General features: G+C 52.6%; 57 protein-coding genes and 3 pseudogenes (1 of these 60 cut by a window edge). 20 read left to right on the top strand and 40 right to left on the bottom strand.

The window, feature by feature from the left end; all coding sequences use genetic code 11:
* Nucleotides 1-91 precede the first annotated feature (91 nt).
* Nucleotides 92-856 (top strand): substrate-binding periplasmic protein, encoded by a 765-nt coding sequence (locus DB847_RS18360; RefSeq protein WP_108652002.1) that lies wholly within the window; start codon nt 92-94, stop codon nt 854-856.
* 6 nt (nt 857-862) lie between these two features.
* Here DB847_RS18360 and DB847_RS18365 read toward each other — a convergent pair whose 3' ends face one another.
* The 3 genes from DB847_RS18365 to DB847_RS24525 are packed head-to-tail and all read right to left on the bottom strand — an operon-like array spanning nt 863 to nt 3,575.
* Nucleotides 863-2,821: a DNA topoisomerase III gene (locus DB847_RS18365; protein WP_108652003.1), complete on the bottom strand. Its 1,959-nt coding sequence runs from the start codon at nt 2,819-2,821 to the stop codon at nt 863-865.
* Nucleotides 2,818-3,342, bottom strand: coding sequence for a hypothetical protein (locus DB847_RS18370; protein WP_108652004.1), 525 nt, complete (start codon nt 3,340-3,342; stop codon nt 2,818-2,820). The genes DB847_RS18365 and DB847_RS18370 overlap by 4 nt, the downstream gene beginning before the upstream one ends.
* Nucleotides 3,343-3,368: 26 nt before the next feature.
* Nucleotides 3,369-3,575: a hypothetical protein gene (locus DB847_RS24525; RefSeq protein ID WP_159084738.1), complete on the bottom strand. Its 207-nt coding sequence runs from the start codon at nt 3,573-3,575 to the stop codon at nt 3,369-3,371.
* A gap of 183 nt (nt 3,576-3,758) precedes the next feature.
* Between DB847_RS24525 and DB847_RS18380 the strand changes: the two genes are divergently transcribed.
* Entirely contained in the window at nt 3,759-4,538 is a 780-nt protein-coding gene (locus tag DB847_RS18380) for a substrate-binding periplasmic protein (protein WP_108652006.1), read from the top strand.
* Nucleotides 4,539-4,621: 83 nt separating this feature from the next.
* Nucleotides 4,622-5,488, top strand: a complete 867-nt coding sequence (locus tag DB847_RS18385; protein ID WP_108652007.1) for a hypothetical protein — start codon at nt 4,622-4,624, stop codon at nt 5,486-5,488.
* Between the two features lie 63 nt (nt 5,489-5,551).
* On the opposite strand, the gene DB847_RS18390 is transcribed toward DB847_RS18385, so the two are convergent.
* A complete protein-coding gene (locus DB847_RS18390; protein ID WP_108652008.1) occupies nt 5,552-6,391 on the bottom strand; it encodes a putative RNA methyltransferase in 840 nt (279 codons plus the stop codon).
* Between the two features lie 111 nt (nt 6,392-6,502).
* The gene (locus DB847_RS18395; RefSeq protein ID WP_108652009.1) at nt 6,503-7,222 is read right to left on the bottom strand and encodes a substrate-binding periplasmic protein; all 720 of its coding nucleotides are present in this window, start codon (nt 7,220-7,222) and stop codon (nt 6,503-6,505) included.
* A 1,090-nt stretch (nt 7,223-8,312) separates the two neighbouring features.
* Between DB847_RS18395 and DB847_RS18400 the strand changes: the two genes are divergently transcribed.
* A protein-coding gene (locus tag DB847_RS18400; RefSeq protein ID WP_108650678.1) for an IS5 family transposase occupies nt 8,313-9,079 on the top strand; the annotation gives its coding sequence in 2 pieces (ribosomal slippage) (nt 8,313-8,688 and nt 8,688-9,079; 768 coding nt in all).
* Nucleotides 9,080-9,241: 162 nt separating this feature from the next.
* Here DB847_RS18400 and DB847_RS18405 read toward each other — a convergent pair.
* Complete coding sequence (locus DB847_RS18405) at nt 9,242-9,796, bottom strand: GNAT family N-acetyltransferase (protein WP_108652010.1); 555 nt, start codon at nt 9,794-9,796, stop codon at nt 9,242-9,244.
* A gap of 167 nt (nt 9,797-9,963) precedes the next feature.
* Between DB847_RS18405 and DB847_RS18410 the strand changes: the two genes are divergently transcribed.
* Nucleotides 9,964-10,251 carry a helix-turn-helix domain-containing protein gene (locus DB847_RS18410; protein WP_108652011.1) on the top strand — a complete coding sequence of 96 codons (288 nt, stop codon included), beginning with the start codon at nt 9,964-9,966 and terminating at the stop codon, nt 10,249-10,251.
* Between the two features lie 9 nt (nt 10,252-10,260).
* On the opposite strand, the gene DB847_RS18415 is transcribed toward DB847_RS18410, so the two are convergent.
* The 4 genes from DB847_RS18415 to DB847_RS18430 form a co-directional block, all read right to left on the bottom strand.
* The gene (locus DB847_RS18415) at nt 10,261-10,524 is read right to left on the bottom strand and encodes a hypothetical protein (protein ID WP_108652012.1); all 264 of its coding nucleotides are present in this window, start codon (nt 10,522-10,524) and stop codon (nt 10,261-10,263) included.
* Nucleotides 10,525-11,053: 529 nt separating this feature from the next.
* The gene (locus DB847_RS18420) at nt 11,054-11,695 is read right to left on the bottom strand and encodes a helix-turn-helix transcriptional regulator (RefSeq protein WP_108652013.1); all 642 of its coding nucleotides are present in this window, start codon (nt 11,693-11,695) and stop codon (nt 11,054-11,056) included.
* A gap of 14 nt (nt 11,696-11,709) precedes the next feature.
* Entirely contained in the window at nt 11,710-11,949 is a 240-nt protein-coding gene (locus DB847_RS18425; RefSeq protein ID WP_108652014.1) for a hypothetical protein, read from the bottom strand.
* Nucleotides 11,946-12,191: a hypothetical protein gene (locus DB847_RS18430; protein ID WP_108652015.1), complete on the bottom strand. Its 246-nt coding sequence runs from the start codon at nt 12,189-12,191 to the stop codon at nt 11,946-11,948. The genes DB847_RS18425 and DB847_RS18430 overlap by 4 nt, the downstream gene beginning before the upstream one ends.
* A 206-nt stretch (nt 12,192-12,397) precedes the next feature.
* Here DB847_RS18430 and gntR point away from each other — a divergent pair, with 206 nt between their 5' ends.
* On the top strand, nt 12,398-13,396 hold the full coding sequence (gene gntR / locus DB847_RS18435) for a gluconate operon transcriptional repressor GntR (RefSeq protein WP_108652016.1): 999 nt from the start codon (nt 12,398-12,400) through the stop codon (nt 13,394-13,396).
* A gap of 422 nt (nt 13,397-13,818) precedes the next feature.
* On the opposite strand, the pseudogene DB847_RS18440 reads toward gntR, so the two are convergent.
* From DB847_RS18440 to DB847_RS18450, 3 genes and pseudogenes are all read right to left on the bottom strand, one after another.
* Nucleotides 13,819-14,453, bottom strand: a pseudogene (locus DB847_RS18440) (bifunctional 4-hydroxy-2-oxoglutarate aldolase/2-dehydro-3-deoxy-phosphogluconate aldolase).
* A 3-nt stretch (nt 14,454-14,456) separates the two neighbouring features.
* The gene (gene edd, locus DB847_RS18445) at nt 14,457-16,262 is read right to left on the bottom strand and encodes a phosphogluconate dehydratase (RefSeq protein WP_108652017.1); all 1,806 of its coding nucleotides are present in this window, start codon (nt 16,260-16,262) and stop codon (nt 14,457-14,459) included.
* Nucleotides 16,259-16,780 carry a gluconokinase gene (locus DB847_RS18450; protein WP_108653019.1) on the bottom strand — a complete coding sequence of 174 codons (522 nt, stop codon included), beginning with the start codon at nt 16,778-16,780 and terminating at the stop codon, nt 16,259-16,261. Before DB847_RS18450 ends, edd begins: the two co-directional genes overlap by 4 nt.
* A gap of 163 nt (nt 16,781-16,943) precedes the next feature.
* Here DB847_RS18450 and gntU point away from each other — a divergent pair, with 163 nt between their 5' ends.
* Nucleotides 16,944-18,287 carry a gluconate transporter gene (gntU, locus tag DB847_RS18455; RefSeq protein WP_108652018.1) on the top strand — a complete coding sequence of 448 codons (1,344 nt, stop codon included), beginning with the start codon at nt 16,944-16,946 and terminating at the stop codon, nt 18,285-18,287.
* A gap of 275 nt (nt 18,288-18,562) precedes the next feature.
* Here the strand turns inward: gntU and DB847_RS18460 are convergent, their stop codons facing one another.
* The 3 genes and pseudogenes from DB847_RS18460 to DB847_RS26440 all read right to left on the bottom strand — a co-directional run bounded on the left by DB847_RS18460 (nt 18,563) and on the right by DB847_RS26440 (nt 20,689).
* Nucleotides 18,563-19,411: a DHHA1 domain-containing protein gene (locus DB847_RS18460; RefSeq protein ID WP_199911623.1), complete on the bottom strand. Its 849-nt coding sequence runs from the start codon at nt 19,409-19,411 to the stop codon at nt 18,563-18,565.
* A gap of 12 nt (nt 19,412-19,423) precedes the next feature.
* Nucleotides 19,424-19,561, bottom strand: a complete 138-nt coding sequence (locus tag DB847_RS24530; protein ID WP_159084739.1) for a hypothetical protein — start codon at nt 19,559-19,561, stop codon at nt 19,424-19,426.
* Between the two features lie 109 nt (nt 19,562-19,670).
* Nucleotides 19,671-20,689: pseudogene (locus tag DB847_RS26440) on the bottom strand (LysR substrate-binding domain-containing protein).
* Between the two features lie 224 nt (nt 20,690-20,913).
* Here DB847_RS26440 and DB847_RS18470 point away from each other — a divergent pair.
* Nucleotides 20,914-22,809 carry a monovalent cation:proton antiporter-2 (CPA2) family protein gene (locus tag DB847_RS18470; RefSeq protein WP_108652019.1) on the top strand — a complete coding sequence of 632 codons (1,896 nt, stop codon included), beginning with the start codon at nt 20,914-20,916 and terminating at the stop codon, nt 22,807-22,809.
* 118 nt (nt 22,810-22,927) lie between these two features.
* On the opposite strand, the gene DB847_RS18475 is transcribed toward DB847_RS18470, so the two are convergent.
* The 4 genes from DB847_RS18475 to prmA form a co-directional block, all read right to left on the bottom strand.
* A complete protein-coding gene (locus tag DB847_RS18475) occupies nt 22,928-23,749 on the bottom strand; it encodes a hypothetical protein (protein ID WP_108652020.1) in 822 nt (273 codons plus the stop codon).
* A 151-nt stretch (nt 23,750-23,900) separates the two neighbouring features.
* Nucleotides 23,901-24,200 carry a DNA-binding transcriptional regulator Fis gene (fis, locus tag DB847_RS18480; RefSeq protein ID WP_108652021.1) on the bottom strand — a complete coding sequence of 100 codons (300 nt, stop codon included), beginning with the start codon at nt 24,198-24,200 and terminating at the stop codon, nt 23,901-23,903.
* Nucleotides 24,201-24,225: 25 nt separating this feature from the next.
* On the bottom strand, nt 24,226-25,197 hold the full coding sequence (gene dusB / locus DB847_RS18485; RefSeq protein WP_108652022.1) for a tRNA dihydrouridine synthase DusB: 972 nt from the start codon (nt 25,195-25,197) through the stop codon (nt 24,226-24,228).
* Between the two features lie 259 nt (nt 25,198-25,456).
* A complete protein-coding gene (gene prmA, locus DB847_RS18490) occupies nt 25,457-26,335 on the bottom strand; it encodes a 50S ribosomal protein L11 methyltransferase (protein WP_108653021.1) in 879 nt (292 codons plus the stop codon).
* 429 nt (nt 26,336-26,764) lie between these two features.
* Here prmA and DB847_RS18495 point away from each other — a divergent pair, with 429 nt between their 5' ends.
* The 9 genes from DB847_RS18495 to DB847_RS18540 all read left to right on the top strand — a co-directional run bounded on the left by DB847_RS18495 (nt 26,765) and on the right by DB847_RS18540 (nt 34,056).
* Nucleotides 26,765-26,986, top strand: a complete 222-nt coding sequence (locus DB847_RS18495; protein ID WP_108652023.1) for a hypothetical protein — start codon at nt 26,765-26,767, stop codon at nt 26,984-26,986.
* A gap of 403 nt (nt 26,987-27,389) precedes the next feature.
* Nucleotides 27,390-27,932, top strand: coding sequence for a non-canonical purine NTP pyrophosphatase (locus DB847_RS18505; RefSeq protein ID WP_108652025.1), 543 nt, complete (start codon nt 27,390-27,392; stop codon nt 27,930-27,932).
* Nucleotides 27,933-27,935: 3 nt separating this feature from the next.
* Complete coding sequence (locus DB847_RS18510; protein WP_108652026.1) at nt 27,936-28,730, top strand: SIR2 family protein; 795 nt, start codon at nt 27,936-27,938, stop codon at nt 28,728-28,730.
* Nucleotides 28,731-28,850: 120 nt separating this feature from the next.
* Entirely contained in the window at nt 28,851-29,633 is a 783-nt protein-coding gene (locus DB847_RS18515; protein WP_108652027.1) for a ribonuclease T2 family protein, read from the top strand.
* Nucleotides 29,634-29,840: 207 nt separating this feature from the next.
* Nucleotides 29,841-30,626: an amino acid ABC transporter substrate-binding protein gene (locus DB847_RS18520; protein ID WP_407644465.1), complete on the top strand. Its 786-nt coding sequence runs from the start codon at nt 29,841-29,843 to the stop codon at nt 30,624-30,626.
* Nucleotides 30,623-31,300, top strand: a complete 678-nt coding sequence (locus DB847_RS18525) for an amino acid ABC transporter permease (protein ID WP_108652029.1) — start codon at nt 30,623-30,625, stop codon at nt 31,298-31,300. The genes DB847_RS18520 and DB847_RS18525 overlap by 4 nt, the downstream gene beginning before the upstream one ends.
* Before the next feature lie 20 nt (nt 31,301-31,320).
* Nucleotides 31,321-32,052 carry an amino acid ABC transporter ATP-binding protein gene (locus DB847_RS18530; RefSeq protein WP_108652030.1) on the top strand — a complete coding sequence of 244 codons (732 nt, stop codon included), beginning with the start codon at nt 31,321-31,323 and terminating at the stop codon, nt 32,050-32,052.
* Between the two features lie 352 nt (nt 32,053-32,404).
* Nucleotides 32,405-33,682: a thiamine pyrophosphate-binding protein gene (locus DB847_RS18535; RefSeq protein WP_108652031.1), complete on the top strand. Its 1,278-nt coding sequence runs from the start codon at nt 32,405-32,407 to the stop codon at nt 33,680-33,682.
* Nucleotides 33,667-34,056 (top strand): thiamine pyrophosphate-dependent enzyme, encoded by a 390-nt coding sequence (locus DB847_RS18540; protein ID WP_234418637.1) that lies wholly within the window; start codon nt 33,667-33,669, stop codon nt 34,054-34,056. Before DB847_RS18535 ends, DB847_RS18540 begins: the two co-directional genes overlap by 16 nt.
* Nucleotides 34,057-34,240: 184 nt before the next feature.
* On the opposite strand, the gene DB847_RS24535 is transcribed toward DB847_RS18540, so the two are convergent.
* Genes DB847_RS24535 through DB847_RS18550 form a run of 3 tightly spaced genes read right to left on the bottom strand, consistent with a single transcriptional unit; the run spans nt 34,241 to nt 35,150 of the window.
* Nucleotides 34,241-34,384 carry a hypothetical protein gene (locus tag DB847_RS24535; RefSeq protein ID WP_159084740.1) on the bottom strand — a complete coding sequence of 48 codons (144 nt, stop codon included), beginning with the start codon at nt 34,382-34,384 and terminating at the stop codon, nt 34,241-34,243.
* Between the two features lie 11 nt (nt 34,385-34,395).
* The gene (locus DB847_RS18545; RefSeq protein WP_159084741.1) at nt 34,396-34,821 is read right to left on the bottom strand and encodes a LysR substrate-binding domain-containing protein; all 426 of its coding nucleotides are present in this window, start codon (nt 34,819-34,821) and stop codon (nt 34,396-34,398) included.
* Nucleotides 34,815-35,150 carry a LysR family transcriptional regulator gene (locus DB847_RS18550; RefSeq protein WP_108652034.1) on the bottom strand — a complete coding sequence of 112 codons (336 nt, stop codon included), beginning with the start codon at nt 35,148-35,150 and terminating at the stop codon, nt 34,815-34,817. Before DB847_RS18550 ends, DB847_RS18545 begins: the two co-directional genes overlap by 7 nt.
* 171 nt (nt 35,151-35,321) lie before the next feature.
* On the opposite strand from DB847_RS18550, the gene DB847_RS18555 reads away from it, so the two are divergent.
* Nucleotides 35,322-36,650, top strand: a complete 1,329-nt coding sequence (locus DB847_RS18555) for an acyclic terpene utilization AtuA family protein (RefSeq protein WP_159084742.1) — start codon at nt 35,322-35,324, stop codon at nt 36,648-36,650.
* Nucleotides 36,647-37,108 (top strand): AtuA-related protein, encoded by a 462-nt coding sequence (locus DB847_RS18560; protein ID WP_108652036.1) that lies wholly within the window; start codon nt 36,647-36,649, stop codon nt 37,106-37,108. The genes DB847_RS18555 and DB847_RS18560 overlap by 4 nt, the downstream gene beginning before the upstream one ends.
* Nucleotides 37,109-37,207: 99 nt before the next feature.
* Here the strand turns inward: DB847_RS18560 and DB847_RS18565 are convergent, their stop codons facing one another.
* The 4 genes and pseudogenes from DB847_RS18565 to aroQ form a co-directional block, all read right to left on the bottom strand.
* On the bottom strand, nt 37,208-37,999 hold the full coding sequence (locus tag DB847_RS18565) for a helix-turn-helix transcriptional regulator (protein WP_159084743.1): 792 nt from the start codon (nt 37,997-37,999) through the stop codon (nt 37,208-37,210).
* Nucleotides 38,000-38,112: 113 nt separating this feature from the next.
* Nucleotides 38,113-39,453 (bottom strand): acetyl-CoA carboxylase biotin carboxylase subunit, encoded by a 1,341-nt coding sequence (accC, locus tag DB847_RS18570; RefSeq protein ID WP_108652038.1) that lies wholly within the window; start codon nt 39,451-39,453, stop codon nt 38,113-38,115.
* Nucleotides 39,454-39,464: 11 nt separating this feature from the next.
* Nucleotides 39,465-39,911, bottom strand: a complete 447-nt coding sequence (accB, locus tag DB847_RS18575; protein ID WP_108652039.1) for an acetyl-CoA carboxylase biotin carboxyl carrier protein — start codon at nt 39,909-39,911, stop codon at nt 39,465-39,467.
* 32 nt (nt 39,912-39,943) lie between these two features.
* Nucleotides 39,944-40,395 (bottom strand): annotated as a pseudogene (gene aroQ, locus DB847_RS18580) (type II 3-dehydroquinate dehydratase).
* A 630-nt stretch (nt 40,396-41,025) separates the two neighbouring features.
* Between aroQ and DB847_RS18590 the strand changes: the two are divergent.
* The gene (locus DB847_RS18590) at nt 41,026-41,889 is read left to right on the top strand and encodes a diguanylate cyclase domain-containing protein (RefSeq protein WP_108652041.1); all 864 of its coding nucleotides are present in this window, start codon (nt 41,026-41,028) and stop codon (nt 41,887-41,889) included.
* A gap of 57 nt (nt 41,890-41,946) precedes the next feature.
* On the opposite strand, the gene DB847_RS18595 is transcribed toward DB847_RS18590, so the two are convergent.
* The 13 genes from DB847_RS18595 to ispC form a co-directional block, all read right to left on the bottom strand.
* Nucleotides 41,947-42,705, bottom strand: coding sequence for a substrate-binding periplasmic protein (locus tag DB847_RS18595; RefSeq protein WP_108652042.1), 759 nt, complete (start codon nt 42,703-42,705; stop codon nt 41,947-41,949).
* An 88-nt stretch (nt 42,706-42,793) separates the two neighbouring features.
* Nucleotides 42,794-43,549 carry a substrate-binding periplasmic protein gene (locus DB847_RS18600; RefSeq protein WP_108652043.1) on the bottom strand — a complete coding sequence of 252 codons (756 nt, stop codon included), beginning with the start codon at nt 43,547-43,549 and terminating at the stop codon, nt 42,794-42,796.
* 598 nt (nt 43,550-44,147) lie between these two features.
* Nucleotides 44,148-45,104 carry an acetyl-CoA carboxylase carboxyl transferase subunit alpha gene (gene accA, locus DB847_RS18605; protein ID WP_108652044.1) on the bottom strand — a complete coding sequence of 319 codons (957 nt, stop codon included), beginning with the start codon at nt 45,102-45,104 and terminating at the stop codon, nt 44,148-44,150.
* 18 nt (nt 45,105-45,122) lie between these two features.
* Nucleotides 45,123-48,605 (bottom strand): DNA polymerase III subunit alpha, encoded by a 3,483-nt coding sequence (dnaE, locus tag DB847_RS18610; protein ID WP_108652045.1) that lies wholly within the window; start codon nt 48,603-48,605, stop codon nt 45,123-45,125.
* Nucleotides 48,606-48,610: 5 nt separating this feature from the next.
* Nucleotides 48,611-49,189 carry a ribonuclease HII gene (gene rnhB, locus DB847_RS18615; RefSeq protein ID WP_108652046.1) on the bottom strand — a complete coding sequence of 193 codons (579 nt, stop codon included), beginning with the start codon at nt 49,187-49,189 and terminating at the stop codon, nt 48,611-48,613.
* 3 nt (nt 49,190-49,192) lie between these two features.
* Entirely contained in the window at nt 49,193-50,371 is a 1,179-nt protein-coding gene (lpxB, locus tag DB847_RS18620; RefSeq protein ID WP_108652047.1) for a lipid-A-disaccharide synthase, read from the bottom strand.
* Nucleotides 50,364-51,155, bottom strand: coding sequence for an acyl-ACP--UDP-N-acetylglucosamine O-acyltransferase (gene lpxA, locus DB847_RS18625; protein ID WP_108652048.1), 792 nt, complete (start codon nt 51,153-51,155; stop codon nt 50,364-50,366). Before lpxA ends, lpxB begins: the two co-directional genes overlap by 8 nt.
* A 2-nt stretch (nt 51,156-51,157) precedes the next feature.
* On the bottom strand, nt 51,158-51,619 hold the full coding sequence (gene fabZ, locus DB847_RS18630) for a 3-hydroxyacyl-ACP dehydratase FabZ (protein WP_108652049.1): 462 nt from the start codon (nt 51,617-51,619) through the stop codon (nt 51,158-51,160).
* A 27-nt stretch (nt 51,620-51,646) separates the two neighbouring features.
* Nucleotides 51,647-52,666 carry a UDP-3-O-(3-hydroxymyristoyl)glucosamine N-acyltransferase gene (gene lpxD / locus DB847_RS18635; RefSeq protein WP_108652050.1) on the bottom strand — a complete coding sequence of 340 codons (1,020 nt, stop codon included), beginning with the start codon at nt 52,664-52,666 and terminating at the stop codon, nt 51,647-51,649.
* Between the two features lie 4 nt (nt 52,667-52,670).
* Nucleotides 52,671-53,189, bottom strand: coding sequence for an OmpH family outer membrane protein (locus DB847_RS18640; RefSeq protein ID WP_108652051.1), 519 nt, complete (start codon nt 53,187-53,189; stop codon nt 52,671-52,673).
* A gap of 23 nt (nt 53,190-53,212) precedes the next feature.
* Nucleotides 53,213-55,639 carry an outer membrane protein assembly factor BamA gene (gene bamA / locus DB847_RS18645; RefSeq protein WP_108652052.1) on the bottom strand — a complete coding sequence of 809 codons (2,427 nt, stop codon included), beginning with the start codon at nt 55,637-55,639 and terminating at the stop codon, nt 53,213-53,215.
* Nucleotides 55,640-55,668: 29 nt separating this feature from the next.
* Entirely contained in the window at nt 55,669-57,021 is a 1,353-nt protein-coding gene (gene rseP, locus DB847_RS18650) for a sigma E protease regulator RseP (RefSeq protein ID WP_108652053.1), read from the bottom strand.
* Nucleotides 57,021-57,147: the 3' end of a 1-deoxy-D-xylulose-5-phosphate reductoisomerase gene (gene ispC / locus DB847_RS18655; protein ID WP_108652054.1), read on the bottom strand. The gene runs 1,070 nt beyond the window's last position; the window shows 127 of its 1,197 coding nt (coding positions 1,071-1,197); its start codon lies beyond the right edge, outside the window — the gene reads right to left on this strand; its stop codon occupies nt 57,021-57,023. Before ispC ends, rseP begins: the two co-directional genes overlap by 1 nt.

Genomic DNA, 57,147 nt, shown 5'->3' on the forward strand with positions numbered 1-57,147 from the left:
TCCATTTGCTAAATCCCGCCACGGGCTCAGCCGCCTATACTCAAACACAGGAGTCGCTCCTGAATGATTGAGAACTTAGATAGGATCGCGAATGAATCTGGCTAAGCTTGTTCCCCTGCTGATGACTCTATGGGCCTTTCCCATGTGTTGCACAGCCGCAACCATCACAGTGGTGGCCGACCGCTGGGAGCCCTATAACGGCGAGCCTAAATCATCCAGACCCGGCTATGCTATCGAGATAGTCGAGAAGATCTTTCAGTCCGCAGGACACGAGATAAGCTATAGCCTGCTGCCATGGAAACGTGCCATCCAGTTAACCCGCCAAGGCAGGTACAACGCCATCATAGGCTCCTATAAAGAGGATGCCCCCGACTTTATATTTCCCGAAGAGGAGATAGGAATTTCAGATAACGCATTTTTCGTGAGAAAAGGGGAGCCCTGGCGCTACCAGGGTCTTGAGTCGCTCAAGGGCAAAACCATAGGCCTTATCATGGGTTATAACTATGGCCAGGAGCTCGACCCTTTCTTGCAGCGCCACACCCAGTATATTCAGTATGCCTACGGCGCCGATCCTCTGGAGATCAATATTAATAAGCTGCTGTATAAACGCTTCGACCTGCTCTTGGAAAACAGCATAGTTCTGACCCATAAGGCCTCGCGAATGGGAGTCAGCAACGACATCGAATATGCCGGCCGTACCGAGCATATCCACAAGATTTACCTGGCGTTTTCTCCCAGGGATAATCAATCGACCAACTATGCAGCCCTTGTCACCCGGGGGATCCGCGAGCTTCGCCAATCCGGGGTACTCCAGCAGATCCTTGACAGATATGGCTTAAAAGACTGGAAAGAGTAGCCGGGGTCAGCTCTGGTTTTTTATTGCTCTTGCTCCCTTCTTGCTACCGCTGCTACTGGCGCGGCGGCGTTTTTTGTAGGCGGGCTTTTTCATCCCCATCCCGGCAAGTCCCTGCATCCGGGTATTGGCCACCTGACCAATCAAAGGGGTCAGGGTGCCTTGCAAACCATCCATAAAGTCCTGATAGCGTCCCTGCCGTTGGCTGATCGCCTCGAGGCTGGCCTCCCATTGGGCCGTCATATCGGGAACCGTCACGCTCTCCGGCAGGCTCTCGATGAGGGCCCGGCCAGCATCTGTGGCCTGGATCTGCTTGCCTTGGCGGGTCAAAAATCCGCGTTTGAAAAGAAGCTCGATGATCCCGGCACGGGTCGCCTCGGTCCCTAGCCCATCGGTCTCTTTTAAGATCTTACGAATCGCTGGATCTTTGACGAAACGGGCAATCCCCGTCATTGCTGCCAGCAGGGTCGCATCTGAAAAACGCTTGGGGGGTTGGGTCAGTTTATCCAGTAACTCTCCTCCCTCACAGTCCAGCTCCTCCCCTTTTTTAAGATCAGGCAGCTGCTGTGCTAACTCAGGCTCATCCCCCTCCCGGGAGCTCTCCTTACGCTTAAACAGTGCCTTCCAACCCTCAAGGGCCGTTTGCCTGGACTTAGCCACAAACAAACCACCGGCGATCTCAAGCTCAATCTTACGATCATCATACTGCCAGGGTGGGTAAAACTGGGCCAGGTATTGGCGGGCCACCAGCTCATAGACCCGAAGCTCCGATTGGGTGAGCCGCTCCGGGGAGACCACCTTCTGGGTTGGGATAATCGCGTGGTGAGCCTCAACCTTTTTATCATTCCAGGCCTTGGATTTAAGCTTAAAATCAGCGTCTTTAACCGCCTCTTGCAATGGCTCTGCGACCCGTGCGATGGCTGAACTCACCCCCTTGCCCTCAGTGAAGTGCTCCGAGGGCAGGTAGCGACAATCGGAGCGAGGATAGGTGATGAGTTTATGTTTTTCATAGAGGCCCTGGCAGGTATCCAGCACCTGTTTTGCCGACAGGCCATAGCGCTTGGCCGCATCAATTTGTAATGCCGACAGGTTATAGGGAAGCGGCGCCGCCTGTTTTTTGCGCTTATTCTCGACCGCCTTCACCAGCGCCGGTTGGTCGGTGATCCGGCGGATCACATTCTCGGCAAGAGGACGGGACAGTACCCGCCCCTCGGCATCCTGGTAGGGACGACAGGCTTCACTGGGCTGCCATTTCGCCTTAAAGCGCTCTCCTGCCGCCGTCCTGACCAATGCCAGAACCTCATAAAAGGGTTTAGGCTCAAAAGATTCAATCTCCCGGTCGCGACGCACCACTAGCCCCAGCAGGGGAGTTTGTACCCGACCGACCGACAATACCCCCTGATAGCCGGCCCGCCCCCCCTGGATGGTACAGGCCCGGGTCATATTGATCCCATACAGCCAGTCGGCTCTGGCCCGGGCCAGGGCCGAGGTCGAAAGCGGCACAAAATCATGGTTACTCTTAAGCTTTTTGAGAGCCTTTTGGACCGCCTGGGCATTGAGGTCACTGATAAGACAACGCTGGGTCTGCCTGAGCTTGGTTTGGTTCACTTTTAAAAAACCAAGCACCTCATCGACCAGCAGCTGCCCCTCCCGGTCGGGATCGCCGCAGTGAACCAGCTGATTTGCCTCTTTCACCAGCTTGCGCAGGACACCAAGCTGTTTCTTGGTTTTTGGTTTAGGCTGCAACTGCCAGCTCTCGGGGACAATCGGCAGATGTTCCATTCGCCACTGCTTATAAGCGGGATCGTAGGCATCCGGCTCAGCCTGCTCCAGCAGATGACCGATACACCAGCTGACGCAATCACCATTACCGACCAGGATATAGCCATCCTCTTTTTTGTGAGGCTTGGGGAGCACGTCGGCAATCGCCCGTCCCAGGCTGGGCTTTTCTGCAATATAGAGAATCATGGATTCAACATCTCAAATACCTGGGTTTCGCCATCGACCACAGAAAACAGATATGAATAAGCAACCCGCCAGCGCCCTTGATCTGTCTTGAGGGTGACGGTTTTGTGATTGAGGCGCTCAATCACTCCATAGTGAGGCTGGCCCTTTTTATCATGAAAGCCGACCCGCTCTCCGACACTGAGCTGATGGCGCCCCAACGGCTGCTTAACCACAAAGCTGGGCTCAACACTCTGGCCATCCAGGTTCAGCATATAGCCTGGAATCGTCACCTCGCGCCCTGCCCCGGCAAGCTCTTTGACTCTCAGGTACTTGTTGCGGATCTCTATGAGCTCGCAAGGGATCTGCAGCCGTTGCTGGCTATCGTAGTAGTGAAGTCGCTGACCAACTTGCAACACCCGGTGGAGCGCCTCGATGCGTACCGGGTCTGCAAGCTCAGCATCGATCAGCGCCTTGAGCCGATACAGTTCAAAACTAGTGGCATCGCTCAGCTTATGTAGTAGAGATTCAAGTTCCTGTGACATCCTATCCCTCGGTCGATGACTGGCCGTTATCTATCCATCTGCTTGTCTATGGCAAGAGCCAGCTTATCTTTGACCAGCACCATCTTATCTTTAACCAGCTGCAGCTGGTCCTGAGCCTGAGTGCTGCTGGAGAGCATCTTCATATCCAGGTGAGAAGGGGCTTTGATTTCACCACCAGTGATGGAAACACCGATGATAAATCCTATCACGACCCCGATTAAAACTCTGATCATCTTATTCTCCTGTGAAGGGGCGCCGATCATGGCCCATCCACCGCGGCTGAGCAAGACAAAAAGCTTAACCCGGGCACCACAACTTGCTACCATCCGCCCTGTCGGCTGCTTTTTAAGCATTCTACTGCCCCCGGGTTGCGGCAGCCGCCTGAAAAAGCCCTCATTTAAGCAGGAGAGGACAGGATGTCTCATATCATCAGGATCACAGGATTGATGTTACTGGCCTATGCCGGTGTGCTATATGCCAATCCACAAAACCAGCCCACAATTAAGCTCGCCGTGGGGGATCACTATCCGCCCTATGTCAGCAAGAGTTCACCCCACTATGGGTGTGTCAGCGAGCTGGTTCAGCAAGCCTTCAAGGCTCAGAAGCTCGACAGCCAACTCTATTGGCTACGCTGGCAGGATGCCTATATACAAACGGTCAACACTCAATATACGGCGACCTTTCCCTGGGCATACTCCAAGGTACGTGAAAAACAGATGCATTTTAGCGCTCCCCTGTACAGCGTCCCCACCTATGCCTGGGTCAAAGAGACTCCGGGCACAAGCTATCAGAGTTTGCAAGATCTCAGAGGAAGCAGGATCTGCTTGCCTGCAGGCTATGGTGCCTTGGGGGAGCTCGGAGAGATGATCCGCGACAAAACACTAAAACGCGTTAGCCCCGATTCGATGCAGCAGTGTTTTAACTGGCTGGCCGAGGGTAAGGTCACCGCGGTCAGTGCCGTTGAGCTCGAGGCCAGGCAAGCGCTGCAAAATCTCCCCAAGGCGGAGCAACAAAGGATTCAACGCAGTTTTGTGATCCGCTATGACGAATATCACCTGCTGATCAGCAGAAAACATCCGGATGGAAAAGCGTTAATTGAACGCTTTAATCAGGGCCTGCGCAAGGTCCAAAGCGACGAGCGCAAGCCAGTCTATTATGGCTGTGGATTGTTTGCCCATATCGACCAGCTTTTTTAAATAAGCTATCGGCAAACATCACGACGAAACCGTTGCGGTGAGCTACTTTTTACAGTGAAGTCATATTATTAAGGAGCGATCATATGACCACTCTCATCCGCAGCGCATTCCTGTCCATCTGTATGCTGATGATGATCCCATCAAGCTATGCGCTGGATATCACCCACCCCGTATTGCGAGAAGGCTCAGATCTGGATAAGTATGCGGCCAGCCTGCTGGTTTTTCTGGTTGAAAAATCCGGTGAAACGGCCAATCTCAAGGCCTACCGCAAGCCTATCGATTCCCAGTCACGCAAGATCAACCTGTTAGCCAAGGGGGAGATTAGTGTGGATTGGCTCGGCGCCGACAAGCAGATCGAGTCAAAGCTGGTCCCTATCCGTTACCCGGTATTTCGAGGCCTGCTGGGACACAGGATCTTTATCACCAACAAAACCGTGGAACCCAAACTTGCGAGTGTGAAGAGCCTTGAGGAGCTCAGAGCCTTTAAGATGATTCAGGGCGAAGGCTGGGCCGATGTGGATGTGCTCAAATCCGGAGGCTTTAAGGTTCGCGAAGTTCCGGGTTTTGAGAAGATCTTTAAGATCGTCGACAACGGCCGCTCGGATCTCTTTCCTCGTGCGGTGATAGAGCCCTATAGTGAGGTCGCCAGCCGTCCCCAGTATAAAAACCTGCTGGTCGATGATAAGCTGATGCTGGTCTACAAGTTTCCCATGTTCTTCTTTGTCTCGCCCTCGGCTTCCAATAAGCCTTTAGTGGATGCACTGAACAAGGGATTCAAGCTCGCCTATGAGGATGGGTCATTTATCGAGTTCTTTGATAATGCGCCCTTAGTGAAAAAGACCTTTGCCGAAGCCAAGCTCAAGCAACGCCGGGTGTTCCACATTGATAATCCTAACCTGAGTGAACAAACCCGGGCGATTGATGCCAAATACTGGCTGAAACTCGACTAATTCTGTGCATAGCAATCGCCAGTCTCCATGGAGGCTGGCGATCATTTCATGACCCATAGGCCGCTACATACAACGGAACAACCGATACTCCACATCCAGGGTCAGAGTCAGCTCTTCAAGCTCGGCTAACTGTTGCTTTGCCTCAGCCTTCGCCCGGAAAAAGTGCGGTGTCATCAGCATCAGTTGCTGAAGCTGAGCCTGATTGAGAGTGACCTGCTGTCGCAGGCTGTGGGTTGAGATCAGCTCAAAACCGGCCTGCTCAGCCTGGGCCGTATCAAAGTTACGGTGTGGCTTGATCTCCTGATAGATGTTGCGGCGAAGCTCAAGCAGGTGATCTGGCCCCGCATCCACCAACAGCAGATGGCCCCCCTGAGTTAATTTACTGGCAAATTGAGGATACTGAGTATAGCCAAACATACAGAGGATCAGATCCAGTGATCGATCCGCTAGCGGTGGCTGCTTACTACTCGCCACCAGCCAGCTCACCGACCGACTGCGTTTACAAGCCCGGGCAACCGCCCACTTGGAGATATCAAAACCTATCATCCGCGCCGCAAGGTCTGCCTGCTGCAGATGGCTCTCAAGGGCCTTAAGATAATAGCCTTCCCCACAACCTGCATCTGCAATGGCCAGGCTTTTGCCTGTCCCGAGTTCAGCCACCAGCTCACAAAGCTTGTCGGCAATACCCTGGTATACCCCGCTATCCAGTAGCTCGCTACGGGCTGCGATCATCGCTTTGCTATCTCCCGGATCCCGGGAACGCTTGGCCTGAACCGGCAGTAGATTACAGTATCCCTGCTTCGCCAGGTCAAAACTATGGCCATTTTCACAACGAAGCTGCCCCTCAATATTTTTCAGGGGAAGTGCGTCATGGGGGCAGGTGATGCCGGTGCAATCAAACATGGGAGGCCTTAATACTGGATAAAGGCGCTAGTGTAGCGAGCAGGTTCGGTCCGGGCAAGAGAGAGCCCCGCGAACCATGGAGCTCCCCGTATCAGATATCCAGTCGCCGGTTTATTGATAACGACTCAGGATTTTATCCAGCTCACCGCTCTCCCTCACTTTGCCAACCGCCTGGCTGAAACTCTCCAGAAGCTTGGGATCGGTATTCAGATTCAGGGCATAGTAGAGTTGATCGGCGCTGAGCTCATAGACAGGGACCAGCTCTCCGGCAGGTAATCCCTGCTGTTTGTAGATATGTTTTGCACTGTAAAGTTCATAGGCCCAAAAATCGATCTTCTGGTTTCTCAGCTGTCTTATCAGCAATTTATGATTATGGGTGATGCTCATCTTCTCTTTCGGAAAGCCCAGGTTCAGCAGATCCTGCTCTCCGATATCAGCCCGAACCACCCCAATCCGGTAGTTTTTGAGATCATCTATATTCTTGATGCTCAGGTTGCGCTTCCTGAGAGCCAACAGCTCGGTGGCGGATTTAACGATTGGCCCGACCCAATGAAACAGCTTTTCCCTGGGCTTGGAGCGCGCGGTGGAAAATAGCACCACATTGGGAATATTCAATGTCATTTTGTAGGCCCGGGCCCAGCTGTAGACCTTGATATCCTCCCGGGCCAGCGGCTGCCCCGCTTCCCGGGCGGCTACTAAAAGCAGATCCACCGCCATCCCCTTGAGCTTACTATTGTGGATGTAGTTGTAGGGGGGATACTCCTCGGTCACAAATGTTAGCTTGGACCAGTCAGGTTTCTCTACCTGTGCCGCATAGGCCGTGCAAACCATCCCTAATGCGCAAAAGCAACTTGATATAAAACGGATCACCACGGCTACAACCCTCAATCTCGACTCATCCCTCCCCTGAGTCTAGGGCAATGCGACTGCAGATGCCTAAGGTTTGAGGTTGAGTCTTGTGGCTTCGCCACAGACGTGTCGGGGGTGCCCGACAGCGAGCGAGGAAACCCGATACTTTTGCAATTAGCCCTGCAGGCAGCAAGTTCATGCCTTCGGCATAATTGCCGGTGCTGACCGGCGGCAGGTCAGGGGACTGCGCACCCAGTCCCCTAACAACCCCCAGGGTGCCCCCCGATTCGCTTATTCCTCAAAATCACTTGCTCCTTGAAGCTCAGCATAGACACGCCGCATATCATCCATGATATGCCTCCCCAGTTCGATATCCCTATCTCTCGCTCTGTCTCTCCGGGAGAGACTCCACCCCTAGCGTGGCTATGCACTCATCGCGTCCTGCCATTCGGCTTCAATCGCGGCATGATTTTTCGGCGCGAATCAAAGGGGAGTTTCAAACCCCGTTAGCGAGCGCTGAGGCGAACCTTAGAAGATTAAGGTTGAGCGATAGGGATATCGCGAGAGCTTAGCCATCACACGGACGTGATGTCTAAGCAGAGCCTTAATCCTTAGGTGAGGCGAAGATTTAGCGAGATCCGGGGCACCAGGGGATTGCAAAGGGGAAAGGCGTTTGCCCCTTTGTTCGCCGTCGGGCGACACCGACACCCATGCAGCTGCGCTGCATGGGTGTCGGCAGCACATTACTTTTGTACCGCCAAAAGTAATCAAAAACTCGCTCCGCGCTGCGAGTCCCTCCCCAGAGCTCCGCACATCGGCATCCTGCCTCGAACAACAATATATTTTTACGGGTTTCCTCCGCGCTCCCTCACGGGAATGAAACTACCTCTCTTCGATTCATATAAGAGATAGTAAAGCTTTATGTTTCTGAGCCAGGGATGGCGAACTGCGAAGCTCGATGTAGGGAACATCGCGCGTAGCGACTTTCTGGTTACTCTTTCTAGGGGCTGTCGTCATGAGCGGACTAGTTTGAGTACAATATATTCTTTCATCATTAATCTGGAACTACACAATGAAGAGCCCAGCCCACCGACGCCATGACATATCAGACCGAGTATGGAGCCTAATCGAACCCCATATATTGGGAAGAAAAGGTGATTGGGGAAAGGCGGGTCGAGATAACCGACTCTTTATCAATGCTGTTTTTTGGATTTTAAGGACAGGCTCACCTTGGAGAGACCTTCCTCCCGATTATGGCGACTGGAAAAATACCCATCGACGCTTCAGTCGCTGGCGTGATAAGGGAGTTTGGGCTCGCCTCCAGGAACGTTTAATCCATGAGCCTGATTTTGAGTGGCTGATGATCGACGCCAGCCATATCAAAGTCCACCCAGATGCCAGCGGTGCTCAGGGAGGTAATCAGGATATGGGGATAACAAAAGGGGGCTAAACAGTAAAATCCACTTGGCTGTAGACTCTCATGGCATGCCTGTTAAGTGCTTTGTTACCTCAGGTACAACGGCAGACTGTTCTCAGGCCTTGGCTCTGATTGATAGTGTCGATGCTGAGTATTTACTGGCTGACAGAGGCTACGATACCAATGCCTTGGTCTCCCAAGCCGAGTTTCTGGGAATGAAAGTGGTTATTCCATCGAGGAGAAACCGGAAGGTGCTACGGGAGCATGATAAAGGTCTCTATAGAGTTAGGCATTTGGTAGAAAATGCTTTTCTTCATCTGAAGAGGTGGCGAGGAATCGCGACACGATATGCAAAAAATACCGCTTCATTTGAAGCGGCGGTTCAAATACGTTGTGTAGCACTATGGGCTGCCATCTTATGACGACAGCCCCTAGAAAGAGTAACGAAGGAGGAATCCCCGCCGCAGCTGTCCGCGGCCGGACACTTGCGCCGAAGGCACAAATTAGCCGACCGCAGGTCAAACAATAACTGTTTACTGTAGATAGAAGATTGTCACTGCGCTGTGATTCTGCCCTGGGTGACTTTAGGCCCCGCGAGAGAACTTGTACTCATAAAATCGAGTCTTAAGTTCTGGCTCCTGATGAGCCAGTTTAAAGTCAAGCCGCTGCAGGAGCTTGATAGAGGGCTGGTTATCCTGCTCTACGCCTGCGGTGAGCTTGCTAACTCCTGCTGTTGTCCGGCACCAGTGAAGCAAGCCCTGTAAAAACTCTTTTCCATAGCCCCTCCCCCAATACGCCTTGCCCAGCAGGTAACCAAGATGAAGATTAAGGCCCGCTGGCCCGGCTTCATCCGGGTAGAGAAAGATAAAGCCCAAGATTTCACGGCTTTCTCTGGCCTGGATCAGTAAGAGCTGACACTGACGCTGCATCGTTTCAAGCCAAGCGGATGCGGCGGCCAGGGTTGAAATGCCCTGAAACTCTCCAGGAAGGGCTTTGACCACTTCAGGTGATAGCAAATCCAAGGCTGTGCCAGCGACCTCTGACTCCTCCCCTGCCTCGCTGGCTGCAGCAAGGCTCCATACCCTGAGTCTTGATGTTTGAAAATCGCAATTTTTTAGTAGATTATCCAAGTGTGCCATCGACTCTCCCGGCGGCCCTTAGAGGACCATAGTTCAACTTAAGCTAACTCAAAATCATAAGCCTCTGATGCCGGCTTGCAAAGCCGCTCCCCGATTGGTGGAGTAAGCTGCAAATACGGGGCATAATCCGTGTTATAGTCCGCAGAGTTTTCGGAGAAGGAGTCTCCATGAGCCAAATCAGTAAAACAAAAACCAGTTTTTATCGGCGCCTGCTGGTCGCTTATCTGATTGAATCAGGGATCAACAGTGTCCCAGCCCTGATGGCTGAAACCGGGATGCCAAGGCGCACCGCTCAGGATACGATTAAGGCCCTTGAGGAGCTGGATATTCGGGTAGAGTATATAGGTGCCACCAAGTCAGGGCAGTATCAGCTACTGAGCTGGGGCGCGATCAACAGGGAGTGGATCGTTAAGAACCTCCCACAGATACGCAGCACCCTGGGTTACTCCGGGTGAACCCTGCTTTCAGGGATTGGTTTCAAAGTGCTCCATGATCAAGGAGCCTATTTCCCGGGCTGAGCCCTGAGGCGCCACCGCGCAATCACTCTCAACATCGACCATCAGAATAAAAGAGCCCTCAGCCTCATATGATACGGGCTTTGCTCCGCTGATGATTTGTTCTGTGGACTTCCCGTACTGCTCCTTAAAACGGCGGCTCGCCTCGGCAGTGAGCGAGCAGCAGTTTGCATTCGCCGAGCGAATCAGTCTCAGGTAGGCACTCTGAGGCAACCTTGCTTTCCTTAGCATAGCGTTCCCGCCTATCCATTCGCGGTTGTGCTCTGTCGTTCATACCCAGGCTACACCAGAGTCTCCCGGCGTGTACGGCTCAACAGCTCCTGTCATTGGCCGAGGCGATAAATGGCATGCCGATCAGAACAAAATATACAGTGGTAGAGATGGTGTTTTTCATCATTCCCCCCAAACTTCAATTCAGGATCTTCCTGATCAAAATGGCGGGGTTACTTGTCCCTGTACACCCTTATCGTCACATTTGCGGCCCTCACTGGCTATCACACTTGGGATAGCTTCAGATTTCCAAAGCTCCATCACAGACTCTGGAAAAACGGGGTTTCTCCATTGAAGCAAAAATATCCACCACTTGAACCTATGAAATTCATAGGTTCAAAAAAATAAATATATTTTTGCAAGCGGGATCACACAAAGTTGTGCTAAAAGCGATCTTGAATCCCAGTGAACAAGATGAGGAATATGGCTAAGCCCGTGGGAATAAAACTTTCACTGAATCGAATTGGGTCACTCAGCAACGAACACTCATCTGAAAAGGGAAGATATCTTCAAATTTGTTCTGATAAGCCAGGTACCTGAGATCCTGGTTACTGTCGACCTGAAATTTATGCTTAATATTGCGGATATGAAAATCGAAGGAGGAGGTCGAGATCCCTAGCAGCTCTGCGACCCGGGCACGCTTGCGTCCCTTGATGAAGTGATAAAATACCTTGGACTCCATCGGAGTCAGATTGTATTGTGCGCCATAGCCACACACTTTGAAGTTACTGGAGTGGCCCCCCAGGTGGGCAAACTCAATATCTGAATTCAGTTCCATGGCATTGAGGGCTGTTCCGGCCGGTTTACCATGCTGATCATAGAGAAGCACTTTGCGGGTCAGCAGGTTGGTAGATTTAAGGCCCTGCAGCGGTTCAATCACCTGATACTGCTTTCCTGCCAGAATATCTTTCTCATGATCCGTATAGATTTGTGCCATATCCTGCCAGGGCATATCCAGATCTCTTAAGCCCACCAGCTGCTCGGGATGTAACCCCGAGTAGTCCGTGAGCTTATGGTTGGAAGCGATGAAGCGGTGCTCAAGATCTTTGACAACCAGGATCCCCACATCGAAATCAATGATGGGGTTATCAAGATAAAATTCAAGATCTTTCACACCCTGAGCTCCTGCTAAGCCTTATCTGCCCCGGAGGATTTACGGATCGTCGCCAGCCAGGCATCACACTTGTTAAGAAGCTGAATAGACTCGGTGGAGAAGCCATCACTGCTGTGACGTGGCAGGCTCAGCAGCACATCCAAAACCCGGATACATTCCAGCGCCCTGTCCGAATCACCCTTGGTAAAATAGTCACCGATCTGCCCCATCACGGAGACAACTTCTTTTTGCCAGTTTTTTTCAATCTGGTTCATTTTTTCCCCTTGATGCTGTTCATCTTACCGACAAAGGTTTGGACAAACTGGCGTAACTCTTTGGCCCAGGCGATCGCCTCTGAGGAGAAGCCGGAGTCCGGTACCAGGGCCAGTTGCACCAACACGCTCAGGTGATTAATGTTTTCAACCAGCAATGCCTGGTCTTTTTTAACTTCGTGAGACTCAATCACCTCACAACGCAGCTCTACCAGCTCGCGCCAGGTTTGCTCAATAGGATTCATTTACAGGGCACACCTTATTCTCATAGCGGGATCATCATGGCTCCAACCCCGATGGGATACCATCGAAACCATAACCATGACAAGGATCACCAATTATACTGACCCCGGGCCGCTCAATAAAGAGGGCTTCCCATTGAGAGCCAGCCGATGTTCTACCCTAAAAGAATCTGTTATGTTACGTGTAACATCATCTCTGAACACGGCTCATGAGCAAGAAACGAAGACCCACACTACAAGATGTCGCCAGTCTGGTCGGCGTCACCAAGATGACTGTCAGCCGATATCTGAAAAATCCATCCCAGGTCTCCCCTGCCACTCGGGATAGACTTGCAGCAGCGGTCGAGCAACTTGGCTATATTCCCAACCGGGCGCCGGATATCCTCTCCAATGCCAAAAGCAGGGCGATCGGGGTGCTGGTTCCCTCTTTGACCAACCAGGTATTCGCCGAAGTGATCCGTGGCATCGAGTCGGTAACCGAGCCCGCCGGTTACCAGCTGATGTTTGCTCACTATGGCTATAGTGCCCACAGTGAAGAGCAACACATCGCCTCCCTGCTCTCCTACAATGTCGATGGCCTGCTACTGTCTGAAACCCTCCACAGTGAACGAACCCTGAGGATGATCGAGACCGCAGGGATCTCTGTGGTCGAAATGATGGATTGCTCCTCGGAGTGCATTCGCCAGGCGGTAGGTTTGGATAACGCCCGGGCCGCCTACAGTATGGTCGAAACAATGATCCAGCGCGGCTACCGGCAAATCGCCTACCTGGGAGCGCGGATGGATCAGCGCACCCAACTTAGAATGCAAGGCTATACCCGGGCACTGGAGGCTCATGGGTTAAAACCTGTCACCCTGCTAACCGAGCAAGCCTCCTCCTTCAGCCTCGGTGCCTCGCTGCTTAAACAGGTGCTGAGCGAACACCCACAAACAGACGGACTATTTTGTACCAATGACGATCTGGCGATCGGCGCCCTGTTTGAATGCCAGCGCCAGGGAATCCAGATCCCGGGAGAGCTGGCTATAGCCGGCTTCCATGGCCACGATATAGGTCAATCCATGGTGCCAAGGCTCGCCAGTGTAATCACCCCCAGGGAGCAGATCGGCCAGGTAGCGGCTCGGGAGTTATTGGCAAGGCTCAACGACGAGCCTCTGGCCCAAACCCGCTTTGATCTCGGCTATCAGATCAGCACCGGGGAGAGTATTTAGAACACCATTTTGAGCGTTTTTGCCTATCAGAGTCCTGATCGCAATATCGAAGGGAGAGTTTGTCACCCCGTGAACGAGCGCCGAGGAGAACCGTAGAGGATTAAGGTTGAGCGATAAGGGTGACGTTTCTCCCAGAGAAACAGAACGAGAGGCAGGATGCCGAACTGGGAGGGCTTATCATGGATGATAAGCAGCGCGAGAGCTTAGCCATCACATGGACGTGATGTCTAAGCTGCGGCTTAATCCTTAGGAGAGACAAGGGTACAGCGAGGTTCGGGGCGCCCCGGGAGATGCAAGAGGGTGCGGGCGAGCGCACCTTTTTGCCTGCTGCCGGTCAGTACCGGCTCATGCAACTCAGCTGCAAATCATAATACTCAGATCGTGTATAGATAATAGCGCTTAGCTGCACAGCCGATTTGGCATCAACTCACCGCCGCGATCGCCTGGCGGGTCAGCTCGGTCACCTGTTGCCAGTCACCCGCTTCAATCGCAGCGGCAGGAATCATCCAGGTGCCCCGACCGTTGCTACGCAATCCAGTGACAGATAGCTACCGGCATTGTCCGGGTTCACCCCACCGGTCGGGCAGAACTGGACCTGAGGCAGCGGTGCCGCAATCGCCTTGAGCGCCTTAGCTCCACCGTTGATCTCCGCCGGGAAGAACTTCAGGTGATCATAACCAAGCTCAAGGGCCGTGATGATCTCAGAGGGGGTTGCGACTCCCGGAATCAGGGGCGCTTCACCGGATAAGGCATGCCTGAGCAAATTAGGGCTGTAGCCCGGAGAGATCACGAATTTGGCCCCGGCCGCAACCGCCTGATCATACTGCTCAGTATTGATCACTGTTCCGGCTCCAACCAGAGCCTCTGGCATCGCTTCACTGATCTGGCGGATCGCTTCCAGGGCTACCGGGGTGCGCAGGGTGATCTCAAACACCCGGATCCCACCTGCGGCGAGGGCCCTGGCCATCGGCAGGGCATCTTCTAAGTGCTTGATAACCATCACAGGAACTATGGGTGATTCTGCAAAAACCTCTGAGGGCTGAATATTCCATGACATTGACTAACTCTCCTCTTGATACAAAATAGTGGCACCGCTCTCAGCGCTGCTGATGTTATGGCGATAGACAGAGAAAAGCTCCCGCCCGCCGCCGACGTGCTGATAGCTAAGCTCCACCAGGGTATCCTCCCTTGAGGAGATATCGGTCAGCACCTCAAGGCTGCCCTCTCCCGCATCCAACCGAATCCGATCACCGTTTTCAAGACGGGCCAGTGGTCCACCTCGGCTGGCTTCAGGTGTCATATGAATAACAGCCGGAACCTTACCGGAAGCTCCCGACAAACGGCCATCGGTGACCAGTGCGACTTTGAAACCCTGCTGCATCAGGTTTCCCAGAATTGGCATCAGTTTGTGCAATTCGGGCATCCCATTGGCTGCCGGCCCGTTGTGCCGCACCACAATCACCGCATCCTGGTTGATCTCACCAGCCTGATAGGCTCTCTCGACCTCATGCTGAGACTCAAAGACCAGGGCCGGCGCTTCAAGCTGTTGATGCTGTTTGGCAATGGCACTAACCTTGATCACCCCACGCCCCAGGTTGCCCTGCACCAGCTTCAGCCCACCCTGCTCACTAAAGATCTCACCCGCTGCGGCGATCACTTTCGGATTGGCCGAGCTTACTGCCGGGCGATACACCAGCTCTCCTGCATCGATTTCCGGGGATTGAAGGTAGTCCTCCATAGTGCCATAAACAGGGGTGGCATCCATATGCAGCAGACCACGGCGGGCTAATTCCAGCATCAGGGTAGGCACCCCTCCGGCCGCTTCAAAGGCGTTAATATCTTCAGGTCCATTTGGATAGAGGCGGGTCAGCAGCGGCACCACTTGGGACAGGGCATCCAGATCATCCCAGGTCACAATCAATCCGGCGGCTCTGGCGATCGCCAGCATATGGATGCTGTGGTTGGTGCTGCCCCCTGAGGCCAGCAAGGCTACCAGCCCATTGACCAGACAGCGAGCATCCACCACCTCAGCCAGGGGGCGATAATCACCACTGCCTCTGGCGATCCTGACCATGTGGCTGGCTATTTTTGCGGTCAGGGCCTCACGTAGCTCAGTATCGGGGGGCACAAAGGCAGAGCCCGGAAGCATCAGCCCCATCACCTCAAATACCAGCTGGTTGGTGTTTGCCGTACCGTAAAAGGTACAGGTCCCGGGAGAGTGATAGGCCCGGCATTCCATCTCGAGCAGCGCCTGTTTATTCACCTCGCCAGCAGCATACTGCTGGCGGATGCTGACCTTCTCACTGTTAGAGATCCCGCTGCCCATGGGACCTGCCGGTACAAAGGCTGCCGGCAGATGGCCAAAGGCCAGGGCTCCCATCAGCTGGCCCGGTGCGATCTTATCGCAGATCCCAAGCAGCAGGGTGGCATCAAAGGTGTTATGGCTCAGACCGATGGCTGTGGCCTGGGCAATCAGATCCCGGGAGAAGAGTGACAGATCCATCCCGGGCTGGCCCTGGGTCACGCCATCACACATGGCCGGAACCCCGGCGGCAACCTGGGCGCTATGACCCAACCGGCTCAGGATCTGCTTGATCTGCCTTGGATAATCGGCATAGGGCTGATGGGCGCTGAGCATATCGTTATAGGCGGAGATGATCCCCACATTGACCCGAGTCATATCCAGCAGACTCGACTTTTGAGCCGATGAGCAGGCGGCAGCTGTGTGAGCCAGGTTGCCACAGGAGAGGGTTGCGCGCGGTACCCCTTGATTAGCCTGCTCACGGATCACCTCAAGATAGTGACTGCGAGTCCTGGTGCTACGCTCTGTGATCCTATCGGTCACTTGACAAATAATTGGATTCATCCCTTAGCTAGCTCCCCATTTTCTGTTTGTTTAAACTGCTCGGCTGCCTGCAGGCAGCGCTCAACCACCCGTTCAATCGGGCCATCAATATCCACCTCCAGCACATCATGAGTCTCATCAGTCGGTGGCTCCAGGGCCTCAAACTGACTCTTGAGTAACTCTGGTGGCATGAAGTGATCGCTGCGGGCCAGCATTCTCTCGAGGATCAGCTCAAAGTCACCCCGCAATAAAATGAATCGAACCTGCTGGTTTCCCTCACGGATCTGATCCCGGTAGGCTCTCTTGAGGGCGGAGCAGACAATCACCCCCTGCTCACTTTTCTTTTCAAGGCTAAAGGCTGCATCGCGGATCCGCTCCAGCCAGGGTGCCCTGTCCGCATCATTCAGGGGGGAGCCGGAGGCCATCTTGAGGATATTTGCCTTGGGGTGCAGATCATCACCATCAATGAACTTAGCCCCCAGGCGCCGAGCCATCTTCTCACCAATCGTCGATTTACCGCTGCTGGAGACCCCCATCATGATGTAGCAGCCCCCTGATTGTTTTTTCTTCACTTTTTGACCTCCCTCTCAATTCTCAACATCACTCAGGTGTAATGCTTTTTATGGTAACACGTTACCGGTAACATGTTACCGGTAACTTTCGGGAGTGTGACAAATTACACAAGAATAACAAGGATAAACCATGTCTGAACTATCTCTGATAATGACTGCGGCTGGATCCATTCTGTTGCTGCTGTTTCTGGTGATGAAAGTAAGGTTACATGCCGTCGCCTCCCTGATCCTGGTTTCGATGATCGCTGGGATCCTCTCGGGAATGAGCCCGGCCGATATCGCCGGGACCATCCAAAAAGGGATGGGCGGCACCCTGGGATTTGTTGCCGTGGTCGTCGCGCTGGGCGCCATGTTTGGCAAAGTGATGGAGGTCACCGGAGCCCTGGACCAGATAGCCGATACCCTGCTCAGGCGCTGTGGCTCAAAGAGAGCCAACTGGGCCCTAACCCTGACCGGCTTTATCTGCGCCCTGCCACTCTTCTTTGATGTGGCCGTGGTGCTGCTGATCGGCATCGCCTTTGCGGTGGCCCGGGAAAACCATGGTAGCTTCATCAAGATGTGTATCGCCCTGCTGGCTGGGATCGCCACCTGCCAGGCTTTTCTGATCCCGGCGCCAGGGCCTATCCTGGTGGCATCACAACTGGGTGCTAACTTTGGAGATATGCTGCTGTTTGGGCTGCTGGCCTCGATTCCGGCGATGATCCTGGGGGGCCCCATCTTCGGCAGCATCATCTCCAAAATTGTTAAGATTGAGACCCCGGAACATGCCAGGGTGAATGAGCATGCCCGGGAGGGCCAGGGGGCTCCGACCTTCCGTCTGGCTCTTGGGCTGGTGGTACTGCCGCTTTTGATGATCGGAATGAAGACCATAGTGGCACGCTTTATCGATCCGGCCTCTGCACTCTATGACTGGCTAAGTTTTATCGGTCACCCCTTTACCGCCATCATGGTCTCCTGCCTGGCAGCCTTCTATCTGCTGGGGATCCGCCGGGGGATCAGTAATGACAGGATCATGGAGATCTGTAGCAGCGCTCTCCAACCCGCCGGAGTGATCATCCTGGTCACTGGTGCCGGCGGGGTATTTAAACAGGTCTTGGTGGACTCGGGTGTTGGCGCCGCACTGGGCCACATCCTGGCGGGCTCCGGGCTGCCGGTAGTGATCCTCGCCTTTGTGCTGGCCGCAGCGGTGCGGGTGATCCAGGGCTCGGCCACCGTTGCCATGCTGACCACCTGTGGCCTCATCATTCCGATGCTCGAGCCTCTGGGGCTTGGAGGCGCCCAGCTTGCTGCGATTACCATCGCCATTGGCGGAGGCGCCATTGTACTCTCCCATGTCAATGACTCGGGATTCTGGCTGGCCAATCGTTACCTTGGGATGACCGAGAAACAGACCCTGCAGACCTGGACCGTGATGGAAACCATCATAGGTGTCACAGGTGGGGTGGTCGCTCTTATCATCTCCTGGTTTTTATAAAGGATGATCCCGATCTCAGGTTGGCCGACCAAAGATGAACATGACATAGATCAACTTTACTTCACCTGAGCTGTGGTATAGGCTGCTCACTCCACAACCACTGGAGCAATCCATGATCTGTCACGACGATTACGAGCAGCAAGTTCTGGCCACTTTTGCTGATAAAGAGAGTGAAGAGTTGGCAACTGAAGCCCAGGACGAGGCGCCAGAGCAGGAATAATTCCGCTTTGAATTCAGGCGGGGTATCGGATCACCCCGCCTTTTTATTTCAGTGCTTAACCCTTAGCTAAACGCCCCAGCTCCTCAAAGGCCAAAGCGAAGCCAGCCGCATGCTTGTGGCCTCCCCCGCCAAACCGAACTGCGACTTTTGATACATCCACGCCCGTGGCCTTAGAGCGAAGGCTAAATTTCCGCCCCGACGGGGTATCCTGATAGATGACAGCGAATGCCTCCCCCTCGGCCAGCAGGTTCCCCGCCTCCGAGGCATAGAACCCGGGCGCATTGAGAACCGGAACCTCATAGCCTGCGATCACCTGGCGCAGGGTCGCTGTTTTAATCAGCTCCGCAATTTGCTTCATTTGAGCTCGGTAAATCGCCTTACCCTCGGCATAAAGCTCCCCCAGATCTGAGCTCATAAATTGATTCCACAGCTCCATCTCAAAGGGATAGGAAGAGAGCGCCGCCAGCACCTCACGGGTCCCTTCCATCTCAAAACGCCACAGATCCATATCCTGGATATGCCGAATTAATCGGGGAGGCTCAACTCCGGGGTGGAACCACTGCCAACAAAGCATGGATCCGCTCTTATCGAGATCGATCACTCCCTTAATCTCTCCGCTTTCCATGAGATCTTCCAGCTCGGCTTGGGCGGTTTTATGATGATCGATAAGCAGAACACTGTTCGCCTGGCGTACGATCTCCAGCATCCTTTCCCTCTTATAGGAAAAATCAACAATGATGAGATCCCGGCCAGTAAAATCAGGGATCTCCTCCTGATGAACCGCGGGGATAAGCTCTACCTTTCCCGCGAAGTGACTCCAGACAGCCCAGGCCGCTCCAAAGCCATCTGAGCAGTCGGCATGGTAGATACACAGCGGCTTTTTTAAGGGGCTTTTACTATTCAAGTTAACTGTCCTTTAGTCCTGTTGATGAGGCTGAGAGTGGTTGAGTTGAGAAGCGGGTGCAGGCTGGCTCATCTTGTAGGCCATAAACACAGAACCTATTGCAACCCCAATCGCCAGCACAGCCGCGATGGGGATGATGATCTTTTTCACACTGATATCCGTTACGTATTTGTTACATGCAAGCCAGCTTACTTTGGAACCCTAAGAGGTTGCAAGCCACAAACCAGCTCCGCCACCCGGATCTCTATCCTTCAGCGCTTTATATATCGTAATTGTAATAGAAGGGAGCTCTCTCTTTACTGGCAGTGACATAGGATGGCAGGGTGACTCCATCAAATAACTGGTCTACCTCGGCCTGAGATTGAGCCAGCAACGCTTTTTCAATCAGAGCCTTAGATAGATGGGGAGCAAAATTCTCAATAAAGTAAAAAATATGCTCAGAGTAGAGGTGCTCTTTTCTGAGAAGAATATAGCTGATGCTGGGCTTAAACAGACCAGTCACATCCAGCACCCGTAAGCTATTATCGGCTCCATCCATCGCCATGGAGGCCAGCACCCCAACCCCCATCCCAAGGCGAACATAGTTCTTGATGACATCAGAGTCTGCTGCGGTCAGTGCCAGATTGGGGGTTAATCCCTGGGCACGGAACGCCTCATCAAGTTTTGACTCTCCTCCTCCCCTCTGGGGATAGGTGATCAGAGGGTAAGCTGCAAGCTCGGTAAGAGTCGGTTTTTCAAGCTTGGTCAGGGGATGATCATGGGGAACAACCACCGAGCGCTGCCAGGAATAGCAGGGCAGCATCAGCAGATCATCATAGGGAGAACTCACCTCGTCGGCGATCCCAAAGTCACAATCACCACTGAGCACCGCCTCATGGATCTGGCTCTCCGCCCCTGGGTCATATGCAAAGAGATGTTGGGGTAACGAGTGGCAAATAGCTTAATCACATTGGGCAACAGGTAGTGGGTTTGAGTCGGGGTGGTGGCAATGCTCAGCTCACCCTGCTCCGGGTTTCGGTACTGATTTGCCAGGGTCTTGATCGCCTCGGCTTTTCTGAGCATATCTGCCGCATAGGTAATGATCTGCTGGCCGATGGGGGTCACCCCCAGCAGCTTCTTACCACTGCGCTCAAAGATGGTGATCCCAAGCTCATCCTCAAACAGGCGGATCTGCTTACTGATCCCGGGTTGGGAGGTAAAGAGCCGCTGGGCCGTTTGCGACAGGTTCATATTATTTTTTGAGACTTCGACGATATAGCGCAGCTGCTGTAGCTTCATGGATAACCCCTGCCTGACTGAGGCTTCATAGTAGACTGAGTCAGATCGCGATTGCAATCCGTTCTGCCGGGTCAAACCCTGTCAGGGTTTTGCGCCAGGATGAAATCTAAACCCTTTATCTTCATAATAACCAGCTTAATTTATCGGATTTATGCAAAGGGCAGGATCAGCCCATAAGAAATTACCTTCACGAATAGGCTCAAAACTCGATAGGATCATTGATAATGGATGGCTTTTTATATCAGGCTTTTATCTATTTAACTGCCGCTGTCATTGCAGTCCCCCTTGCCAAAAAACTGGGACTGGGCTCGGTATTAGGGTACCTGATCGCAGGAATATTCATTGGTCCCATCATAGGGCTGGTCGGCGCTGAAACCCAGAATTTAAAACACTTTGCTGAATTTGGCGTCGTCATGATGCTGTTTTTAGTCGGCCTGGAGCTTGAGCCCCAAAAATTATGGGCGATGCGTGGCAAACTACTTGGGCTGGGAGGATTACAGGTGGGCCTGACGACAGGCGCAATCACCCTCATCGGTATCTTGCTGGGCCTTTACTGGAGCATAGCGCTCACGCTAGGGCTCATCTTCTGTTTGTCCTCCACCGCCATCGTGCTGCAGACCCTGAACGAAAAGGGCCTGATGAAGACACAAGGCGGCGAGTCCACTTTTTCTGTGCTGCTGTTTCAGGATATCGCCGTCATCCCCATGCTCGCCCTGCTGCCGCTGTTGGCGATGCCCGCCCTGACGCACAGCAAAGCCCCGGAGCTATTACACCAGGTCCAATCAGGTGCTACGCATTTTTCTCTGACCCAGGGGCTACCTGGCTGGGCAGTGGCGCTGGTGATCATCGCGTCGGTCTCTTTGATTCTTTTTGCAAGCCAGTTTTTGATGCGCCCCCTGCTTCGTTATACGGCCCTGGCTAAATCGCGGGAGATATTCACCGCAACCGCCCTGCTTTTGGTGATCGGTATAGCACTATTAATGACCCTCATCGGACTGTCGCCGGCACTCGGGACTTTCCTGGCCGGCGTCGCCCTTGCAGGAAGTGAGTTCAAACATGAGCTTGAGTCTGATATCGAGCCCTTTAAAGGATTACTGCTTGGGCTCTTCTTTATTACGGTTGGTGCGGGGATCAATTTCCAACTGCTGTTTAATGATTTCACCAACATTATCCTGATCACTCTGGGAATCATGCTCCTCAAGGGTGTCGTTCTCTATTGTTTAACGCTTTTCTTTAAAATCCGTTATGGCGATCGCTGGCTCTTTAGCCTGGGACTGGCTCAGGCCGGTGAGTTTGGCTTTGTCTTGCTTAGTTTCTCCTTACAAAACTCGATTATTCCGGAAAAGATCTATAGCACCATGTCTCTTGTGGTGGCCCTTTCGATGATGCTCACCCCGGGCTTGTTCATCTTCTATGAGAAAGTCATTGCAACCCGGATTATCCAAGATGAGACAAAAGAAGCAGACGCGATTGACGAGCAGGGCTCAGTGATTATTGCTGGCCATGGCCGCTTTGGGCAGATCATCAACCGCATGCTCGTCGCCAACGGCATCAAGACTGTGGTGCTGGATCATAAGCCTTCACTGGTTGAAAACATGCGCCGCTTTGGTATTCGCTCTTTCTTTGGTGATGTTAGCCGCCCCGATCTGTTGCATGCCGCGGGTTTGCATAGTGCTAAGATTCTGATTATAGCCATCGACAATAAGGATAAGATCACCGAAATTGTGCGTTATGCGCGCAAAGAGGCCCCCCACCTGCATATTATCGCCAGAGCCGTCGACAGGCATCATGTTTACTCAAACTATTATGCCGGGGCCAATGATATCGTTCGGGAAACCTTCGACTCATCCGTAAGAGCCGGCCGCTATGCCCTTGAAGCACTCGGTTTCGATCAGTGCCAGGCCCAGAAGATGGCCGATACCTATGTTCAATATGACAGGGAAACCCTGGTCAAACTTGCCAAGGTCTACGATCCAGAGATCCATATTGCGGACAACCCGGACTATGTATCTATTGCCCAGGAGAGTCTGCGCCTATTGGCTGAAGCCATGACCGATCTTCGCAGTAAGCTTGAGAGCAATCCCCATGAATGCCAGGGGACAAAGCCCAACGAGGAATAATCCTGCGAATTGAGGCTTACTTAAGTTGTACCGGGTATGGGCCTACTCCAAGAGGAGAAAGCCCATACCCATGACAGTTTGCAATATTGAGTGAACGCCTGCATTGCTCACCCGCTGGTTACCACTTTTCAGGGGTGTTCCCGGGATGCTGAATCGAGCGATAGGCATCCAGCTCGTCTGCCCACACCAGATCAAATTCATCGTCCTCAAAGCCCACTATCTTGGTTTTTTGATCTGCGCCATTGTTACGCACTACATGGACATAGGCATGCTGAAACCACTTGCTGGTTTTCTCCTGGCACACCCGCGCCATACTGCTCGACAGCTGAGAGCTTCCATGGGCTGGGACCGTCAGGGTTGAAGTTTGGATGTGGGAGGTTGGATTATGGTAAACACTGTGCTTTTCGCAGGTGTTTTTCACATAGAGCTGGCTGATCCCCTGAGAGTTGCCTGTATTACAGCTGCGTGGAAAAAAATTATGCTGCTGACGATACATGCAATGGATCTGAATCGGGTAGCGACTGGCCTGCTCTGTGTTCATCCTGTGCAGGGTGTAACCCCCGTTGCTGTAATCGATCATGATGGATGTTTTCTGCCTTCCATGGGTGGGGAGATCAAAGTGGTGACCATCAGCAAAAATGAGTGATACCCGGTTATAGCTAAAAGAGCCCTCCTCGCCACGGATCGACTCCGGACATGGTGGAGCACTGAACCATAGCCCAGTGCTTCCCGGAGCAACATTTGTGGTGATCTGTCCTGAATTAGTACCTGTATCGCAAATCTGGGTCACGGTGATCGACTGCACATCGGTCGGGAGCTCCTGCCCTGTGTTGGGAATATGCCCTTCAAAAGAGATAAGCACATCGTGCCTGGGATGACTGGTCGCAAAAGCATGACAACTAAAAAGAGTAAAGAGCAGAGCGGTGATAAAAGGTCTCATAAGTCCCTGAATAATTCGCGTTTAAAAACGCGGATTGTAAGGAGGGATTGTGACAATAAGATGACTTATGAGTAAACTCTAATTTTTCTACAAAAAAGGGCTAACCCTTGCGAGCTAACCCTTTGTTGAACTTAAAGTTTCTAGGAAACCCTTAGTTCATGCCGTATTTTTTCAGCTTCTTGCGAAGTGTACCACGGTTGATTCCCATCATGGTCGCAGCGCGAGTCTGGTTTCCACGAGTGTACTGCATGATCACATCCAGCATTGGAGCTTCAACCTCAGAAAGAACCATCTCGTACAGCTCAACCACTTCTTCCCCATTCAGTTGAGCCAGGTAGTTTCTGAGCGCCTGCTGAACAGATTCACGGAGTGGACGCTGGGTTTGCTCATTTGACTGAAGGTTTGTTGTTGTAGTTACCAATGCTTCAGTAGTCAGGTTTTGTTCGAACATATGCGCTTTGCTCTTATTGATTCATTCAACTAGTTACACTTAGAAAGTCGTTCAATGCCGAACGCTGCGAAGCGGCGCTCTCCAACTGATTGAACTGCCTTCTAAAATCTGATCCGGCTTTCTTCTTCTGCAGGTACCAGCCGATATGCTTACGGGCTATACGAACACCCTTGTACTCGCCATAAAAAGAGTGCAGAGCTTCAAGATGCTCTTCCATCACAGAGGCGATCTCTGCCTCGTGAGGGGGAGCACACTCCACACCATGCTCAAGATAATGGCAAATTTCACGGAATAGCCAGGGATCCCCCTGGGCTGCCCGCCCAACCATAACGGCATCGGCACCTGTCACATCAAGGACTTTCCGAGCCTTTTCCGGGCTATCGATATCACCGTTAGCTATCACGGGAATCGATACAGCCTGCTTGATGGCTCGAATCGTCTGATACTCGGCGTTGCCCCGGAACATACAGCTTCGGGTCCTGCCATGTACAGCCAAGGCCTGAATACCACAGCCCTCAGCCAGCCGAGCAATCTCAACACCATTGCGATGCTCCTGATCCCATCCGGTTCGGATCTTAAGGGTCACAGGAACATCCGATGCAGCCACCGCGGCTCGCAGAATCTCTTCTACCAGTGCGGGAAACTGCAACAGTGCTGAGCCTGCCAGCTTCTTATTTACTTTCTTAACCGGGCACCCCATGTTGATATCAATCAACTGGGCTCCCTCGGTCTGTGCATACTCCACAGCTTGAGCGACCAATTGCGGGTCCGATCCTACGATCTGAACTCCGCGGATGGTCCCATCCTGTTCACCATCATCCTGCAGTCGCTTACGCGACTTCTCCGTTTTCCAGACATCCGGGTTAGCCAGCAACATCTCAGACACTGCCAGGCCAGCCCCCATCCGCAAACAGAGCCGGCGAAAAGGCTGATCAGTGATCCCCGCCATGGGAGCCACCACAACGGGGGACTCAATTGTCAAGGAACCGATTTGCATGGGACTCACAACATGAACGCTTCGAAGGAGGCGTATATTACGAGTTTTTTGTGCTCATGAAAAGGTCATAATTTAAGCGAAGCCCCAATTTTCGCAAAAAAAACACAAAGAAAAAGGTTGCTTTTTTTGCAGCTAATAAAAATGTAACGCTTCGCTACAAACAAGTAACACCTGCAGGCCCCGAAGCGCTTAACCGGCGAACAGCTACCGCTTAAAGCCCCTTCATTCTAAGCCGATAATCACAGGCCTCAGATCGGGATCAGGAGCGCTTTTTTCCGCTCAGACGGGCCCACTCCTCGCGATATTCGGGCGCATCCATCTCAAACCAACCCTGGTAATGCTCACACAACTCAGGGGCCTGATTCTCAAGGATCCCTGACAGGGCTAACTTGCCCTCAGGTAATACATGACCGGCAATGACCGGAGCCAATTCACGCAGAGGACCGGCAAGAATATTTGCAACCAAAAGCTCGGCTCTGGTGTTCTGAGGCACATCTTCGGGCAGATAGAGCTCAAGGTTCTCGGAAACACCATTGCGCTCGGCATTGTCGCGGCTGGCAGCCAGGGCCTGAGGATCGATATCGATACCAATCACCCGTTTGGCACCGAGTTTGAGGGCCGCGATCGCCAGGATCCCGGAGCCACAACCAAAATCGATCACCTCTTTGCCCTCAAGATCCTGCTGATCCAGCCACTTCAGGCACAGGGCTGTGGTGGGGTGGGTGCCGGTACCAAAGGCAACGCCGGGATCCAACATCACATTCACCGCATCGGGATCGGGCACATCGCGCCAGCTCGGACAGATCCACAGCCGCTCGCCAAACTGCATCGGATGAAAATGCTCCATCCACTCGCGCACCCAATCCTTGTCTTCAAGTTGCTCGACCTTATAGCGCATCTCGTTGCCGAAATGCTTTTTCAAAAAGGTAACTATGGGAGCCGGGTCAATCTCGGCATCAAACAGGCCAACCACATCGGTCTCTCCCCATAACAGGGTCTGACCCGGCAGGGGTTCAAAAACCGGGGTATCTTTCGCATCCACAAAGGTAACGGCCAGGGCGCCAGCCCCCTCAAGCATGGTTCCGAGCTTCTCGGCCTTCTCTTCGGTGGCATTGACTTTGATCTGTATCCAGGGCATGGGTTTAAAACTCTGAAAAAATTTTGGGCGCATTCTACCATTGCAGCTGCAACATGGGCAGTGGTTAAAATTAAATCAACAAGATTTCAAAAGCGAGATGTAGATCACACATGTATACCCTGATTCATTCGGGCTATTGGGTTTTCTTTTAAAAGAGTTAACATTCCAAACGATAGAGAGCCGGTCATCAACTGTCGCAGGAAAGCAGCAGAGGTTCTCTACACAGACGCTTCCAGGTTACCTCTGGAGTGTGGTACCCAGGATTAAGGATAATCAAGGTCGCCTATATGCCAACAACATCACCACCTCCCCCGGCAATTACAGTAGAGCCCGATCTTTTCTGTTTATCCCCTACCCTTCCTGCAGATACCGTAATTTACGCTCGACATCACAGGGCATCCCCCCAATCTCAACAAAGGAATGATCAAGATGATTAAAGGACTTTTCATCAGCGCCTTATTGTTAGCAACCAGTCTGCTGGGCACAGGCATCGCCAGTGCTGCGGTCCTGACACCGGCACATAGCAACTGTCAGAATCCCGCACCTTTCCCACCTTACAACATCTGTTTAGACAAGGATAAAAGTAGTAGCAGTGATTACCTGCAGCAGATCCTGGCAACCCTTAAGTTCAGCGATCAGGAAAATAGCTGATCTATCCCGTTGCGGAGGCGTACCCTCCGCTCTCATGTCTCAGAACGGCTGACCTTACTAAAGATGTGCGGCTTTCAACGTCACCGGCCTTCTGCCGAAAGGAAGCGGCAGCGGAAGATACCTGTGCAGCAGAGGCTCCAGGGGGAAGTTACAGTCTGGGTAACGCACGCGAAGCAGGGAGTTGAGCTGGAAATAAATCTCATGGAAGAGATTCGGATTTACTGTGTATCTGTAATCTTTGGAAGCAGACATCAACAACAGCTCCCCCTCCGCAACCTGAGGTCTGTTTTTGCGCAGATAATCAATGTTTCACAAGGCTAAATCCCTTACTCTAGCTATGGCAAGCTAGGTACTTTGTTAGCGATACTGTTCCGTATGGAAAACACATCAGCAAGGAGCACGGATGACGCCGATCCGATTTGTGACAGGAAACAAACACAAGAGTGGCCATGTGAGCCATTACCTCGCTCAGGCGGGAATAGAGATGATCCCCTGTCACCACCAGAGCCAAGAGCTGCAAACAGAACATCTGGATCAACTGATCCACGATAAGGTACTTCAGGCGTTTGAGCTCCTCGGACGACCGGTTTTTGTGGAGTATACGGCCCTTTATATGAATGCTATCGATAATTTTCCGGCAGGACTGACCCATATCCTGTGGGAAAAACTTCAGCTGGATAATTTTGCCCGGGTACTGGGAAACCTCGGGGATAGCGGTGTTCGGGCTCGATCCATGATAGGTTACTGTGATTCACGCAACATCTTTACCTTCGAGGGCTCGCTTCAGGGGAACATCCTCAGCGAGCCCCAGGGAGAGAGAACCAACAGCTGGGACTGTATTTTTATTCCCGAGGGCCAAAACCAGCCCCTGTCGCAGCTCGTCGACTTTCAGGGGGCACGCCAGCAAGCTCTGAAAAAGCTCTGTAATTTTTTACACGGAAGGTGATGGATGGAACAGCTGCTCGAAGCCTACAAACAAAATAACCTGATTCTCTTTGTCGGAGCCGGAGTTTCACAGAACCTGGGGCTCCCCTCCTGGGATCAGCTGATGATCGAGGTTGCAAGACAGCTCGATTACAACCCGGATGTCTTCAGTACCTATGGTGAGTTCCTGTCACTGGCGGAGTTTTACAGGATACGCAAGGGAAACATCGGGCCGCTGCGCAGCTGGATGGACAGGGCCTGGCACACCACAGATATCCCGGTAGAGAGCTCGCCGATCCATGGCCTGATCGCCCAGGGAAACTTTCCCCTCATCTATACCACCAACTATGACCGCTGGATCGAAAAGGCCTTTCAACACTACCTGCGCCCCTATACCAAGGTGTCTAAGGTCAGCGATCTGGTTGATGCCAACAGCCAGGCTACCCAGATCGTTAAGTTCCACGGTGACTTTGATGATGACACCTCGATCGTGCTCAGCGAATCCAGTTACTTTGAACGGCTGGAGTTTGAGACGCCACTGGACATCAAGCTCAGGGCCGATGCCCTTGGGAAGTCGGTGCTGTTTATCGGCTACAGTTTGTCGGATATAAATATCCGGCTGCTATTCTATAAATTGGCCAAGATCTGGCAGTCTCACGGAGATGCCAGCGTGCGCCCCAAGTCTTATATTTTCTTTCATCGCCCCAACCCGGTTCAGGAGGAGATCCTGGCCCAATGGGGGATCAAGATGATCTCATCGGATCGCGATGAGCCCGGAATTGCCCTGCAGGAGTTTATGGAAAAACTTGTTCAGGAATAATATCTGTTTACCCACCCTCCCGGTGCACAGTCCTGGCTCTAAACAGGACTCCACTGATTTATAACAACGAATCGCTTCATAAAAGCGATCAGCCACCGGGATCAATACAAAAGGAAAATCATGAAAAAAACTCTACTTGCCTGCGCCCTTACGCTACCTCTGCTCGGACTATCGGGCGCCTCGATGGCGGCCAGCGACACACCTGTTGCGGGCCGATTTGACTACTATGTGCTGGCCCTGAGTGTGCAGCCGGTATTTTGTGCCACCCACCAAAGCAAAGCCGAGTGTAAAACATCCAGCAGCGCGATAAAAAATTACCGCTCCTATCATCTCTCCCTGCATGGTTTCTGGCCAAATAAACTTGGGGATGCAAGCCATAGCTATGGATACTGTGGTGTCAATCAAGAGAATATCGAAAAAGATAAACTACACCAATGGGAGAAACTACCCAAGCTTGAGCTAAGCCCATCGGTTCGCAGCGAGCTGGATCTGGTCATGCCAGGCACCCAGTCTAACCTACAGCGCCATGAGTGGTATAAGCACGGTACCTGCTCAAAAATGAGCTCAGATAGTTACTTCCAAAAGAGTGTTCAACTAGTGAACTACTTTAATGACAGTCCCTTTAGCCAATACCTGGATGACAATATCGGCAAATCTGTTAAGCGTAATGCCATCTTGAATAAATTTAACGAGGTCTATGGCCCAAATGCCAGTGAGCACCTGCTTTTGAGCTGTAAGAAGCTCGATGGAGTTGAATACCTCAGCGGCCTGAGTATCTATTTGCGTAAGGATGTCGATGTGCATAAGGAGGGGCAGCAACAGCTGTTCCCGGATCTTCAGGATCCTATCTATGGTCGCTGTGACAGCACCATCACCATCTATGATCCAGACAACCCGGCGTAGATAATCAAAGGGGGGCCTATTAGCGGCTCCCCAAACCGCACTATCCGGGCCACCGGACTGCTCAAGCCACTTTGCTATCACCGCCCCTCAGATATCTGGCCACAAGTCCCCAACAAAGATAGATCCATATCTTCTTAGCTATAACCCTTCGTTATTTCTAGATAAGTGAATATTCCCCTATGATTTGACGTTCTATTTATGGCGATCATGGAGTCTATGATGCGAACCCTGCTCAAAACTGCTTTTCTGTCACTGGCCCTGCTCGGCAGCTCACAGGTACTGGCACAGCAAGCCACCAGCCCCACTACAGATACCATCAAGGTCGGGATGTCCGGGCGCTACTTTCCCTTCACCTTTGTCAAAGGGGATAAGCTCCAGGGGTTTGAGGTCGACGTGTGGAACGCCATCGGTAAGCGGCTGCACACTAAGGTCCAGTTTGTCACCGCCAACTTCTCAGGGCTTTTTGGCATGCTTGAGGCCGGACACATAGACACGATCGCCAACCAGATCACCATTACCCCGGCTCGCCAGGCAAAATATAACTTCTCAACTCCCTATGTGGAGGATGGGGCTCAGGTGGTGGTTCGTAAGGGCAATACCAGTATCCACGGAATTGATGATCTGGCGGGCAAGAATGTTGCGGTCAATCTTGGCTCTAACTTTGCTCAGCTCCTCAGAGCCCACGACAAGGATGGCAAAATCAAGATCCACACCTATGACTCAGGATTTGAACAGGATGTGGCCCTGGGACGGATGGATGCCTTTGTGATGGATAGAGTGTCATCGGCCCAAGTGATCAAACAATCAGGCCTGCCGCTACAGCTTGCCGGAAAACCCTTTACCCCGATCCATAACGCCCTGCCCTTTGCAAAAAATGCCCGGGGAGAGAAACTGCTCAAAGAGGTGGATCTGGCCCTTGCCGGCATGAGAAAAGATGGCACCTTGAGCAAGATTTCCGAGAAATGGTTTGATGCGGATATCACTCAATCATGAGCGGCTTTGATTTTCACTACAGCCTGGAGCTGGTGCCTATCCTCCTGAAATACCTCGGGGTCACCATGGAGATGGCGCTGATGGGATTCGTGCTGGCCCTGCTGCTATCCATCCTGATGGCGGTGATCCGGGTGTTCCAGATCCCAGTGCTCAACCAGCTGGTGATCCTGTTCATCTCATTTTTCCGGGGAACTCCGCTACTGGTACAGCTGTTTCTATTCTATTACGGCTTACCTCAAGTGTTCCCGATATTTGTCGGGATGGATGCCTTTAGCGCCGCAATCTTAGGCCTGTCACTACACTTTGCAGCCTACATGGCCGAGAGCATCCGCGCCGCGATCCTGGGGATCGACAGGAGCCAGAGCGAGGCTGCCCTGAGTATCGGGATGACCCGTCTGCAAAGTATGCAGAGGATCATCCTGCCCCAGGCTGCCCGGGTCGCGACTCCCTCTTTGATGAATTATTTTATCGATATGATCAAGAGTACCTCGCTGGCTTTTACCCTGGGAGTGGCCGAGATGATGTCCAAGGCTCAGATGGAAGCCTCCTCCAGCTTCAAGTTTTTTGAAAGCTTTGTCGTGGTGGCACTCATTTACTGGTTGGTGGTGATGTTCTTTACCCAGCTGCAACACTTGCTGGAGCGCTATCTTAACCGCGCCTACCAGGCTCACTAATATCAAGGGGGTAAATCACTATGATCCAGGTAAGCAATTTAACCAAGAGCTTCGGCGACAACCGGGTGCTCGATGAAATCAGCTTTGAGGTGCAGCAGGGGGAGATAGTGGTGATTATCGGCCCCTCGGGGACCGGAAAATCCACCCTGCTACGCTGCCTGAATTTCCTGGAGACTCCTGACCAGGGGAAGATCAGCATAGATGATCTCAGCATCGATGCGGCCAAACACAGTAACAAAGAGGTGGTCGCCCTAAGGCGCAAGAGTAGCTTTGTGTTCCAAAATTATGCACTGTTTGCCAACAAAACGGCGCTGCAGAATATCACCGAGGGGCTCATCACGGTTTGGAAGCAATCTAAGACTCAGGCCAAGCAACAGGCGCTGGCGATCTTAAAGGAGATCGGTCTTGAGGATAAAAAAGATCAGTACCCAAGTGCCCTATCGGGAGGTCAGCAGCAGCGGATCGGCATTGGCCGGGCGATGGCGGCACACAGCTCGGTGATCCTGTTTGATGAGCCGACCTCGGCCCTGGATCCCGAGTGGGTCGATGAGGTGCTGGAGCTGATGAAAAAACTGGCCGAACAAAAGCAAACCATGATAGTGGTCACCCACGAGATGCAATTTGCCAGGGAGGTGGCAGACAAGGTGATCTTCATGGAGGGCGGGAAAATTGTCGAGCAGGGCCCACCGGCTGAGCTGTTTAACAAACCTCAGCACCAGCGCACCAAAGCGTTTCTTAGTAAGTTCCTTTAATCGCTCTCAGGTCGAAGGAGAAGATTGTCTCCTTCACCATCCCCTGCCTCATGCCTGTATTGTGAATCTCATATTTCTTCAGGATAGAGTGATCACCCTTGCTCCCGCTCTACTGATTCAGCAGACAAGCCCAAAGACTCCGGCCTGAAACTGAGCATAATCAAAGACCTCTTCATCTATGACTCCAAATAGGAGTATCTTTATTTTCCCATAAATCGGGAAAGTGTTTTCTTGCTTTGCTAGTTAATCAATAAACAGCCCCTGCCTATAATTCACCCATCAGTTTTCAACGCCACCTCAAATCCGGAGTTGGCAAATTATTTTTCAGTTATCAATTTAAGAGGTGAATAATATGAATCAGTCAAATTGGACGGTCGGTGAATATCTGTGGCATCAGGTAAAATCTCTTGGAATCACCAAGGTTCCAGGCATCCCGGGTGATGTGATCCTGCCTTTGATGGACCAGGGATATGAGAGCGGTATTGAGTTTATCGGTTGTGAAAACGAGCAGAACGCCGGTTACATCGGCGATGGTATGGCCCGCCAACACGGTGTTGCAGCCTTCATCACCACCACAGCGGTCGGCAGCCTGAGTGCATTTAATGCGACCGCCTCCAGCGCCGCAGAGAAGGTCGGCGTGATTCATATCTCCGGCGGGCTCCCCTCTCATCTTTACGCGAAGCGGGAGCTGGTGCACCACTCAATTGGCGGCGAGCTGTATAAAAACCGTGAAGCCTTTAAGGTGATCACCAATGGCCGTGCCGAAGTGCTGCTGGATCCTGAAACCGCACCGGACATCATCGACAGCCTGCTGACCTATAGCGCGACCTACAGCGAACCCTGTTTTATCGAGGTGCCCGTTGATATTGGTGCCAAGCCTTGCCGCGCACCTGAGCCCCTGCTATCTGTCGTTGAAACCAGCGATCCTCGCTCTGTGCAGCAGGCAAAATCAGCCCTAACGCAGTTTATTTCAGACAAGCCTAACCGCTTGCTGATCCCGGGTTTCCTACTCAAGCGCCTCAAGCTTGAGAAAGAAGCGCAGCAACTTCTGGATGAAACCGGTCTGCCATTTACCACCCTGCTCACCGATAAGGGGCTGTTCTCTGAGCGCCATCCTCAGTTCTGTGGCACCTATCTAGGCGTAGCCTCAGCAATTGAGTTCCAGGATTTCTTTAACGAGAGCGACCTCTATATCAATTTAGGTTGCTGGCTAACCGATATTCAATCGATCTGTGGCAGTGTTGAGATGCCGGCAGCGAAGACAGTAATCGTGCATGAAAACGCCCTGGAGATCGGTGGTGAGCGTTTTGAAAAGATCCCAATGATCGAGTCGATTAACCTACTGCAACAGGTGCTGGGAGTCAATAATGACAGAACTCATCCACAAGCGGAGCAGATGCAAGCCTATGCAGGTCAGTTTAACCGTCCGATGCAGGAATCACTGAGTGTCGATGGCTTCTTTGAGATGCTCTCTACCGCAATTCAATCGGAAGATCACATAGTGGTTGAGGCAGGAACTGCGCTATTTAGTGGTTGTGGCCTGCTACTGCCTGAGGGGCTAGCTATGATAACGCAGCCTTCTGGGCTTCAATTGGTCAGAGTGCAGGCTCAGCTCTGGGCGCCGCATTAGCCAACCCTGATAAAACTGTGCTGCTGCTGATTGGCGATGGCTCATTGCAGGAGGTACCACAGGTGATCTCCAGCGCCATTCGTCATCAGGCAAACCTCAAGATGCTGGTGTTAAACAACAATGGCTACGAGATTGAGCGGGCGATCTTAGATAACTACCCCTACAACGATATCGCGTCCTGGAACTTCTCTTTGATGCAACGTGCGATGGGAAGCTCACGGGATGGCATCCGGGTTACCAACTATGGCGAGCTGGGCGAGGCTTTCATTGAGATGCGCAAAGACAGAGCATTCCAGCTGATTGAGGTGATGCTGCCTCAGGGAGATGGTGGCAAGGTAATGAAAGAGGTCGGTGAATCACTGCGCTTTGATTAATCCCTGCTCACCGACAGTGACTCAGCTTTTGCCTGATTCACTGTCCTTTCCAAGGTTCCGGTTCATGCTGGGGCCTTTTCTTTCTATTGCTCAACCGCCTTCAAGTAGTAAGCTCTTGCTGATTCAAGCCCAGACCATCCTTAATCTGTGGTCAGGGAAATTCAGCGATGCAGCTCTAGCCGCATTATCCCCCTCCGAGGGATTCGATGATGCTCTCGACCACAACCTTAATCTTAGGCTCAAGGGTTTTGCCCCGGGTATAGATAAGATAGAGCTGGGCATTCTCCTGAAAGGGGCTGATCCGGTAGGACTGCAGAATACGAACCAAAGCCCCGCGCTCTACCTCGGATACCAACAACTGGCGCGGCAGGGCAACGATCCCCCTCCATCTATGGCGACTTGCAGTAAAGAGGGGGCACTGTTAGTGCTAAACCAGGCCGAAGAGAGATCGAGTCGCTCATGGCGATCAGATTCAATATGGGTAAAACGCCAGCAGTCGATCCCCTGGCGAAATCTCTGCTCCAGCAATTTATGCTGAGCCAGATCTGCTGGCTCCTCAATCGACGCCGCTTGTTGCAGGTAGTCGGGGCTTGCGCATAGCCAGTACTCCACGGCTGACAGAGGGCGGGCAATCAAAGAGGAATCGCTGGCAGTTGCCATCCGAACATAGAGATCGTAATCATCGCCATAGGGGTCCAGGTTTTCATCTCCGTAATTCAGGTAGATGCTCAGCTGAGGCCAGCGCTTATTGATATCTGCTAACAAAGGAGCGATCGCGTGGGATCCAAACCATAGGGGGCACTGATCCGAACGGTCCCTCTGACCTGTTGATGGCGCAGCACTATGGACTCACCCAGAGTATCAAGCTGGGTACAGACCTCCTGCCCCTGCTCAAAAACCAGTTTGCCGGTCTCCGTCAGGGATAAACGTCGGGTGTGGCGGATCAGCAGAGGAACCTGTAGCTCCTTTTCCAGTAACTGCACATGACGTGAGATAGAGGAAACGGATGTATCCAGCTTTTCTGCCGCAGCAGAGAAACTTCCAAGCTTAACCACCGCAATAAAATAACGAAGAGAATCAAGGGATTTCAGCATCTTTCTCAATCATGCCGCAACAATTGTGACCCTAATATAGCACTGACAGGATGCTCTGCTCACCCGAAATCCAGCACTCCTCATAGCACTTAAACGCTAGTTACAGCCCTCACCGCGAGGCGTACTGTTACTCCAGACAAAACAAATCCTATGAGTCATGAGGAGTATATGATGAAAACTACCCCTGTAAGAGTTGCGAATGTTTCGGGTTCGATCTTCGACCGTGTAGAGAGTATGAAATCTCTGGTGGATGAGGCTGAGATCGATGCCATTACTGGTGATTGGCCATCAGAGATCAACCTGGCGCGTCTTGCTCAGGAGAAAAAGGCAGACTCAACCAAAGGTTATGAGCTGATTTTTATCGAGTGCCTGAGGCTGGCAATCAAAGAGGTTGCTGAGCGGAAAATAAAAGTTATCAGCAATGCCGGTGGTCTTAACCCACAATCATTGGCCAGTCTGATTAAGCAGATGATTCGTGAAGAGGGATATGAACTATCTGTCGCTTATGTGGAGGGTGATGACATCATGCATCAGCTGAGTGATCTTCAGGAAAAAGGATATGCGTTTAATAATCTGGATAACGGCAAGCCCTTCTCAACCCTTGGTTGCCAACCCATAGCGGCAAATGCTTACCTTGGAGGCTGGGGTATCGTTGAGGCCCTGAACCGGGGAGCAGATATCGTTATTACCGGCCGGGTCACGGATGCAGCCCCGGTGATTGCCGTTGCCGCCTGGTGGCACCGGTGGCAACAAGATGATTTTGATGCATTGGCTGGCTCTCTGGTCGCAGGACACCTCATTGAGTGCAGCAATTATGTTACCGGCGGAAACTTCCCCGGCTTTAAGCAGGCCGGAAAGTTAACCTCTGTTGGTTACCCCATTGCTGAGATCTCCCGGGATGGGACAAGCGTCATCACAAAAGGTGAGCATTCCGATGGCCTGGTCAACAAGGAAACTGTGATTACTCAGTTGGTCTATGAGCTTCAGGGACGCTACTATGTGAACCCGGATGTGACCGCAGTATTGACCGATATACAGATTGAAAGTCAGGGAGATAACCGGGTCGAGGTTTGCGGCATCAAGGGGATCGCGCCACCTAATACAGCGAAGATCGGGATCAGTACCATAGGTGGTTATGCCGCTGAGATGCATTGGTATATGACGGGCCTGGATATCAAGGAGAAAGTCGCTCTCTTCAGGGATCAGGCGATGAAATACCTGGATCAGAGTAGATTTCGCCAGCTACGCTTTGATACCTATGGCTCTGTTGCAGACAACCCAACCAACCAGAACGAGGCAACTGTGCATCTGCGGGTTTTTGCTCAGGCGAATGATAAAGAGACCCTGAGCCCGGAAAACTTCCTGTATGTCCTGCTCAACAACACCATGCAGACCTATCCCGGGGCCACCTGTAACTATGACTTTCGCTTAACCCACCCCGGGAGTTTATTGAATACTGGCCAACTCTGCTGGATATCCATGAATTACGCCACCGGGTGACTCTCGATAGCGGAGAAGTGATCCAGATTGCTCCGGCCCGGCTCACTCAAGAGATCATTCAGGACTCCAGCGACCCGGATGAAGAGTTTGATCCCTCCGGATATGGCGACACCATCGAGGCCCCTCTTGGAAGCATCGTCTTTGCCCGCTCAGGAGATAAATTTACCAACTCGAATGTTGGCTTCTTTGTGCGCCATGCTGACGAGTGGCAGTGGCTGAGAAGCTTCCTGACCATAGAGAAGATCCGCGAGTTACTGGGAGATGATGATATCGGCGGCGTCATTGAGCGGGTCGAATTTGCAAATATCTATGCTGTTCACTTCCTGAATCGTTGTCTGCTTGGAAAGGGAGCCGCGAGCACTGGTTCATATGACTGCCTGGGTAAAAATGTGGCTGAGTATCTGCGTTGTAAGCAGGTACAGATCCCCAAAAAATTCCTCTCAAGAGGAAGGATCTGAACTCATAATGGCTAATCCCCTTACTATGACTTAGCTCGTCTGGATATTTCAGCATCACCGGTGCTCGGTGATGCTAAACCCTGACCCATTGAGATGAATTCAGTAAATAAGGTAGTTTTTCAAAGCAAGCAACAGCATATCTCCAGACTCTATCAACTCTTGCGGTATCAGTTTCTCATATCCATTCTCCACCAGCCTCTGATACAGCGCCTGCCTGCTATGTACCTCAAATTTATCGTAGAGCTGATTTGAAAAAATACTATCCACTGTACTCTTGCTTATGGGTTTTCCTTCAAACTCTGAAATGATCTTAGCAATATCATTACTGGTAAAATTAGCGAGAAAGAAGAAGATGACCTGCTTCTCTCTTCTGGTCAGATTTCGCTCAAGCTCTGGGCGGTTTAATTCGCAGGTATCATCCCTAGCATGTTCAATGCTAACAATATCCCGGTTGATGTTTGCCGATGCATAGTCAAATCCTCTATAGATGATTCCGACGACATTTTCAGTTTCTGGATTGATGATCGGGGATTTAATAATTACCCGAGGTTTGAGTGCATTATTTAACCTGACTATCAGTAGGTGGGTTGTCTCTCTCCTGTGAGCGATGAGAGCCGCATCGTCCCTGAGAATCATATGGCTGGCCCGGGTTCCCCTATAGTTCTTGATATGCTTTTTCCCGATAATCTCACTGGCATCTACATTTAACAGTTCAAGGTAGTGCCTGGAGCAGTACTTATGTAGCAGATTTTTATCTTTGATCCCAACGATTAGCTTAGGTAGTCCATCAGAAATTACCCGGGTCGATTCAATGAATCGATTCAAAAAATCCTGGTCTCTGTTCTCTATCATTTCACTTACCTGCCCGGGATAAGCTCTCCCCTGCCTCACCCGGATATTGACTGACGGTATGCTCCCTCCAAGAGAGGGTGATCCTGGCTCATCTGAAAAAACCCATTAAAAAAGGGCCGTAACGGCCCTTTTATCAGATAGCTGTTGGCTTATTAGAGGCCCAGCTTCTTCTCCAGATAGTGGATGTTAGTCCCACCATGCTGGAAGTTCTCATCGGCCATGATCTCTTTGTGCAATTCAACGTTGCAACGGATACCATCGACCACCAGCTCATCCAGGGCATGGCGCATTCTGGCAATCGCCACATCCCGGTTCTCACCATAGGTGATGAGCTTACCAATCATAGAGTCATAATAGGGAGGAACCGTATAGCCGCTATAGATGTGAGAATCCCAGCGAACCCCCAGACCACCCGGCGCATGGAAGAACTCAATCTTACCCGGAGACGGGATGAAGGTTTCTGGATCTTCAGCGTTGATCCGGCACTCAATAGCATGACCACGAACCTTGATGTCATCCTGGGTGATCGACAAAGGCTGGCCAGCGGCGATCCGCAGCTGCTCTTTCACCAGATCCACTCCGGTGATCAGCTCAGAGACAGGGTGCTCAACCTGGATACGGGTGTTCATCTCGATGAAGAAGAACTCACCATTCTCATACAGGAACTCAAAGGTACCGGCACCACGATAGCCGATCTCCAGACAGGCGCGGCAGCAGCGCTCACCAATCTGGCGGCGCATCTCTTCGGTCACTCCCGGTGCAGGCGCTTCCTCCACCACCTTTTGGTGACGACGCTGCATCGAGCAATCACGCTCCGCCAGGTGGATCGCATTGCCCTGACCATCGGCCAGAACCTGGATCTCAATATGACGTGGATTTTCCAGGAATTTCTCCATGTAAACCATGTCATTACCAAAGGCAGCCTTGGCTTCGGCACGGGTCAGCTCTGCGGAGCTTTGCAGTTCGTCCTCAGAGCGAACAACACGCATGCCGCGACCACCACCACCACCGGAAGCCTTGATGATCACCGGATAACCGATACGCTTGGCGATCGCCTTGTTTTTCTCGGCGTCATCACCGATCGGGCCATCGGATCCGGGAACGCAGGGAACACCGGCCTTACGCATCGCCTCGATGGCCGAGACCTTGTCCCCCATCAGGCGGATGGTGTCGCCACGCGGCCCGATGAAGATAAAACCTGAGTTTTCAACCTGGTCTGCAAAGTCGGCATTTTCAGCCAGGAAGCCATATCCCGGGTGAATCGCAACTGCATCAGTAACCTCTGCGGCAGCAATCAGGGAAGGGATATTCAGATAGGAATCTGTCGCAGCCGCAGGACCGATACAGATAGATTCATCCGCCAGCAGAACGTGCTTAAGATGGCGATCGGCAGTGGAATGAACCGCGACCGTCTTGATCCCAAGCTCTTTACAGGCGCGCAGGATCCGCAGCGCGATCTCGCCGCGGTTGGCAATTACAATTTTATCCAACATGCAGCGGACCCTTACTCAATGATAAACAGAGGCTCATCAAACTCAACCGGCTGACAATCATCAACCAGGATCGCCTTCACGACACCCGCTTTGTCAGCTTCGATCTGGTTCATCATCTTCATCGCTTCAACGATGCACAAGGTATCTCCGACACTGACCTGCTGACCTACTTCAACAAAGGTCTTCGCACCAGGACTTGGAGCACGGTAGAAGGTTCCAACCATAGGTGAGCGCAGCATATGCCCTTCAACGACCGGGGTCTGCTCTTCAACAGATGGTGCAGCCGCTACAGGGGCAGCGGGTGCCGCAGCAACAGTCACAGGTGCAGGAGCCGCAGCAGCAACAGGAGCCATGGCACGGCTGATACGTACGGACTCCTCTCCCTCAGCGATCTCCAGCTCACAGATGCCAGATTCTTCAACCAGTTCAATCAGTTTCTTGATTTTCCTAATATCCATTACGAATTCTCTTTAGCTAATTTAGGTCTGTTTCAGCGAGCCCGTTGCAGATAACGAACTGCAGCTTGCAGTGCAAATTGATAGCCGTCAGCCCCCAGCCCACAAATAACCCCTGAGCAATATCAGAAAGATATGAGTGATGGCGGAAGGGCTCCCGCGCATGAACATTCGACAAATGCACCTCAATAAAAGGAATGTCGACACCGAGTAGTGCATCACGCAACGCAACACTGGTATGAGTAAATGCCGCCGGATTGATAATAATGAAATCCTGCTGTCCCATCGCCTGATGGACACAGTCCAACAGCTCTGCCTCTGCATTTGACTGCAGATGAGACAGAGAGACTCCCAGCTCATCACTGAGGGTCTCCAGCTGACCGACAATCTCATTGAGTGTCTGAGCACCATAGATACCGGGCTCACGCCGCCCCAGAAGGTTTAAATTGGGTCCGTTAAGCAATAAGATTCGATATTTATGGGCCATTGTGCAACCATCCTCGCTAATCATGCAGCTATCTTTAAAAATAAGGCTGACGAGTGATTGTAAACGACTCTGACAGCCAAAAATGTGCTCAAAAGCTCAGTTTTGTTGATTATATCCGTATATCGCAGAATTTGGCAGCACATTCGTTGATTTTTTCATTTTAGTGCTAAATGAAGCTTGATTGGAAGCCGGGGGGAGAGACAGTGCCTTAAGGGTCAAAGAAGAGCTCGAACGGGTTAAACTGGCTGGATTATAACCAAGAAATGGCTAAAGATCTAAGCCCTTTGCCGCTTAAGGAGCCCCTGGCTGGCAAGTGTCACTAATAGCCCCTCCTCCAGCAGGATGGCTACGCAAGAGTCAAAACAGAATATATCTTCATTAATGAATGGATAAGGGGACAGAGCTGATTGCTATGCAGGCTTATATGCATGCAGCAGCGCTGCTTGTTACTTTCTGTACCTCCCTATTGGTGGAATCCGGCTGCGAAAAAGCGCCTCTGAATTTTGGTTGGGAGTCCTGGTCCCCTTTCAATTGCGAACCAGCTCCAGATAGCTCAGTCAGTCACCAGAGATTGGTGGCAAGCAAATTGCAGTAACTCTCTCAATTGATGCGGACTATCGAGGTATCACCGTGAATCAAACTCCTATTGGCCGTCACTCACCTCAAGCCGAAAGCCGTACCCCTCTGTTTGGAGGCGTTCCCGGCCTGAGCCTGGTACAAAAACTGGAAATGCTTGAGCAGCTTGGCTCTCAGGATACCCTGGAGCAGATGTTGCAGCAGTTTGCGCAATGGGTCGGCAACATGTTGCCCATCAGTAGCCTGAGCTACTCCTGCCAGGATCTTGAGATTGAGCTTCTGAATACCTCAGGTACCGTTCATGAACTGGTGCTAAAGCTCCAGGATCCCAAAGGCCTCCCGGTGGGACAGCTTAAATATGGATTTCGCAATAAATTAACTCCCTATCAACAGCGGGTCCTGATGCAACTTCAAAATTTTATCGTCGTTCCCCTGAGGCTCTACCTGAGGCTTGAGAAAGCCAATCTTTCAACTTGGACCCCTGAGCTTATCTCTCCCGGGCATGATAGCGAATTTAACAAGGCACTATCTCAGGCCATTCATCGCAATCAGCGCACCAATCAGGGGTTATGCCTGATGCTGATACAGCTTGATGGGATCGCCAACATTGATAGCGATCTCACGCTATCGACCATAGAGCAGATCCTGACGGAGTTCATTGAACTGATGCTAAAGACGGCCCGCAGAAGCGATCAGCTGTATCAGCTTAGCGAAGACAGATTTGCGCTATTGATGTCTCCGGCCAGCCAGGAGAGCAGCATCAACCTCAGCGAGCGGATCCATAATCAGCTTAGTCATTACCCGACACTCTCCAGGTATCATATTCGCCCGATTATCGGTGCCAGCATCTGGAGCAGCGGCCAGGATGACGAAACTCTTTATCTGCAAGCCGAAGAGGGGCTCAATAGCCTTAAATAACCAGAAAGGGGGATCTTCTTCCCCCCTTTTCTATAGGAGCTGAACCTCCCTGGGGAATCACTGACTATATTTGACGATGATTTTCTCTCTGACTCCCTCCGCCAAAAGCTGATCCAGCGCCTTCTGCAGCTTTTGGATCAGAGGCTCCGGGGTCTCAAGATTCGCCGCGATATAAAAGCCCCCTTGCTCAATCAGGAGAAACGCCTTTTGGATCTGCCCGAAATCGTGGTCGGTTTCGCGCATCTGCAAAATGAACTCGACATCTGCCCCCGGGATCAGATCGACCCGCCCACGAAATAGCTTATCGAGGTTCTGCTGAGACTTTCTCACCGTAAAGAAGTTTATCCCCTCAACCAACCCCTTTGATTCAAGGTATTCCTGGGTCGACCCTCCCTGGATCACACCGAGCCGATATTTTTTGAGATCATCAAACTTCTTGATCCGGATATCCTGCCGACTACTCAGCTTGTAGAGATAGTGCCTTTTCGGAAACAGGGGGCCAATCCAGTGGAATAGCTTTTCACGCTTTTCGGTGCGGCTCGTGGTATAGAGCAGGGTATTAGGGCGCCTGAGAGTTTGCTCATAGGCACCCTTCCAGGTCAGCATCTTTAGTTTGTAGGGGACTTTGGCTCGCTTGAGTGTCGCTTCCACCAGCTCTGTGCCGATCCCGATAATGCGATCGCCCTGACGATAATTATAGGGGCGCCACTCCTCGGTGAGCAGCAGCAGCACAGAATCCGCTGAGTAGGATAACCGGGGAAGCAAGGCCCCGAGAAATCCAAGAATCAGGAGTATGGGATAGTAAGGTCTCAACATAGATTCACTCCCGAACCTTCCCTTTTTACCCTAGGGTAATTGTAGCCTGCCATATCAGGCACATAGAGGCGACGGCCAGCCTCGGGCGCTACAGGCAATCATAGCGGTCAAAATGCTTGATCGAGCTATCCAGGTCCAGCTGCTTCAGCCCCTGGTTAAACGTCGCCAGCAAAGCCTTACTACTCTGTTTAACCTTGGGAAAAATCACCCGATATTCATCGGTATTCATCGGCTTACTGGCATAGCCAAAGAGATCGACCCTTCCCGGAAGATTCTTATGCAAAACATACAGGCCAACACATTTATCCAGAGGAAAAAGGTCAATTTTTCCATCCAGTAATCGCAGGAAATTATCTAAGTTTGTTTGTCGAGCCGAAACCTGGATCATTCCATCTCTTTGAGCCTGATGAAACGCCTCTCCATAGTGATAACCCAGGGTTGTGCCTACCTTCAGCCCTTTCAGATCGGCATAGCTTTGCCACTCAAAATTTTTAGCAGGGCTATCCTTGAGAAAGAAAAAAACGCCCTTACCGATAATGACTGGCTCACTGAACCAGTAATCCTCAGCCCTATCTTCACTCCAGAGCCAACCCGGTGAGCCATCCCAGTGACCCATTTTTACCAGTAACGCTGTTCTCTTCCAGGGAAAGTAACCATATTTGACTTTCACCCCCTGAGTGGCAAAAGCGGAGGTTACTATATGCGATATCAAACCATCATGGGGCAGTGAATCAGAAAGGTAGGGAGGGTACTCACCACTGGCTAAACGCACAGTTCCATCCGCCTGAGCTCCAGGGGCCCAGAGTAGCCCTAAGAAAAAGCCCCCGATCAAAATAGATCTCATCCCTGTGTCCCATATTTTTCAGCCTCATGTTTAGCATAGTTGAGCTGCAAGCCTGCCGGGAACTCCCGACAGAGCCATCAGAAGACCCGCATTCCCCTTATGAATCTCCGCGCCATGATCTCTCCGCAACGCTCGCTCACGGGGATTTAACTCCCTATCTTCGACTCAACTATACAGGTAGCCTTGAAAGAATCTTGATATTTCGAGCTATTGAGGCAGGACGCCGAATCGCGTAGCTCGATGGAGGGACTCATCGCGCGCAGCGAGCCTTTGGTTACTTTGAGCGATACCAAAGTAACTCGACTGCCGGGCGAATACGGCTATATGGCGAAGCCATAAACCAGCTAGCCGCAGGTAGCTATCGTCGATTACCATCCCTGATAATCTCTCCCTGCTTGGTATCCTTACCTCACGTTACGTTACTCCGAGAGTAACTACACCCATGACTATCGCTACATTCGCACCTCCATGTGCAGCATCCGCGGCTGGACTATGTGCCTCTGGTACGAAATAGCAAACCATAGCCCATAAAAAACCCCTCACCGGGTTAGCGGTCAGGGGTTTTAAGCTGCATTGAGTGTCAGCCGACACTCAGCAATTAGCAGTAGCCAAATCCGGTAAAGCGCTTATAACGCTGATCCAGCAATTGCTCTGTGGTCAGCGGACGCAGCTCATCGAGATCGTGCAGCAGCTGATTACGCAGACGATTTGCCATCTGCTCCTGATCACGGTGGGCACCACCCATAGGCTCTTCAATCACCGCATCGATAAGACCCAGCTCCTTGAGACGAGGCGCAGTGATCCCCATCGCCTCGGCGGCCTGGGAAGCCTTCTCGGCGTTTTTCCACAGGATAGAGGCACAACCCTCAGGAGAGATCACCGAGTAAGTTGAGTACTGCAACATGTTAACCCGGTCACCCACACCGATCGCCAAAGCTCCGCCTGAGCCACCCTCACCGATCACGGTACAGATCACAGGAACCTTAAGACGTGCCATCACCTTAAGATTCTGAGCAATCGCTTCACTCTGACCGCGCTCTTCGGCGCCGATACCCGGGTAGGCTCCCGGAGTATCGATGAAGGTGATGATTGGCATATTGAAACGCTCGGCCATCTCCATCAGGCGTAGCGCCTTGCGATAGCCTTCGGGTGCAGGCATACCGAAATTACGGCTGATCTTCTCCTTGGTGGTCCGGCCCTTCTGCTGGCCGATCACCATCACGGGGCGTCCCTCAAGACGCGCAATGCCGCCGACAATCGCCTTGTCGTCTGCGTAGGCACGATCGCCCGCCAGCTCATCAAAATCGGTGAAGATCTGCTGGATGTAGTCCAGGGTATAGGGGCGCTCCGGATGGCGTGCCAGCTGGGAAATCTGCCAGGCTCCGAGATTGCTGAACAATTTCTTGGTCAGCTCATCACGCTTTTGCTCCAGCTTAGCGATCTCCTCATGCAGATCGATTTCCAGGGTTTGTCCGTCGCTGACATGCTTCAGCTCTTCGATCTGAGCCTGCAGCTCAGCAATCGGTTGTTCAAAATCTAAAAAGTTCAGACCCATAACGATGCCTGTACCTCACTAGTCAAAAATCAGTTTCACCCTGTCGGCTCCCAACAGGACGCGTAAATTGTCGATCAACTCATCGGTCGGAGTGATCCGCCATTCGGCGCCAAATCTCAGATTGGCTCTGGCAATTTCGGTCTGATAGCCAACATCTAATGCACAGACCCCACCGCGCTGAGGCTCCAGGACCTCGCGCAGCCGATACAGCAGCGGCTCATCAAGCCGCCGGCTATCCAGTTCTATCCGCAATGCACGGGCGTATTTCTCTCGAGCTTCGACCACATCCATCACTTCGCGGGCACTCATTTTAATGCCGCCGGAAAAATCGTCAAAGCTTACTTGCCCGCTGATCACCAAAATGCGATCTTTTTGCAACATTGGCTCGTAACGCTCGAGTGTATCTGAAAATAGCGTCACGTCCAGTCGACCGGAGCGATCGTCCAGGGTAAGTATCCCCATGCGACTCCCGCGCTTGGTCATCATGACTCGGCATGATAACACCAGTCCGGCCACTGTGCTGATTTTATCACGACCTCCGGGCTGGATCTCGGACAGCCTGGCGGTGGTATATCGCTTGAGCTCACTTAAATATTGATTGATCGGATGCCCGGTCAGATAGAGCCCCAGGGTGTCGCGCTCCCCCTCCAACCAAGTCTGCTCCGGCCAGGGAGCAATATTGGCAAAAGCCCGTTCGATCGCCTCCGGCTCCTCGGTAAGCACGCCAAACATGTCGGTCTGACCAAAGCTGCGGGCATGGTTATGTTGAGCCGCCGCCTGCATCGCCTCATCCAGGGTTGCCCGCAAAGCAGCCCGGTGCGGACCCAGCTGATCCATAGCCCCGGATAAGATCAGCTTCTCCAGCACCCGCTTATTGATCTTCTTAAGATCGACCCGACTACAGAAATCGAACAGATCCTTGAAGGGGCCATCCTGCTCACGGGCTTCGATGATTGCTTCAATGGGCCCCTCACCGACGCCCTTGACCGCACCTATGCCGTACACGATCGCCCCCTCATCATTGACGGTGAAGCGATACTGGCCACAGTTGAGATCCGGCGGGATCAGTTTAAGCCCCATCCGGTGACACTCATCCACCAGGCCCACCACCTTCTCGGTGTTATCCATATCGGCGGTCATTACCGCCGCCATGAACTCGGCCGGATAATGGGTCTTGAGCCACAGGGTGTGGTAAGAGACCAGGGCATAGGCGGCCGAGTGCGACTTGTTAAATCCATATCCGGCAAATTTCTCTACCAGATCGAAGATCTTCATCGCCAGTTCGCCATCAACCCCCTGGCTCACCGCTCCCTCTTCAAACACCGCCCGCTGCTTAGCCATCTCCTCGGGTTTTTTCTTACCCATGGCTCGTCGCAGCATGTCCGCGCCACCCAGGGTGTAGCCTGCCAGCACCTGGGCGATTTGCATCACCTGCTCCTGATAGAGGATAACGCCATAGGTGGGATCAAGAATCGGCTGCAATGAGGGATGCTGGTACTGCTCATCCGGGTAGGAAATAGCCTCGCGCCCGTGCTTACGGTCGATGAAGTTATCCACCATCCCCGATTGCAGAGGCCCGGGACGAAACAGTGCCACCAAAGCGATCATATCCTCGAAGCAGTCCGGCTGCAGGCGCTTGATAAGATCCTTCATTCCACGGGATTCCAGCTGGAATACCGCGGTGGTTTCATAGCGTTTGAGCAGGGCAAATGAGGCGGGATCGGTGAGCGGAATCGCGGCAATATCGACTGGCGGTTTTCCCTGAGCTTCAAGGCGCGGGTTGATCATCCCAAGGGCCCAGTCGATGATAGTCAGGGTTCGCAGCCCCAGGAAGTCAAACTTAACCAGACCGGCAGTTTCAACATCATTCTTATCAAACTGGGTGACCGGATGCAGCCCCTCACCATCACAATAGATAGGTGAGAAATCGGTGATCTTAGTCGGCGCGATAACGACGCCCCCGGCGTGCTTACCGGCGTTGCGGGTCACCCCCTCGAGCTGACGCGCCATATCGATGAGGGCCTTAACCTCCTCATCCTGAGCGTAGATCTCAGGCAGTTTCGGCTCGGCATCGAACGCCTTGGTCAGGGTCATTCCGGGATCGGGCGGAACCAGCTTGGAGATCCTGTCCACGAATCCATAGGGGTGTCCCAACACCCGACCAACATCACGGATCGCCGCCTTGGCAGCCATGGTACCGAAGGTGATGATCTGCGACACCGCATCCCGGCCATAGATCTCGGCCACGTGATCGATCACCTCATCGCGGCGGTCCATGCAGAAATCGATATCAAAGTCGGGCATCGAGACCCGCTCTGGATTCAAAAATCGCTCGAACAGCAGGTCAAATTCAAGGGGATCGAGATCGGTAATCTTCAGGGCATAAGCAACCAGGGAGCCCGCACCTGAGCCCCGTCCCGGACCGACCGGGATGGCGTTATCCTTGGACCACTGGATAAACTCCATAACGATCAAAAAGTAGCCTGGAAATCCCATCTGGTTGATCACCTGGAGCTCGATGGCCAGGCGATCATCATATTCGGGACGTTTTTTGGCCCTGAGCTCGGGTTCCGGGAAGAGCTGCTCTAAACGCTCCTCAAGCCCCTTCTCGGAGACCATCACCAGATAGTCGGCATCCGTCATATCCCCGGTCGGAAACTTGGGGAGAAAGTACTCATTGAGCCGAACCGTCACATTACAGCGTTTAGCGATCTCAACACTGTTTTGCAACGCCTGGGGAATATCTTTGAACAGCTCAACCATCTCGGCTTCGCTACGAAGGTATTGCTGCTCGCTATAGCGTTTGGGACGGCGCTTATCTTCCAGGGTGTAGCCGTCGTGAATACTGACCCGGATCTCGTGAGCCTCAAAATCGCTCTTATCGAGAAAGCATACCTCATTGGTTGCCACCACCGGCAGCTCGCGCTCTTCGGCAAGCTCCAGGGCGAGCTGGAGATAACGGCTCTCATCACGCCGGCCGGTTCGCTGCAGTTCAATAAAAAAGCGATCGGTAAAATGCTGCTGATAGAAATCAACAAAGCTCTCGACCTCCTGGGTGTTGCCCTTGAGAAGGGCCCGGCCGATATCTCCCTCGGCTGCCCCCGAGAGCAGCAGCAGCCCTGAGTTATGCTCGAGAAGCCACTGGCGATCCACCACCGGGCGGCCCTGCAGATGCCCTCTGCGATACGCCTTGGAGATCAGCATGGTGAGGTTCTGATAACCTTGGTTATCCATCGCCAACACCGGCAGGCGATAGGGCTCCTCGCCCTGCTCCGGATCATCAATAATCCAGAGATCGGCGCCGATCAGCGGCTTGAGCCCTTTTTGGTGAGCACTGCGGTAGAAACGGACCAGGCCACACAGATTCATCTGATCTGTGATGGCAATTGCCGGCATCTTGAGCTCACTGGCTCTGGAGAGCAGTGCAGGGATCTTCTGCAGACCATCGATCATCGAAAAGTCACTGTGAACCCGCAAGTGAATAAAGGCTGGCGTGGTCATGACTATCAGTCCAGATTCAATACCCGGCGCACCGGTTTAAAGCTCTTACGATAACACTCCAAAGGACCGTGCAGCTCAAGGGCCTCGAAGTGGGCCTTGGTAGGGTAGCCCTTATGCTTGGCAAAACCGTATTGAGGATACTGGGCATCCAGCTCCAGCATCTGCTGATCCCGGGTCACCTTAGCTAAAATTGAGGCGGCACTGATGGCAGGCTCTTTGAGATCGCCCTTGACGATAAACTGGGCCGGGATCCCAAAATCTGGCCCCCGATTTCCATCAACCAGAAGCTGAGTTGGTTTAAGCTTAAGTCCACTCACCGCCCGCTGCATCGCAAGATAGGTCGCCTGCAGGATATTCAGCTCATCAATCTCCTCGGGAGTGGCAATACCGATCGCCCAGGCCAAGGCCTGCTCACGAATTTGCGGGGCTAGCAGCTCACGTTTTTTTTCAGATAGTTTTTTAGAGTCGGTCAGGCCGGCGATGGGACGGTTCGGATCGAGAATGACGGCTGCGGTCACCACATCCCCAACCAGGGGACCCCGACCTACCTCGTCGACCCCGGCGATGAGCTCAATGTGAGTCATAATTTAAGGGTTCCGTGGAGTTTTTATCAGTTCTAATACCGCCTCGGCGGCTTGCTCATCGGCATTGCAGCGCAGCTGTTGATGGAGCTGGGTAAACTTTTGTTTAAGCCACTGGTTATCATGCTCCAGCAGCCTGGTCACCTCGGTCACTATCCGCTCCGGCTCACACTGATGCTGGATCAACTCAGGGACCAGCATCTGGTCGGCCAATAGATTTGGCAGGGAAACATAGGGAGTGTGCACCAGCTTTTGTGCCAGGTAATAGGTAAAGGCCTTGAGGCGGTAACAAACCACCATGGGGCGCCCAACCAGCATCGCCTCCAGGGTGGCGGTACCGGATGCCAGTAATACCACATCTGAGGCAGCCATCACATCCCGCGCCTTACCATCGAAACACTCGAATTCAACGGTAGGGGCGAACTCAGCGGCGAGCTTCAAAAATTGCTGCTTGCGCTTCTCATTGACCAGGGGCACGGCAAACCTGAGATTCGGGAAGTGTACCGTCAGGTGCTTGCAAGCCCGCACGAAGGTTGGAGAGAGTAGTTCAACCTCGGCGTTGCGGCTGCCGGGCAGGACGGCGATATAATGATCGGCCGGGTGCTTCACCCCGAGTCGTTCACGAGCCGCGGCCTTATCCATATTCAATGGGATCTGATCGGCCAGGGTGTGACCAATAAACTTACAAGGGACACCGAATCTGTCGTAGAAGGCCTTTTCGAACGGCATGAAGACCAGCATTAGATCCACCGCCTTGCGGATCTTAAAGACCCGTTTCTGTCGCCAGGCCCAAACCTTGGGGCTGGCATAATGAACCGTGGTAATACCGCTCTTCTTAAGCCTGGCTTCAACTCCTAAGTTAAATTCAGGAGCATCGATGCCGATGAAGATATCCGGAGGATTGGCGATGAGATGTTTAAGCAGTTGACGGCGAATTTTAAGGATCGATGGCAGACGCCCGATGATCTCAACCACCCCCATCACCGACAGTTCGTCGATATCAAACAGCGCCTTACAGCCCTGCTCGACCATTCGCGGGCCCGCTATACCCTCGATGATGGCGTCCGGATGGCGCTGCTTGATCTCCTTGATGAGACCTGCGCCAAGAATGTCTCCAGACAGCTCTCCGGCAACGATAGCGATGCGAAGAGGTCCGGAGGCTGAAGTGTTGGCAGTATTACTCACGAATGATGCCGCGATCCGATTCTTTGAGGAAATCAGCAAACAGCTGAACCTCGGGACACTGCTTAGCCAACTCTTCCAATTCAGGGATTATCTGCCCCATTGGTTTTTTGGAGCGAAAAATCAGTTTGTAAGCTCGCTTAAGCATACCTATGGTCTCAGAAGAGAAACCACGACGTTTGAGGCCTACGCTGTTTAGACCATAGGGCCGAGCCAGGTTGCCTGTCGCCAGCACATAGGGAGGTACATCCTGGTTAACTGCAGAACAGCCCCCAACAAAAGCATGGGCTCCGATCCTGAAAAACTGCTGAATCGCCGACAGAGCACTGAAAATCACATAGTCATCAATGTGAACATGCCCTGCCAGGGTTGCATTGTTACCCAGGATACAGTGATTACCAATGGTGCAATCATGAGCAACATGCGCATTGACCATAAACAGGTTATCACTACCGATGCGGGTGATCCCCTGATCCTGTACCGTACCACGGTGGATGGTACAGGACTCACGAAATACGTTGCGATCACCAATCTCAAGACTGGTGGCTTCACCGGCGTATTTCTTGTCCTGGCACTCTTCACCAATAGAGGCAAACTGAAAGATCTTGTTGCCACAACCGATGCGGGTCGGCCCCTTAATCACAACATGAGAGCCGATCCAGTTGTCATCCCCAATCTCAACATTGGGACCGATCAACGTCCATGGACCGATCTCAACATTGCGACCGATACGGGCTGACTCATGAACAATGGCGGTCTCATGGATCACTGCACTGTTATCGATCACGCTTAGCTCACTCTTTTGGCACACATTAGCTCGGCAGTACACACTACCTCACCGTCGACGGTAGCAACGCCGGTAAACTTGGCAACGCCACGACGCTCTTTTAAAAACTCTACATCCAGAACCAGCTGATCGCCAGGCACCACCGGACGCTTAAAGCGCGCATTATCAACCGATGCGAAGTAGTAGAGCTCATTTTCAGCAGGCTTACCCGTCATCTTAAATGCCAGGATCCCGGTCGCCTGAGCCATAGCTTCAAGGATCAGTACCCCGGGAAAAACCGGACGCTTAGGAAAATGGCCCTGGAAGAAGGGTTCATTAAAAGAGACATTTTTAATCCCCTTTAATACTTTACGCTCTTCACTAATCTCGTAATCTGCAACCCGGTCCACCAGCAAAAAAGGATAACGGTGCGGCAACAACTCCAAGATTTCCTGGATGTCTAACGGATTCAATTCGTTACTCAAAATCTAAACCCTTCTAAAATGCAGTAATTAATCTTGTTCAACTTGCTTGGCAAGCTGGTTCAAACGCTTGTGCATCTCTTCGATCTTTAGGACCCGGGCAGCCGTGCGACGCCACTGCTGATTGGTCTGCAAAGGAATGCCTGATGAGTAGGTCCCGGGTTCTGTAATAGGACGCATCACCATCGCCATACCGGTTATATTGACATGGTCGCAAATTTCCATATGGCCATTGAATACAGATGCTCCGCCAATCATACAGTATTTACCGACCTTAAGGCTACCAGCCATGATGGTTCCGCCCGCAATTGCGGTTCCGTAGCCTATCTCAACGTTGTGGGCGATCTGACACTGATTGTCGATCACCACATTGTCGGCAATCACTGTATCATCCACCGCACCTCGATCGATGGTGGTGCAGGAGCCGATCTCGACCCGCTCGCCGATGCGCACGCTGCCAGACTGAATAATCTTGACCCACTCGCCACGTTCATTGGCATTACCGAAACCATCGGCACCGATGACACTACCGGAGTGAATGCTAGTCATACGGCCCACGCTGACGCCATGATAAAGGGTGACATTGGGATAGAGCTTAACCCCCTCACCCAGGGTCACATTGTGACCGACCACGGTACCGGCGCCGATCGATACCCGATCGCCCAACACGCAGCCCGCCTCAACCACCGCATTGGCACCGATATTCACATCGGCCCCCAGGATCACATCGTCGGCAACCACGGCCGTTGGGTGGATCCCATCAGCAATCGCAGGTGCAGTATCCAGCAGCTGACTGGCCTTGGCGTAGGCCACATAGGGATTGGCTACCACCAGGGCATTGGTCTGGCAGAAGGGCAGATCGCCCTCGGTCAGCAGTACCGCTGCCGCCTCGCTCTGCGCCAACTGCTCGCGAAATTTACGGCTGGTGATGAACGAGAGATCGCTAGAGCCTGCGCGGTTCAGTCCCGCCACCTGGGTGATCTCCCGCGAGCCATCACCATGCAGCTGGGCACCCAGCTTATCAGCTAATTCTTGTAAGCTAATCGCCATAGATTTATTTGCTCTTATTGAGTTGCTCAACAACCTGCTTGGAGATATCCATGTCAGGTGTTGTATAGGCCACTGCAGGTGCTTGTAGGACCAGGGCCAGCTGCTGCTTCTGAGCTACCGTCTTCACCGCCTGCTGAATAGTGACCAACAGCTTGTTACGGGCATCGGCAAAGGTCCGCTGCTCATCCTGCTGAAGCAGCTGACGCTTGAGGTCGAACTGAGACTTAAGCTCGGTCACCTGACGTGACAGCTTGGCCATCTCGTCGCTGCTCATGAAATCTTTATCTTTTTTCTGCTTGGCCAAGATGCCCTGGATCTTCTGACCCAGCTTTTGCAGCTCCTGCTGACGGGCAGAAAACTTCTTCTGCATCATCTGGTTGATCTGCTGCTGTTGTGGCAGGGCTTGGAGCACCTCGGCAACATTCACCACGCCAATCTTCTGTGCTGCGGCCGCATAGGCAGAGGAGATACCGGCAGCCATCAGAGCCACACTCAGTCCAGCAATTTTAATAAAACGATTCACAACTAACTCCTTAGTCTTCAGGCTCAGAATGTGCCGCCAATGTTGAATGAGAAAAACTCTGTTTCATCGCCTTCGTACTTCTTAATCGGGGTGGCGATGGCAAAAGATAACGGCCCCAGGGGAGATACCCAGGTCAAACTCGCTCCCACGGAGGCACGAATATTACTCGGAGATCCATAATCCTGCAAATTATTACAATCTCCGGAGGTACAAACCAGGTTATCGTAGTTGATGGTGGTATCCCAGACCGTCCCCATATCCATAAACAAAGTGGTCCGCAGTGAGCGCTGATAAGTATCCGAGGCAAACGGCGTCGGCACGATCAGCTCCACAGAGCCGGTCGCCAGCGCATTGCCACCAATCGCCTGGCCGCTGGAAGATACACCGTATTGACTGCCAGTGTTAATTCCAGTGTATTGTAGCGCCTGTGGCCCCACCGAGTTGGCCTGGAAGCCGCGCAGGCTCGTGGTTCCCCCCGCGTAGTAATGCTCGAAAAACGGCAGGGTCTCGCCACTGCCATAGCCGTTGCCGTAGGCAAGGTGCAGCTTGGTGGAGAACACCCACTTCTGATCTTCGGACAGCGGAATATAGTCCTGATTGGAGAAGCTTAGCTTGTAGAACTGAAGGTCCGATCCCGGAACCGTCATCTCACCACGGACAATCTGGCGACTGCCATCGGTGGGCAGCAGCCCCTTATTAAAGGTATTACGCACCCAGCTCAGGGAGCTCTTGTAGAGATTAAAAGCGAGCGAGTCATCACTGCCCGACTGATCGTAGAGATCCCAGAAAGCCTGAGTCTGCACATAGCTGTTAGGCTGAGTCATCTTGTTGCGCTCATAACCACCGCTCAGGTAAATATTCTGATCTTCGGTGATCGGGAAGCCCAGGGTTGCCTCATAACCATACTTGGTGCTGTCGTAATCAAGCAGGTTGGCATCCGCCGCCTGGAATTTTTGTCCGTACAAGCGATTGCCCAGGCTCACCCCGTCTAGGGTGAAGTAAGGATCGGTATAGCTAAGGTTCAGATTCTGCGAGTATTTGTTGGTATTGACGGTGAAGGCCGCCTTGTTACCGGTTCCCAGGAAGTTGGTCTGGGTCAGACCACCCTGCAGGCTCATCCCGGACTCGGTTCCGAAACCAATACCGGCATTGATGCTTCCGGTGTTCTGCTCCTTGACCTTGACGTTGAGATCCACCTCATCGTTACTGCCGGAAACCCGCTGGGTATCCACATCCACGGTCTGGAAGAAGCCAAGCTGCTCCAGGCGCTGCTTGGAACGCTTCACATCACCGCTGGAGAGCCAGGTGCCCTCCATCTGGCGCATCTCCCGGCGCACCACCTCATCTTTGGTGGTGCTATTGCCGCTGACGTTGATCCGCCGCACATAGATGCGGTGCCCCGGATCCACATAGATCATCAGCTTGACCTTGCGGGTCTTATCATCAATCTGCGGGTAGGTCACCACCTTGGGATAGGCGTAGCCAAATTTCGCCAGATAATCACTGATCGCATCCTGGGCCTTGTTCACCAGAGCTGCCGAGTAGGTCTCTCCGGCCTTGATCGGGATGAGTTTGCGCATCTCATCGCCCTTACCGATGAGCTTACCGTTGAGCTCAACATCTGAGACCTGATACTTGGCTCCCTCATGAACATTGAGGGTGATATAAATTGATTTTTTATCCGGGGTGATGGAGACCTGGGTCGAGGTGACCTTGAAGCGAATATAGCCGCGGTCCATGTAGTAGCTACGCAAGGACTCAATATCACCGGCCAATTTCTGCTTCTGGTACTTCTGGCTGGTCATGATGTTCCACCAGGGCGCATCATCACTCAATTGGAACTGGTTGATCAGAGTCTGCTCGGGGAAAACCGTATTGCCGACGATATTGATCTGCTGAATTTTAGCCGCCGGACCTTCCACAAAGTTAAAGCGCAATGCCACCCGGTTACGGGGCAGTGGGGTCACGATCGGATCGACCGTGGCCCAGTAGCGTCCGGTGCTGTAGTAAAAATCTTCCAGCTCCTTAGAGACCTGACGCAACACCGGCCGGTCCAATGCATCACCGACCTGCAGATGAGAAGACTTAAGCGCTTCTTTGAGCTGCTTATCCTTGATGGCACTGTTACCGGAAAAATCGATGCTACTAATGGTGGGTCGCTCGTGAACCTTAACGATCAGGGTTCCATTGTCTTGGTAAAGCTGGATATCATCAAAGTTCCCTGAGCTGTAAAGCCGCTTAATCGCCTGCTCCACCTCTGTGGTTCCGACCCGATCACCGACCCGAACCGGCAGCTCGAGCAAGGCCGCCCCCAGAGAAACCCTTTTAAGCCCCTCGACCTTAATATCTTTCACCACAAAGGAGTGTGAAGACGGGAGGTGGCTGGCTGCATTGGCCATGAAACTGGCACCGAGCAAACACGAAATCGCAAGAGCGCTTTTGACTGCCATAGTTGTTGTTTTCTTCCTGTGATCTGTCTTCATAAACGTGCAAAATCGTTCAATATGGCGATTCCCATCAAGCAGACGAGAAGCGCAATTCCGATACGAAAGCCATATTCCTGAACCTTCTCCGGCACAGGGCGCCCCGTCACCGCCTCGATGATAAAGAACAACAGGTGCCCTCCATCAAGAACCGGCAGCGGTAGCAGATTAACTATCCCCAAGTTGACACTGATAAGTGCCAGAAATGCTAAAAAGTAGATAAAGCCATAATCAGCACTGGCTCCGGCGCCCTTGGCAATCGAGATGGGGCCGCCGAGGTTATTGACCGAGACTGCCCCTGTGATGAGCTTACCCACCATCTTGAGGGTCAGCCCCACCATATCCAGGGTCTTTTGTGAGGCGACCCCGAAGGCCTGCACTGGGCCATACTGTATCAGAACCTGATCTGACTTGGGTAACGGCTTGCTCACGGGAACCACACCGGCAAAACCAACCTGCTGCTGGCCAAGCTGCTTCACCCCGGGAGTGAGAGTTGCGCTTAACTCCTCTCCCTGGCGACGCAACGTCAGATCCAGCGGCTTGGAGGCGCTATCGCGCACCAGGGTGACAAACTCCGACCACTTGGTCAGAGGCTTATCATTGACCGCCAGCAGGGTGTCCCCCTCCTTTAGGCCCGCCTTGGCAGCCGGAGAGTTAGGCAGCACCTGTGCCAGTTCCAAGAGGAGCTGGGGGAGTTTTGGCTGAAACCCTAAGCTGTCAATCGCCGAATCCCGGTCGGGATTATACTTCCAATCCTTGAGGGACAAGGTGAACTCACGAGGCATCTGGGTCGCAGCAGAGCGAGCCTTGAGATACATCTGTGACTCACCGATATGGGAGACAATTTCAAGGTTCACCTGCTCCCAGCTCGGAGTCTCATCCCCATCGATCGACACTATCTCCATGCCTGGCTGGATCCCGGCTTTGGCAGCGATCGAGTGAGGCACCACATCGGCAACGATCGGCTTGACGGCTGGCACCCCTATCATGAACACCAGCCAGTAGGCGAGAATCGCCAGGATGAAGTTCGCTATAGGTCCGGCGGCAACAATCGCCATCCGTTTCCAGACCTTCTGATGATCAAAAGCGACGGCCTGCTCACCCTCTTTGAGCTCATCGACCCGGCCATCGAGCATTTTGACATAGCCCCCCAGAGGAATGAGGGCAATCACATACTCGGTCCCATCCTTGCCGACTTTGCGCCACAGCGCCTTACCAAAGCCAACCGAGAAGCGCTGTACCTGCACACCACAGCGGCGGGCCACCCAGAAGTGGCCAAACTCATGAGCCGTGACCAGGATCCCCAGCACGACCACGAAGGCGCCTACATCCCATAAAAAACTCAGCATCAATGTCCTACCTGGGTCAGCCAATCGCCACAGCGGCGCCTTGTCTCACCATCCAGCTGTAAAATATCGTCCAATGTGCCACAGGCTTCACCCGAGAGTGCGGCAAGCGCTTTCTCACAAAGCTTA

The organism is Dongshaea marina, assembly GCF_003072645.1.
In the GTDB taxonomy this organism is placed as follows: Bacteria; Pseudomonadota; Gammaproteobacteria; order Enterobacterales; family Aeromonadaceae; genus Dongshaea; species Dongshaea marina.

Coding starts and splice junctions, on each gene's coding strand:
- DB847_RS18555 (WP_159084742.1), top strand. CDS start 35,322: ATGAAAACTACCCCTGTAAGAGTTGCGAATGTTTCGGGTTCGATCTTC.
- DB847_RS18425 (WP_108652014.1), bottom strand. CDS start 11,949: ATGAACCAGATTGAAAAAAACTGGCAAAAAGAAGTTGTCTCCGTGATG.
- accC (WP_108652038.1), bottom strand. CDS start 39,453: ATGTTGGATAAAATTGTAATTGCCAACCGCGGCGAGATCGCGCTGCGG.
- DB847_RS18505 (WP_108652025.1), top strand. CDS start 27,390: ATGACGCCGATCCGATTTGTGACAGGAAACAAACACAAGAGTGGCCAT.
- DB847_RS18475 (WP_108652020.1), bottom strand. CDS start 23,749: ATGAGACCTTTTATCACCGCTCTGCTCTTTACTCTTTTTAGTTGTCAT.
- DB847_RS18410 (WP_108652011.1), top strand. CDS start 9,964: ATGAGCCAAATCAGTAAAACAAAAACCAGTTTTTATCGGCGCCTGCTG.
- accA (WP_108652044.1), bottom strand. CDS start 45,104: ATGGGTCTGAACTTTTTAGATTTTGAACAACCGATTGCTGAGCTGCAG.
- gntR (WP_108652016.1), top strand. CDS start 12,398: ATGAGCAAGAAACGAAGACCCACACTACAAGATGTCGCCAGTCTGGTC.
- DB847_RS18450 (WP_108653019.1), bottom strand. CDS start 16,780: ATGATGGGGGTCTCCAGCAGCGGTAAATCGACGATTGGTGAGAAGATG.
- rnhB (WP_108652046.1), bottom strand. CDS start 49,189: ATGACTCACATTGAGCTCATCGCCGGGGTCGACGAGGTAGGTCGGGGT.
- fis (WP_108652021.1), bottom strand. CDS start 24,200: ATGTTCGAACAAAACCTGACTACTGAAGCATTGGTAACTACAACAACA.
- edd (WP_108652017.1), bottom strand. CDS start 16,262: ATGAATCCAATTATTTGTCAAGTGACCGATAGGATCACAGAGCGTAGC.
- bamA (WP_108652052.1), bottom strand. CDS start 55,639: ATGGCAGTCAAAAGCGCTCTTGCGATTTCGTGTTTGCTCGGTGCCAGT.
- DB847_RS18530 (WP_108652030.1), top strand. CDS start 31,321: ATGATCCAGGTAAGCAATTTAACCAAGAGCTTCGGCGACAACCGGGTG.
- DB847_RS18370 (WP_108652004.1), bottom strand. CDS start 3,342: ATGTCACAGGAACTTGAATCTCTACTACATAAGCTGAGCGATGCCACT.
- gntU (WP_108652018.1), top strand. CDS start 16,944: ATGTCTGAACTATCTCTGATAATGACTGCGGCTGGATCCATTCTGTTG.
- prmA (WP_108653021.1), bottom strand. CDS start 26,335: ATGCCCTGGATACAGATCAAAGTCAATGCCACCGAAGAGAAGGCCGAG.
- DB847_RS18405 (WP_108652010.1), bottom strand. CDS start 9,796: ATGGCACACTTGGATAATCTACTAAAAAATTGCGATTTTCAAACATCA.
- dusB (WP_108652022.1), bottom strand. CDS start 25,197: ATGCAAATCGGTTCCTTGACAATTGAGTCCCCCGTTGTGGTGGCTCCC.
- DB847_RS18515 (WP_108652027.1), top strand. CDS start 28,851: ATGAAAAAAACTCTACTTGCCTGCGCCCTTACGCTACCTCTGCTCGGA.
- DB847_RS18535 (WP_108652031.1), top strand. CDS start 32,405: ATGAATCAGTCAAATTGGACGGTCGGTGAATATCTGTGGCATCAGGTA.
- DB847_RS18595 (WP_108652042.1), bottom strand. CDS start 42,705: ATGTTGAGACCTTACTATCCCATACTCCTGATTCTTGGATTTCTCGGG.
- DB847_RS18495 (WP_108652023.1), top strand. CDS start 26,765: ATGATTAAAGGACTTTTCATCAGCGCCTTATTGTTAGCAACCAGTCTG.
- DB847_RS18430 (WP_108652015.1), bottom strand. CDS start 12,191: ATGAATCCTATTGAGCAAACCTGGCGCGAGCTGGTAGAGCTGCGTTGT.
- DB847_RS18525 (WP_108652029.1), top strand. CDS start 30,623: ATGAGCGGCTTTGATTTTCACTACAGCCTGGAGCTGGTGCCTATCCTC.
- DB847_RS18470 (WP_108652019.1), top strand. CDS start 20,914: ATGGATGGCTTTTTATATCAGGCTTTTATCTATTTAACTGCCGCTGTC.
- accB (WP_108652039.1), bottom strand. CDS start 39,911: ATGGATATTAGGAAAATCAAGAAACTGATTGAACTGGTTGAAGAATCT.
- lpxD (WP_108652050.1), bottom strand. CDS start 52,666: ATGGCGATTAGCTTACAAGAATTAGCTGATAAGCTGGGTGCCCAGCTG.
- DB847_RS18510 (WP_108652026.1), top strand. CDS start 27,936: ATGGAACAGCTGCTCGAAGCCTACAAACAAAATAACCTGATTCTCTTT.
- DB847_RS18395 (WP_108652009.1), bottom strand. CDS start 7,222: ATGGTTTGCACGGCCTATGCGGCACAGGTAGAGAAACCTGACTGGTCC.
- dnaE (WP_108652045.1), bottom strand. CDS start 48,605: ATGACCACGCCAGCCTTTATTCACTTGCGGGTTCACAGTGACTTTTCG.
- DB847_RS18385 (WP_108652007.1), top strand. CDS start 4,622: ATGACCACTCTCATCCGCAGCGCATTCCTGTCCATCTGTATGCTGATG.
- DB847_RS24525 (WP_159084738.1), bottom strand. CDS start 3,575: ATGATCAGAGTTTTAATCGGGGTCGTGATAGGATTTATCATCGGTGTT.
- DB847_RS18365 (WP_108652003.1), bottom strand. CDS start 2,821: ATGATTCTCTATATTGCAGAAAAGCCCAGCCTGGGACGGGCGATTGCC.
- DB847_RS18520 (WP_407644465.1), top strand. CDS start 29,841: ATGGAGTCTATGATGCGAACCCTGCTCAAAACTGCTTTTCTGTCACTG.
- rseP (WP_108652053.1), bottom strand. CDS start 57,021: ATGCTGAGTTTTTTATGGGATGTAGGCGCCTTCGTGGTCGTGCTGGGG.
- DB847_RS18380 (WP_108652006.1), top strand. CDS start 3,759: ATGTCTCATATCATCAGGATCACAGGATTGATGTTACTGGCCTATGCC.
- DB847_RS18550 (WP_108652034.1), bottom strand. CDS start 35,150: ATGCTGAAATCCCTTGATTCTCTTCGTTATTTTATTGCGGTGGTTAAG.
- DB847_RS18390 (WP_108652008.1), bottom strand. CDS start 6,391: ATGTTTGATTGCACCGGCATCACCTGCCCCCATGACGCACTTCCCCTG.
- DB847_RS18360 (WP_108652002.1), top strand. CDS start 92: ATGAATCTGGCTAAGCTTGTTCCCCTGCTGATGACTCTATGGGCCTTT.
- DB847_RS18600 (WP_108652043.1), bottom strand. CDS start 43,549: ATGAGATCTATTTTGATCGGGGGCTTTTTCTTAGGGCTACTCTGGGCC.